Genomic DNA, 57,671 nt, shown 5'->3' with positions numbered 1-57,671 from the left:
GAGAGCAATAATCTGCCGGCGGCCCAGCTGGCTAGAAATGCGCAGGCGTGTCTGGCCCCTTATCACCGTGATGAGCAGTTGTACGCACAGGCCACCGCCCAGGGCAGTACGTGCTCAGATCAGCTGCAACAGCTGTACGAGGCCGTGAAAGCGCACAGGGCAAGCAGCCCCGCGGGTGACGAGGCTGCCTTCAACGCCGAGCAGAACGCATTGGTCGCCCTGAACGCTGAGCGCTACTACTACCAGATGGTCAGGAGCGATGCAGGGTCCTGGAACGTGCGTGACCGCCACATGCAGGAGACGGTGAACCGGCTGGTCACCCAACACGGCAGCCATGCCAAAATCATCATTTGGGCGCATAACACCCACGTGGGCGACGCCCGCTTCACTGACATGGCACAGGCCGGCATGGTGAACATTGGCCAGCTGCTGCGGGAGCAGCACGCGGGCGCGGGGGTGTATCTGGTGGGCTTCGGGACGTATCAGGGGCGGGTGGTTGCCTCTAACCGCTGGGGCGGCCCTACCCAGGACATGAACGTACCCGCCGCCATCACCAACAGTTGGGAAGACATTCTGCACCGGCAGGGCCAACACAACAAGCTTCTGCTGATGCGGGAACTGCAGGATATTCCTGAGGCCCTGCGCAGCCGGGGGCACCGTGCCATTGGCGTGACGTACAGCCCCACTGCTGAGCGGGGAAACTATGTGCCCACCGTTCTGCCCAACCGCTATGACGCGTTTCTGTTCCTGGACCAGACAACCGCGTTGCACCCGCTTGGCTCCCTCTGACCTGGTAGGCCCCACCCGATTAGGGTTACCCTTGGCGTGCCCGCCCGAAAGGGAATGGCGCAATGCGGTTACAGCAACAGCCCATAGCATTTAAGTTTAGTTTTGGAGAAAGGAGCGGTTTCCCAAAGGCCGTTCCTTCTGTTTTAGGGCTGTTTCTCTGAAAACAGCCCTAAAACAGAAACCCACTTTGCTTTCGGCACAGGTCATTTCATTGCCACTGGGTAAAAAGCTTTCTAGCGGGCGTTCATTGGCTGTTTTCAGAAGTGGGTGAGGCAGTAGCATAAGCGGTTTGAGTACCCGCCCATGCCGGCAAGCCGGAAGAAGTCCATAAAAAAAGGGAGCCGCGGCATGGCCGCAACTCCCTTTTCTTCTTTTTTATTCCCGGGGCAAAGGCCAGTCACCTCCTTTGCCGCAGGCAAGGTAGTTACCCTACAACACTTTTACCGCCTTGGCAATGTCATTGCCTTCGTCATCACGGTCAATGTCAAATTCTACCCGGTCCCCAACGCGCAGCTCGTTAAAGTCTGTGTCAATTACGTTGGTGAAGTGGAAGAACAGGTTGTTGGGCGGGAACTTGATGAAGCCATAGCCGTTTTTCAGGCTCATGATTTCGCCTTCGCCGTGGCTGCTGCTGTTGCCCACGTTGTCTTCCTGGTCATCATCATATTCAACCGGTTGAGAAGTAGTTGTCCGTTTCTGGTCAGGCTGTACAAATAGGCGTTGAATGGCGGCGTCATGGCGGGCCAGGCGCTGGTCAATGATCCCGTGCATAGCCAGCGGGTACGTCACTTCCGCGAGCAGGTCTTGTGACGGGCGCGTAGTCATGCGCTGCCCGTTGTCTGTGGTATATTCAAATTCCCAGGTCAGGGCCATCACGCGGGTACCCAGGGTGTTCACCTTGCGCACCAGCGGCACATAATCTCCGTCTGAAGAGATCAGCACCAGCACGTCAAACCGCTTGTAGAACGCCTGCTCAAACGCCTCTAAGGCCAACCACACGTCTATGCCGCGCTCCTGCTTGTACCCGTCTGGTGTAGTCCGCACCGGCAGGTAATGGGTAGTCACGCCCTCAGACATGAGGATGTCATCAAACACGCGGTCCCAGTACAGGGTGTCACCGCGCTGGCTGGCGTCATACGCGTTCAGCCTGCCCCTGAAGTAGTGGGCATCAACAATTTTGCAGAGGCGCGGGTCCAGGCCCTCTTCTTCCGCCACTTGGTCTCTGATGAATTCATGCAGCCCAGAGATACTAATTCTGCGTTTGCGCGAGTGCCCATACGCATAATAGTTACTGACCTGCAAGAAGTAATTGCCGTCATAGAAAACGCCAATTCTAACGAGTTTGTCTTGCATCTGTCTTCCGTTTGTCTGTCTATAAATCAATTGTCTGTCTCTCCTAAAAGTGATTTGCGGGGAAAATAAAAAGAGAGGTGGCAAGGCACCGACAAGTTTTGGAGGAGTAGCAGGAGCGGTGATCTATTTTACAATATACTTTTTAATCTATGTTTGTTTCTGCTGGTCTTGTAAACACCTGTGGCTGTTCCTTTTTACTGGGCCACAAATCTTTTTATTATTCATTTATTATTCAGAAAGCAGCACCCGTTACAGGAACTGCCCATGGTATCATCTGCCCAGAATAAACCGGACCAAATGATTTCCCCGTCATGTCAAAGAACCTTTTCTGTCCCCAGAAAAGCGTTGCAAAAGTAGGCAATGGATATTTGTCTAGCAACCACAAAAATAACGGCACCTGGGGCAGGTTTATTTCCTGCCCCAGGTGCCGTTAAAGAGTTTTTTTAGCTTTTGTTTAGTTAAAGCCCGCGCCTGATGTTTAATATGGTTGCATCTATTTGTCGCAGAGGTTCAGACTTGCGCTTGCCTCCTGGTTCCCCCCCATGATCTGCATCGCTATTCTATCACCAGCCTCTGCTGTACCTTCTGCCCATTTTGACAGATCAAAAGTTTCCAGGTTGGCCCCCCCTTCCAGCGTGACAGCTTTCACCGGCCTGTTTTTCCTGACTATGTAGAACCGTACCTCCTCTAACTGGAAACTAGTTTCAAAAGAAACCTTACCGGCTAACTCTTTGATTGGGTAGCAATTGGTGATAGGTATCACTTTGCCGTTGATCAGCAGCTTTGCAGTTGCTCCTTCAATGGGTTGCACAGCGCCAGGGCCTGTAAAAGCTGTCTGCCCAAAAAGCAGCAGACACAGAATAAGATGAGTGATACTTTGTTTTTTCATAGGGAACACCATAGTTACGTTGATAAAATAATGAATACATAAAGCAACTTACCCGCTGCCAGCCAGGCACTTGGCCAGCAACACCATAGAAGTTTACTAAACGTACCTGATTATACTCAACTTTACAACTAAAAGATTAGTTATATTTTAATCTGGCGGCAAGTATTTATCTGATAGACTTGCCGCCAGATGGATTCCCTAGAAGTTACGTTACCCTTTCAGCACTCCCAACTCGCGCCCCACCTCGGTAAACGCCTGAATGGCGCGGTCAATCTGCTCTTTGGTGTGTTCGGCTGACAGCTGCACTCTGATACGGGCTGCGCCTTTGGCCACTACCGGGTAGTAGAACCCAATCACGTAGATGCCTTTCTCCAGCATCTTAGCGGCAAACTCCTGCGCCAGCGTGGCCTCATACAGCATCACCGGCACAATGGGGTGTACCCCGGCCCGTATATCAAAGCCTGCGGCGGTCATGTTCTCCCTGAAGTACATGGTGTTCCACTCTAATTTATCGCGCAGCTCAGTGGTGGAACTCAGCAGATCCAACACGGCCAGGGAACCGCCCACAATGGCCGGGGCCAGCGAGTTGGAGAACAGGTACGGCCGTGAGCGCTGGCGCAGCATGTCAATGATCTCTTTCTTCCCGGTGGTGAATCCGCCCATGGCGCCGCCCAGGGCTTTGCCTAGGGTGCCGGTGATGATGTCCACGCGGTCCATCACGTTGTGGTACTCGTGGGTGCCGCGGCCGGTCTTGCCAATGAACCCGGTAGAGTGTGACTCATCTACCATGACCAGAGCTCTGTATTTATCTGCCAGGTCACAGATTTTGTCTAGCTGGGCAATGGTGCCGTCCATAGAGAAGGAGCCGTCTGTGACAATGATGCGGTGCTTGGCGTTCTGGCTTTCCTGCAGTTTGGCCTCCAGGTCTGCCATGTCATTGTGCAGGTAGCGGTACCGCTGGGCCTTGCACAGCCTGATGCCGTCAATGATGGAGGCGTGGTTCAGGGCGTCTGAGATGATGGCGCTCTGCTCGTCAAACAGAGGCTCAAACACCCCGCCGTTGGCGTCAAAGGCGGCCGCGTAGAGAATGGTGTCTTCGGTGCCCAGAAATTGGGCCAGTTTCTGCTCCAGTTGCTTGTGAATGTCCTGGGTGCCGCAGATGAAGCGCACTGAGCTCATGCCGTAGCCGTGGGTGTCAATGGTGCGTTTGGCCGCCTCAATCACCGCCGGGTGCGAAGAGAGGCCCAGGTAGTTGTTCGCGCAGAAGTTCAGCACCTCACCGGTCTGCTGCGTTTTAATGGCGGCGTGTTGCGGGGTGGTGATGATGCGCTCGCGTTTGTATAAGCCGTTGGCTTGAATCTCAGCTAGCTGCTGCTCTAAATCTGGCTTTAAGGTCTCGTACATGGGTATGGTCTGTTAGCTTGTTTCTGGTTATAATTCTCAGTTTTGGCCTGTTTTACGAAAAACAGCCCATAAACGCCCTTTCCTTTCTCCTTACTTCCGCAGGAACTGCGAAACAGGCAACAGGGCAACTTCTTTCGTATTAATAAAAAGTAGATAGAAGTCTAGGTGATGAAGCTCCTTCTTTTGCCAAAGATACAAAAGGCGGCCACCCTTCCCTACTTTTAGGACCCGAGAGAATAACGTACATTTGTTTTCCTATTCAAAACCTGCATGACACAAGCAAAAGATACAATTCTGGTAATAGGCGCCTGCGGCCAGCTGGGCTCTGAACTTACCCTGGAACTGAGGGAAATGTACGGCGGCGCCCACGTGGTGGCCGCTGATATCCAGTACCCTAAACAGGCCGACCTGCGCGAGTCCGGGCCGTTTGAGATTGTAGATGTGCTCACCCCGCAGCACCTCTCTGACCTGGCGTCCCGCTACCAGTTCACGCAGATTTACCATTTGGCCGCCATCCTTTCCGCCACCGGCGAGAAGAACCCCAAGTTTGCCTGGCGCCTGAACATGGACGGCCTGTTCAACGTGCTGGACTTTGCGCTGGAGCAGAAGGTGCAGAAAGTGTACTGGCCGTCTTCTATCGCTGTCTTTGGCCCCAGCACGCCGCGCCAGAACACGCCGCAGGACACCATCATGGACCCCAACACCGTGTACGGCATCAGCAAACAGGCCGGTGAACGCTGGTGTGACTACTACTTCAACAAATACGGGCTGGACGTGCGCAGCCTGAGGTACCCGGGCCTCATTGGCTACAAGGCTCTGCCCGGCGGCGGCACCACAGACTACGCCGTTGACATTTACCACCAGGCGCTGGCCAAAGGCACCTACAAATGCTTCCTGAGCGAACACACCCGCCTGCCCATGATGTACATGCCAGACGCCATCAAGGCCACCCTGGACCTAATGCACGTTCCGGCGGAAAAAGTGAAGGTGCGGTCTTCTTACAACCTGGCGGCCATGAGCTTTACCCCCCAGGAGATAGCCACCAGCATACAGCGCCACTACCCAGACTTCAGCATCACCTATGAGCCAGACGCCCGCCAGCAGATTGCTGACTCCTGGCCGCAGACCATTGATGACCGCGCCGCCCGCCAGGACTGGGGCTGGCGCCCGAAATACGACCTGGACACCATGACTGATGACATGCTGCTGCACCTGAAAAGGATAAACAACTAACGTTGAGTCTTGAGTTCTGAGTCCTGAGTTTAGGATGCAAAACAAAGCTTTTCTTCCCGCTTAGATCAAAGCAGGCATAGATAAAACCCTCACCCGTTTGGAACGGGTGAGGGTTTTTCTTTAGCCAGCTTCCAGTCATCTCAGAAATATTGCCTGTTTTTGGCCTGATTTCCTGAAAACAGGCCAAAAACAGGAACCGAACTCAAGACTCAGAACTACAGACTCAGGACTATCAATAAAGTAACCTTTCCGGTTTCTCGCCAGTTATTAGTTCAGCAGGTGTTATTTAAGCGTTACGGGCATGATTGTAAACCCCCACGAGAAAGGATGGGAGCTAATTTTTCAGCAGGCACATGCCCTGTTGGCGGCTGAAATAGGGTTTGCCTGGCTTCTTGAGAAGCGCCCTCTCCACTTTGTCCAGACCTTGGCGGCCATTGCCCAGCATGATGACGGGCAGAAAGAACTCAGGAATCACTATACCCTCACGCCCGCGGGCGCTCCCGCCAATTTCACCCAGCTTCCGTTCAGTCTGGCGCAGGCGCAGCAGGTCATGAAAGAAGCCCGTTTTCAAGGCCGGTGGCGAAGCCTGCTCACCAGTATGCACCTTTCCTTTCTCTATGAGACCCTGCGGGGGCAGAAAACCGAGTGGGACCATTTTTTAGAGGAGCAATTGGCCAGCCAGAAACTATGGCGCCAGCAGCTAAAGGTCAAAAAAGCCGAAGCGCAATATGCCTATGATTTCATGCAGTGGTGTGACCGCCTCTCCCTCATTCTCTGCCGCAATGAACTGCCTGAAATGGAGCGCGCCCTGGAAATAAGTGATGGCCCAGACCGGCAGAAGTATGAGGTCAGGCAGCTGAGTGACGCTACCATTGTGGTGCAGCCGTGGCCCTTTGAACAACCCTCTTTGGCACTGGGTGTGGAAGTACGCTACCTGCAACAGCTCCACTTCACCTCAGACCAGGAGTTGGCGCAGGCCATCTGGCAGGCACCCGTGCAACAGAAATCCTGGGTCCTTAAAAAGAGTTAGGAGAAGGACTACAACACATGACAAGGGAACAGTTGATAGATTTACAGCACAAATCTATTTTCAATTTGATCCTTTTTTATGTTCAAGAAATTTCTTCTTGTCTCCTGGGTGGCGCTTGCCATGGCAGCACCTGTCTTTGCCCAAGAAAGTGGCTCTGAGTTCAAACCTCAAGCCGGGGAGATAACCGCAGAAGTACAGCTGAACCTTACCAATTCCAGCGGAAGCACAATTACCCTTAACGGCATCAGAGGACGTTACTTTCTCAGCCCTACCAAAGCTTTTAGATTAGGGATCAGCGGCTCTATCAACAACAGTGACCTGGCAAACGATGTAGAGCGCACCTCCTCCACTTTCAGAATACCGCCTGGTATTGAAAACCACTTCACCGGTACAGAGAGGCTGTCGCCATACATTGGCGCCTAAGCATTTTTTGCAAATTTTTCTTATGATGAGAAAGTACCTGATTATGAGGTAACCAATGGTTGGGGTACTAAGAGCTTGTTTAAATTTTGATTTTGCAAGCGAAAACGGGGAGCAAAAGGTTCTGGCGAAGCGTTTTTTGAGCAGCATACGCCCCGCTATGGTGCGAGTCAACCGCGAAGTCAGGTTCTTTTGATACCCGTTTGCAGCGCAAAAGGCAAATTTAAGCATGCTCTAACAACAACAGCACAGGCCCTAGAGCTTACTCAAGTTAAGGGTAAACCTGTTGGCTGGAACTGATTACTATGTGGCGCGCCATTTATACTTAGGCATAGAGTTTGGCTTAGGCCTGGCAAGCACTAAGTATAAAGGCGTTACTGTTAAAAGCAGCAACTTCAAAAGCACCTCAACCGGGTATAGCTCCTTCTCTCTTGGTCTTACTACCATTGCGGGCATTCGGTTAGGCTACACCTTCTAATTCCTGCACCTGCCCGTGCTCTTATTCACTGGCAGGTGTTTTTCTCAACCTCAGGCGTTCATCCCCGTTAATACAGGGCTAGAACAACCAGAACTACCATGGCTATCCAGACATCTTCAGACGCAGAGCTACGCTCTATCATCTTTGCCAAAGAGCGCGTGATTGTGAAATTCATTGATGAGAACTGCACCATCTGCAAGAAGCTGGCCCCGTCTGTAGAGAAATTCTCTGATGACCCCAAATACCAAGACATCACTTTCTTGAAAATGGACGCCTCTGAAAACCCCGTGTCCAGCAAAGAGGTCAAGCTCTCTGGCACGCCCTTTTTTGCCACCTATTTCAAAGGCACTCTCAAAGACTGCGGCCTGCTTTCTTCTGAGCGGGAGGTACAGGCGCTGCTTGACACGTTGGTAGACTGCTGCGACTAACCTGTTTTCAGGCTATTTTCAGAAAAACAGGCCAGAAACGGGCGGCCCCGCCCAAGATGTTTGTTAGCACCCAAAGCTGGTCCCACCTCCCCAAAAGGGGCTCTGTTTTAGGGCTACTTTCTGAAAATCAGGCTAAAAACGCATAAGCGGCTCTTTAGGCTTACCCAGGGAAACCGTACCTTTGCTGTATGCGTCACCGGTTACTCTCCTCTGTTGTTTTTTGGGTGGGGCTGGTCAGTTTGCTCCTGCCTGCTGCCTGCCAGAAATCCACTTCGCTTTCTACCACCGCCCCCAGTGCGGCGGTAGCCCAGCACCCGTTGCCAGAGCGGCGCCTTTCTACCATTAACGTACCCATCACCATCCCGGTCACATTACTGGAGCAGGTGCTGAATGAGCAGTTAACCGGCGTTCTGTACCAGGATGACAACCTGGAAGACGATGACCTGGCCGTAAAGGTCACCAAAGCGGCACCCATTCGGCTGAAAGCCGAGTTCAGTAAACTGTACGTAGAGGTGCCCCTGCGTGTCAAGGCCAAAGGCCGGTGGCAGTGGAACGCGTGTGAGCTCTGCAAAAAGCTGCAGAAAACCGAGGAGACCGAGTTTGACCTGGTGGTCAAGACCGAGAGCCGGCTGCAGGTGCTCCCCAACTACCAGCTCAAGAGCTACACCAGCGGCGACTTTGCCTGGGGCGAACGCAAACCCACCCTGTCACTGGGGCCGCTGACCATCAACCTGGCAAAATTCATTGAACCGCAGCTCAAAGCCCAGCTCAACCCCATGCTGCAACAGCTGGACAAGGAGCTGCAGCAGCGGGTGAACCTGAAGGCGTATCTGGCAGAGGCGTGGCAGCAGGTGCAACAGCCTTTCTCTGTGCATGACGGCTACAAAGCGTGGCTCACGGTTGAACCCAAAGCCGTGCGCATTACGCCGCTGGCCCTGCAGAACAACCAGATGAGCCTACAGATTGGCATTGACGCACTCCTGGCGGTGTCTATGGGGCAGAAACCGGCATTAGCGGCCTTGGTTCCGCTTCCGGCGTTCACGCCCGCACGCACCTTGCCGCAGGAGGCCCAGATTCAGGTAGCCACAGACCTCTCTTACCCTTACCTCACAGACATGCTGCAGAAAGAGCTGCGCAACCAGACCTTCTCGTTTGAGGGCGGCAAGCACCAGTTTACCGTGCATGACCTGGTGGTGAGCGGCTCAGGCCGACAGTTGCTGCTGGCGCTAGATGCCAGCGGCATGGCCAAGACCGGCTTCCTGACCAAGAAATTTCAGGGCAAGATTTACCTGCAGGGTACGCCCTACTATGACGCCGCCACCCAAAGCCTGAAGGTGAAAGACCTGGAGTATGAGGTCAAGACCCGGGACCAGCTGGTGAATACCGCCAACTGGCTTCTGCAGAACAAGTTGAAAACCCAGCTGGAACAGCAGATGGCCGTACCCGTAAAAGACCAGCTCACCGCCATGCGGCAGTCCCTGAAAACCGGCCTGGCCGAAAACCGGCTGCACGAGCGGGTGCTTCTGCGCGGCACCGTTCTCTCCTTTGAGCCAGACACGCTCTTTCTGACGCCCTCTGGCGTGCGCACCCTCTTTGTCTCCTCTGGCAAGATGGCGCTCTTTGTGCAGTAGGCAACCGGCTTCCCCTTGCCCCAGGGTATTCCTGTTTTCGGTTAAATCAACTATTCGGCCCTGCTGTGCGTATCTGAATTTCCAGATATTTTACAAAACGACCACACGGGCCTATGGCGAATTATTCTACCAAAAGTATTTTCCAGCTGATTGCCAACTCTGGCAAGGAGTTCATGAAGAACAACTCCCTCCGGTTGGCGGCGGCATTGTCTTATAACACCATTTTCTCGCTTCCGCCGCTTCTCTTCATAGTGGTGAAATCTGCGGGCGCCATCTTTGGGGAAGACGCAGTGAGTGGCCAGCTGTTCACGCAGATCAAAGGCATTATAGGCACTGAGGCCGCCTCAGAAGTGCAGAAGATTCTCCAGAACGTGCACCTGGAGGGCTCCAACCCCCTGGCCACCTGGATTGGAATTGGCACCCTGATCTTTGCCAGTACCACCATCTTTGTCACGTTGCAGGAGTCCTTGAACCAGGTCTGGAACCTGCAGACCAAGGCCAAAAACGGGGTGATGAAACTGGTCATAGACCGCCTGCTCTCCTTTGGGATCATTCTCAGCATCTCTTTCTTGCTGCTGGTCAGCTTTGTGATCAGTGCGGTGCTGGGGGTGCTCACTGACTTTTTAAAGCAGCAACTACCGGGCGTGGCAGTCATTTTCATCTTCCTGCTGGACATTGTGGTGTCCCTGGGTTTTATAACGCTGCTGTTCGCCCTCATTTACCGGTACCTGCCAGACGCCATTATTCGCTGGCGCGATGTGTGGGTGGGTGCCTTTGTCACGGCTCTGCTTTTCATTCTGGGCAAGTACCTGATTGGCTGGTATCTGGGCCAGAGTGACATGAGCAGCACCTACGGGGCCGCCGGCTCTGTGGTCATTCTGCTCTCCTGGGTATATTACTCGTCTCTCATCATCTTCTACGGCGCTGAGCTCACGCAGGAGTACGCAGACACGTACGGGCACCCCGTCAAGCCCAACCACAATTCAGTGCGCATTGAGGTGCGGGAGCTGCCGCATGAAGAAACAGAGGAAGCCAACAAAGCCGGCAGGCCGCCCGCAGAGGGCCGTTTCCGGAAATAACCACCTCCCCTCATAGGCAGAAGCCAGGGAACCCACCTTACACTGGGCACTCCCTGGCTTTTCTGTTTTCGCAGCGCCAGCATACCGGGCCAAGATCAAGGGAAAAGCATGCTCAAAAGGATGGTAACTTGCGGGATACCGGCCAGTTCACCAGAATACAGGGCCTGCACTTGAAATATGACCGTGATTCACTAACATTGCGCCCGCTTAGAAGTGACAAAGGTTACTATAAAAAGGCAGCGGCCATAGGGGTTTTGCGCAGGTTACCTGTCATAGGTAAAAGGCAAATTTCCAGCAGCTTCCGCAGCTTTTTTCGCTTTTTTCCCGTATACGTATTACCAATCTGACTAAAAACCTCTGTTCATCTTCTCTGTAACTGGTATGCGGCGGCTGATCGTGCTTATGTTTCTTCTACCCGTTTGGGCTTACGGTGGCTGCCAAAGCCGGCAGGAACCAGATACCCCGCGGGTTACGGCCGCCTCTTACAGGCCGGCAAACCGCACAGCCCCTAAAAGTGCCTTCCAGCGCAACTACAACAACACCGCCACCATGACCGCCTTCTATGAGCGCACAGAACTGGCCATGGAGGAGAACCCTGAGGTAAGGAAAGCGTCTGATTTCATTGCCAACCCGTTTCTGCCCGCGGTAGACCCGGCCTTGAAGCACTATGTGGCCCAACTCAAGACCCGCTACCAGGTGGTGAAAGACACCATTGCCAACGTGCACAACCCGCGCTACACAGACACGCTTTTTCAGCTGAACTTTGACTCCAGCACCGTTGAGCTCTACTACCCCATGTACACCAAACGGTTCCTGCTGTCTTACGCAGACATCAAAAGCCCCAATCTGGCCCTCCGGAACGGGCTAAAAGTAGGCACCCCGCGCGAAGAGCTGCTGCAGAAGCTACAGGGTTACAAACTGTTCATCAAAGAGCAGAAAAACCTGATTGAGGTCTGCGACTGGGAACGCAACTCCTGGCTCCGGTTTCACATGACCAAAGGCCGGGTGAGCAGCATCCAGTATGAGGGGTACATTGATTAATTAAGAATTGGTAATTCCGAATTAAGAATGGAAGGCGCGATTGCCCATAAGCGCTGGTTTCCCTTTTGATTTTGCAGGCGAAAACGGAGGCCGCAGGTTCTTCACTAGCATTTTCTGAGCAGCATACCAGCGCTACGGCCAAGGCAAAAGCGATCTCAGGTTCTTTGGCGGCCCGCTTATAGCGTAAAAGACAGATGAGAACACGCTCTTACGTAAAATCAGCGCTTCTCCGTTAGTCAGGTATTTACGCCTGCAGGTTTACGCTTTGTTTTAGGTGTATTACATACCCAATATGTTTAACATTATTCCGAACTGGTAAGAAAAAGCCTGCTCTGGCCGCCAATCCGGGCAGGTAGTGACGTTTCTGTGCGGCTCCAGTTGCAGCATTATGTGTTCTTCAATGGTCACTTCCTCTTTAGAACATCACGCTTAGCCTCAGACTCCCGTTTGGTGAGAAGCTTGCTTTGGCAGACGCTGAAAGATGTAGATTCTGTTTTTGACCTGTTTTTCAGAAAACAGCCCGAAAACGGCCTCCTCCTCTTTCCAGAAATTCCTAATTCTTAATTCTGAATTCTTACTTTTGAAAATGAATTTGGAGGTAAGGCAAACCAAAGACGGCTCTACCACGCTTTTTGTGCCGGAGCTGAATGAACACTACCATTCAGTGCACGGGGCGCTGCAGGAGTCATTGCACGTGTTTATCAAGATGGGGCTGGAGGCAACGCTGCACCGCCTGCCTACAGTACGGGTGCTGGAGGTGGGGTTCGGCACGGGCTTGAACGCCTTGCTCACCTTGCAACACTCTCGGCTCACCGGGGCCACGGTCCGGTATGACACGCTGGAGAAATACCCGCTCGCGCCGGAGGTGGTACAGCAGCTTCAGTTTGAAAAATTCATCCTGAACCCGGAGCTGCTGGACTTCTTTCTGCCCCTGCACGCCGCCCCCTGGGAGCAGCCGGTGGCCGTTAGCCCACAGTTCACGCTGCGTAAACTGGAAACTGACCTGGAAGCCTTCGCCCCTGCCCCAGAACATTATGACCTGATTTACTTTGACGCGTTCGCGCCTGAGAAACAGCCCCACCTCTGGACAGACGCCATCTTCCAGAAGATGTATGACTGCCTGGCCCCGGGCGGAACACTGGTCACCTACTGCGCCAAAGGCAGTTTCAAGCGCAGCCTCAAAGCGGCAGGGTTCGCCGTTGAAGCCTTGCCCGGCCCGCCCGGTAAGCGGGAAATGACGCGTGGGGTGAAAGAAGCGCTGCCGAACAAGTAAAGACGGCTTTGATGCCGCAAGACTCATTCTGTTTCCGGGCTGTTTTTTGGAAAACAGCCCGAAAACAGAAACGCTGCTTCTCGGGGCCGGGCAAAAGAACACCCCAGAGCATGCCGTAGTCCCCCAGCGGTTTCTCTGCCTGCGTCTGTCCAGAAAACACGGGCGGCGGCGGAAATCAGGAGGTTGTTTTGTACCTTCAGCTCTCCAAACCAACTGACCACCCTTTACATGAGAATGCTCTCTTTTCTGGCGGCCTTTCTATGGGCCAGCCTGAGCCTGCACGCCCAGCCCGGGCAGCCTTCCAAAGCGAATTATGCCCTGGCCGCCCGCTTCTCTCCAAAAAAACTGGAGAAGCTCATTTTCAGCACCAGCGTGGACCCGCACTGGCTCAAGAAAACCGACCAGTTCTGGTACCAGTACGAGACCCCGAACGGCAAGAACTGGTACGTGGTAGATCCGGCCACTAAATCTAAGCGCGCCATTTTTGACCTGGACAAAGTGGCGGCCGCCATCACCTTGATTGTCAAAGACCCGTTTGACGCGCAGCACCTGCCCATAGAAAACCTCAAGTTCACTGAGGACGAGAAAAGCGTGCAGTTTGAGGTGAAAAGCACCGTGGACGTGGTGAAGAAAGACCGCCTTGACAAAAAAGCCCCTGACTCACTGGAGAAGAAAACCCATTATTTCCAGTACAACCTGGCCACCCGCCAACTCACCGAGCTCAAAGACTACGAGAAACCGAAACGCAAGCCTACGTGGGCTTCCATCTCCCCAGACCAGAAATTTGTGATTTTCGCCAAGAACTACAACCTCTACTGGATGGACAAGGCCAACTATGAGAAGGCCCTGAAAAACGAGAAAGACTCCACCATTGTAGAAAACCAACTCACCAAAGACGGCATAGAGTACTACAGCTACGGCGGCGACTCTAACGGCGAGAACAACGTGGAGAAGGAGAAGAACAAGAACAACCGCAAGCCCGCGTACGTGCTGTGGTCGCCAGACGCTAAGTATTTCCTGCTCACCCGCACAGACGCCCGCAAGGTGAAAGACCTGTGGGTGATCCATAACACGGCGGCGGGCCGCCCGGCGCTGGAGACGTACAAATACCAGATGCCCGGCGAGAAAGAGGCACCTATCAGGGAGTTTGTCTTGTTTAACTTCCCAGAGAAAACCCAGAAGAAAATCACCGCCGCCGCTTTTAAAGACCAGGAACTGTCTGTATGGCCGGCCCCTTCAAAGCAAAGCGCCCGGGATGACGAGTTCCGCCCCAGCGTGTGGCATGGCACCAAAGACAAGATCTATTTCACCCGCACCAGCCGTGACCTGAAGAAGATTGACGTGTGCGCCCTGGATGTACCCTCAGGCACGGTGAAACCTATTATTGAGGAGCGCTTCAACACCTACGTAGAAGTAGCCCGCGTAGGCTTGGTGAACGGCGGGAACGAACTCATTCACTGGTCTGAGCGCGACGGATGGGGCCATTTCTACCTCTATGACGGCAACGGGAAACTCAAAAACCAGATCACCTCGGGCCCTTTCCACTGCGAAGACTTAGTGGCCATTGATGAGAAAGCCCGGGTCCTCTATTTTTCGGCCAACGGCCGCGAAGCCAAGGAAGACCCTTATTACCTGCACCTGTACCGCGTGAACTTTGACGGCTCTAACCTGAAACTGTTGAACCGCGGTGACTTTGACCATTCTTCCAGCATGAGCGACAGCCGCCGCTTCTTTGTCAACAATTCCTCGCGGGTGAATACGGTTCCTAAATCTGTGCTGTATGACAACAACGGCAAGAAAGTCATGGACCTGGAAACCGCAGACTTGTCCAGATTAATGGCGGCTGGCTACAAATTCCCAGAGCCGTTCAAGGTGAAAGCCGATGACGGCATCACGGACCTGTACGGCGTCATGTACAAGCCCTTTGACTTTGACTCCACCAAGCAGTACCCCATCATTGAGTACATCTACCCCGGTCCGCAGACCGAGGCGGTGAACAAGGCGTTTGGGCGCAGCATGGACCGCATGGACCGTTTGGCGCAGCTGGGTTTTGTGGTGATTACCGTGGGGAACCGCGGCGGCCACCCGGCCCGATCCCGGTGGTACCATACCTACGGCTACGGCAACCTGCGGGACTACGGCCTGGCTGATAAGAAAGCCGCCGCAGAGCAGTTGGCAGACAAATACTCTTTCATTGACATTAACCGCGTAGGCATTACCGGCCACAGCGGCGGGGGCTTTATGTCAACGGCGGCCATGCTGGTGTACCCAGACTTCTTCAAAGTGGCCGTGTCTGGCGCGGGTAACCATGAGAACAACATCTACAACCGCTGGTGGTCTGAGAAACACCACGGCGTGAAAGAAGTGATTTCCGCCAAAGGCGATACCACGTTCCAGTACAGCATTGACAAGAACCCAGACCTGGCCAAGAACCTGAAAGGCCACCTGCTGCTCACCCACGGCGACATTGACAACAACGTGCACCCCGCCAACACCATTAGAATGGCAGACGCCCTGATCAAGGCCAACAAGCGGTTTGACCTCGTGCTTATGCCCGGCCAGCGCCACGGCTACGGAGACATGACCGAGTACTCCTTCTGGATGACCGCCGATTATTTCTCTAAATACCTGCTGGGCGACTTCTCCCAGACGGTGGACATCACGGAGATCAACAGAGAGACCGAGCAGAATAACAAACGCCCGCAGCCTAGCCGCCGGGCCACGCCCGAAGCCGGGGAATAACCGCCCCGGCTCAAGATAAGCAAGGCCGCTACTTCATGCAGGTGAGGTGGCGGCCTTTTCTTTGTACTGAATGCCTTCCCCGCCCAAAAGGCTGTTTTCGGCCTATTTTCGTGAAAACAGCCCGAAAACAGAAACGGTCTGTTTCTGGTTTAACTCCGGGGGTTTTCAAGGCGGCAGCAGCTGGTGGAAGGTTTAAAGCAGTTTTGCGTTTTTGGCCTGTTTTCAGAAAAACAGCCCGAAAACACAACATCAGGACCTCCAGAGGCGGTGTCACATCTTTTTTTGCCGGGCGTCCCGTATAAGGCATCTATGAACCGCCTTTCCTTCCCGGCTCTGGTGCTTGTTGGGTTTCTATGCTCCTGCACCAGAGACAATGCCACCCAATATGAGACCGCCCCTACCGCTGAGACGGTAGAGTCTTCTGTGGCGCCTGCGCCACAGGTTACGTTCCAGCGTTTTACGCAGGAACTGCCGGCGCTCACGCTTCCGTTTACAGCTACCTGTTCGTTTGACTATGCGCTGGCCGAAACCATTGACACCGCTACCACGCGCGCTTTCCTGAAACCGCTTGAACTCCCCTACCGGCGCATTCCCGTGTCTAAAGACGTTACGGCAGTACTGGCGCTTTTTCCGGCAGATGAAACGTTGCCCCGCCTCAGGACTTTTTCCCAAGTAGGCGTTCTGCTGGATGAACAGGACCTCAAGTTCAACCCCTGCGGGGAAGAACCAGGCTTTTCCCACTCAGAGCAGTTTACCATACAGAAAGATCTTTCTATTGTGCACCTTGACAGCACCACCCGCTGGCAGTTTGACGCCCAGTACAACGAGGTTCCCAATACCAGAAAGCTCACTGTTACCCGTAAACGCTTTACCATTACCGCCAACGGACAGATTACTGAGACGAAATAAGTGGCTGGCTGTTTTTATTTAAGGCTGTTCCCTGAATATCTTCGCACATGCAAGACTTCAAAAAATACTACCTTCTTCCGGCCACCCCTGAGGAAGTGTACATTGCCCTCACCAACCCCATCACCCTGGAGATCTGGACCGGAGACAAAGCCCAGATGTCTACTGAACCCGGTACCGAGTTCTCGCTCTGGGACGGCAGCATTGTAGGCAAGAACCTGGAGTTTGAGGAGGGCCGGAAGCTGGTACAGCACTGGTACTTTGAAGGCGAACCCGAAGACTCTATTGTCACCATCAAACTGCACCCGCACAAGCAGGGCACCTCTATGGAGGTGAAGCAGACCAATATCCCGGATGAGGCGTACAGGGATATGGTGGAGGGCTGGGATGAGGCGTATGCCGGCGCGTTGGTGGCGTTTTTTGAGGAGCAGTAGGAGCCCTTCAGCATTTCTTCTGCCAACGTCTTAGAGCTTGTTTACATTTTGATTTTGCAAGCGAAAACGGGGAGCGAAAGGTTCTTCTATAGCTTTTTTTGAGCAGCATACGCCCCGCTATGGTGCGAGAAAAAAGCAAAGTCAGGTTCTTTTGATACCCGTTTGCAGCGCAAAAGACAAATTTAAACATGCTCTTATACCTTTTACAATAATTGTAGTGGTTTCATATTTGGCTAGAACGCCAGAAATATTAGCTCTAGATTTCTGCTCTTCCCCTATCACTTCAACTAAAAAAGGCTGGTCAAGACCAGCCTTTTTTAGTTGAAGTGATAGGGGAATTAATCTTTATCCCACCAAACTTTCCCATACAACGTATCTCCGCCATTCAATCTTTGAACCGCAGCATTGTAGTTAAGCCCGTTCAAGAAAACTTCATCAGAAGGGTACATCTGCCTGGTAGGCACATTGTTCCCTCCGGAAGTGGTGAAGTTATTGGGATAACCAGTTCTTCTCCACTCAGCCCAGCCTTCATAGCCATGCATGAACAGATGAATCCAGCGTTGTGTGCCAATCTGTTGTAAAGCCGTGGCTGCATTATACTGTACTTCTGGTTTCGCTAAGAAAGCCGCTACACCGGTAGTATTTCCCGTCCATTGCAACACAGAGTTCTGAATAGCTAAGTCATAATTTGTTTTCGCCTCTGCGTCACCTCCGGTAATCCAACCTAATTTGGCCGCCTCTGCTTTGGCAAACAAAGCTTGTGCATACGTTACCAAGTAGATAGGTGCATTTTGAGCATAGATGGCAGGCCCCATTAATGAGTAACTGTTTGTATTAGGCATGTTAGTAGTGGTACCTATAGGGAGGCCTATATATTCCCCTGAGGTTCTGGCAGGCTGGCCATAAACTACAAGCCGCGGATCAGCGACTGGTTTCATAACGTCTACTAAGGTTTTAGTCAAAGCCCACCACTCCCGGCTGCTGCCTACTACTTGGGCATACCAATAGCTTTGGTTATTGGCATCATTCAAGTGCCTGTAAATAAAGCTGTCTGCATTGCTCGTCATAATCCCGTCAGCAATGGCAGCGTTAAATTCAGTGTTGCCTTTGGTAGGATTAACTTTAGAGAGGCGCAATGCCATCAACATTCTAATGGTATTGGCCAGCTTCTTCCATTTTGCCATATCACCATTATAAATGACATCATTTGTTACGGCACCTCCCACCAACACTATCTGATCATTGGCTTCTTTTAGCAGAATGAATAAACTGTTATAGATAGACTCTTGGGTATCATATGTAGGCGAATATGCTGCATTTCCCCGCAGGGCGTCTGAATAAGGAACATCTCCCCACCTGTCAGTAATATGCCAGAAATAGTAGGCCTTAAGAATTTTTGCTACGGCTACTTGGTTTACCACTGGTCCCTGGGTGGCACTTAGCGTCTTTGAGTTCAGGACTTCCTCTATGTTCATCAACGGCCCCTGGTATAAGCTATAAAAGCTAGTCCCTCCGTTAGGATAAAGAGAAGCCGTGGGGTATTGGGTCTCAGCCAGATATTGCGCCATGAATTCACCTTGGGGAGAAGAGCCCAACCCGGGCAGTGCCAGCATAGCATTGGCCAGCAATTGCATGCCTGAGGCATTGCTAGGTGAGTTTGTGGTTCTGTTGATGTCTTCATCAAACTCAGTACACCCGCCCAACAGAAGGCTGGCGGCCAGTAACAGATATATTTTTTTCATGGTAGTTCTGATTAGAAAGTAATGTTAAGGTTTACCCCATAAGACCGTACGGTGCTCAACTGCCCAGACTCATACCAGCTGATGCTCTGCCCGCCGCTGGAAAGCTCTGCCGGATCCAGTCCCTTAGGGGCTTTTTGCCAGATTTGGGCAACGTTACGGGCTATGAGCGCTAAACCTACCCGTTCAAACGGCAGCTTGCCTAGCAAACTCTTATCTAAGGTATAGCCAATGCGCACCTCTCTCAGTTTCACATAGGAGGCATCATAAAGCCAGTCATCATATATTCTCCTGGCTACGGTTCCATAATAAGTTTGAGGGTTTACATATAAGGTAACTTCCTGGCCACCCACATCAGCGCCATTGACTTTTACCCCTGGCCCATAGATGCCATTGACTTTGATTCCTCCACCCTCAGCTACCGCATCTCTAATATTATGCCCTCTGTCATTCATCACTGCGGTTTCGGCCGCCTGCCCTGTCCTCATGGCCAACATCTTACTTCTACTGAAGAACTGGCCCCCAATCTGGTAATCAATCATGGCAGACACATCAAATTTCCAAAGCCTCACTGTATTCTGAAAACCGCCGGTATAATCTGGCAGAACACTTCCGAAGTTATGGGTGGCTGCGGTGTATAATGGAATACCATTCGCGTCTAACAAAATTTTACCGGTAGCTTCATCACGCTGATATGACTGCCCAATAAGTACACCAAAAGCTTGCCCTGCGTAAGAATTAAGGTAACTACTTGTAGAAGAATAACTCGTGGAGTAGTGTGGATACACCTCTATGCCTTCAATAAGCTCCACCACCATGTTCCTGTTTCTGGCAATGTTAAAGGTTACATCCCAAGCCAGATTCTCCTTCCTGATGGGGCTTCCTGTCAGGGTAAGCTCCAGCCCTTTATTTTCAATTAAACCGGCATTGACCGTTGTAGAACCATAACCGCTTGTTCCAGAAACGGTCAAAGGCATAACTTGATTCACATTTTTCTGTCTATAATAAGTAAAATCTACCCCTAAACGGTTTTGCAAAAACTTAAGGTCAATGCCTGCCTCATAAGAATGGGCAAAAGCAGGCTTTAACATAGGGTTATTTAAGTTATCTGGCACAAACAAGGTGTTTACATTAGTGGTACCACTAGTATAAACATTCCCCACACTATAGTATGCGGTAGTTTGGTAAGGGTCTAGGTCAGAGCCGGCCTGGGCATAACTTACCCGTATTTTACCAAAGGAGAGAGGATTCCAGTCTATCAATTCACTGAATACAAATGACCCTGAAACAGACGGGTACCAGTAAGAGTTGTTATCTGCAGGCAAGGCAGAGGAAATATCATTCCTTAATGAGGCGTCTAAGAAATAAGTATCTTTATATCCTAAAGATACCATGCCGTAAAAGCTCCGAACTTCTTTCCTTCTTAAATAAGAGGTTGTAGTGGGCCGGTTTACAGAACCTTCAATATTATAATAATCCACTGCTGAAAGTCCACCCACCGTGCCCATAGATAAATAAGTGTATCTATCTGTAAATAAGTTAGCACCTAGATTGGCATTAAGTGAAAAACCTCCCCACTCTTTTTCATACTGCCCCAGAAACTCATAGTTCATCTGCTGCCCCTCATACTTTCCAATAGAATACGCGGGAAACGCCTCAACACCGCCGAAACCAATTCTAGACTCAATATTTTGGGTAAATAAGTCCCCCCTTACAAATCCGCTGAGCTTTAATTCGGGCAAAACGGAATAGGTGACACCTACATCACCAAACACGCGGTTTCTACTATCGTTGATAGGATTCTCATAAGCTTCAAAGTAAGGGTTGTTCCAGTCATCTGGTTTGTAATTAGTCACAATACCAGCATTGGCACCAGTAAGCGGAATAGAACGGAGGCTCCAGTTCAGGAAGGTGCCATCTTCAAACTTATAATTTTTAAGCCGTTTCATGTCTACGTTTCGCTGAAACCACTGGGTGGTGTAGCGAGCACCGTACTCAGACCCCTGAGTAGGCCGTTGCGCCTTATTGGTGGCTATGTTGATATTAGTAGAGACATTCAGCTTTTTAGAAACATCTATTCCCGCACTTACCCCTATATTATTCCTTCTCAACCAGGTATTAGGTTCAACGCCTTCAATTCTGGTATCATTAAAACTTAATCTAAAGTTAGAGTTCTCGCCCCCGCCCGTAATGGTCAAACCATTATTCAAGTTGGTGCCCGTTTCATAATAATCCCTGATATTGTCTGGTTGAGGCAAGAAAGGAGTTTCTTTGCCAAAGTTCTCTTTATCCTGCGGATAGAAACTATAAAACTGGCGGGCAGGGGTTCCATCCATCTTTGGTCCCCAGCTTTCATCTACTTCTGTTTGGACTACCTTTTGACCATTAGGCAAACTATTCCACGTTTGCTTGGAGCCGCCCCCATACAGATTCTGGAGAGGCATGAAATTACCAGCTTTCTCAATAGAGAAGGCAGAATTCAACTGCACTGTCACCTTCTTCGCTCCTTTCGCCCCCTTCTTGGTGGTAATCATGATTACGCCATATTGCCCGCGTATCCCGTACAAGGCAGAGGCAGCTGGCCCTTTCAATACGTTGATAGATTCTATGTCTTCAGGGTTGATATCCTGGCCCAAGTTCCCAAAATCAGCGCCGGCATCTCCTGCAAAGTTAGCGTTGGAAATAGGGGTGCCATCTATAACCATTAAGGGCTGATCATTGACACGAAGTGAATTCACACCTCTCAGCTTTATTTTCTGGGTGCCGCCCATGCTTGCTCCAGAAGAACCTACTACCTGTACACCAGCCACCTTACCAGCCAATGAGCCAAGAACATTCTGTTCCTTGGTATATGTAAGATTATTACCACTTACTTCTTGCGTAGAATAGCCTAAAGACCGTTCACTCCTTTGAATGCCCAAGGCGGTCACCACCACTTCATCCAGCAACTTATTGTCTGGGGCAATTGCAATGTCGAAACTGGACTCATTGCCTACGTTCACTTCTTTAGTTAAATAACCCAAGTAGCTTACTACTAATACAGGGGTATCCCCAGAGACATTTAAGCTGAAATTACCATCTGCATCTGTTGAGGTTCCGGAGGTAGTGCCTTTCACCACCACGCTCACGCCGGGCAAGCCGGTACCGTCATCTGCGGCAGTTACTCTTCCTGTCACCGTACGCTGCTGGGCAAACGCCACTTGCAGCACTGTGATCAGGGCCAGAAAAAGAAGTAAAGTTTTTTCATACTGTGTTTGTTTGTAGTTAGATGAGTAAGTAGAAAAGAGGTATTCTTGCAGTAGTTTATTGATTTATATAGTTATCTCCTATAAAAATCACCTAAAGTTTTAAAATATCTAATCAAATTAACATAATATCTATCAGTTTACTATTTGTGTATCTTAGGATTCACTTAGAATAGCGGTTCACTGGAACCTGGGGAGTTGCCCTGCCAGGAAGAGAGCAGAAAAGACGGGTACTCAGATGGCTGGGGCAAGAAACGACCTGTTACGCAAAACGCACGCAAATTCTTTTCACCTTAGCAGAAGCCAAGGCTAACAGTCAAGGAAGGAAGGGCACTTATGGGAAATGACAGGTTAGAACCTGAACACCGCTTGCGGGGTAATCACCGCATCTAAGGTCAGGTCTTTGCGGTGCACATCATCAATGCGCTCAACAGGCGGTTCCAGGGCCAGGCCAATCTTCTGACTGGCGCTGGGGATAAGGGCTAGAAAACGGTCATAGAACCCTTTGCCATAGCCCACGCGGTGCCCCTGGCAGTCAAAGGCGAGTAATGGCACCAGCACAGTGGTGATTTCAGACTCAGGAAGGGGGAGCGCGTGAACGGGCTCCGGAATCCCCCAAAGGCTTTCCCGCAGTTCTGTCTCAGGGGTAAGCAGATAATGGGTCATAGAGAAGTCTGCCGGGTTAGCAACCGGCACCGCTACCTGAACACCTGGGTACTGCTCCCAAATCTGGTGCACAAGCAGCCAGGTATTTATTTCCCGGTGTTGCTGAATGGGCAGGAAAACATGCACCGTCTCCCCGGCCTGCGGGGCAAACTCTGAGAAAAACAGATCAGCAATCTGCCTACTCTTGGCTGCAACCTCCTCTACAGACAATGCACGCCGTTTGGCCAGATAGGTTTTACGCAGCTCTGCTTTCAGCGCCATGGCTACTCCTCCTCCAGTACGGTAAAGCAGTGCGCGAACGGGGCAAACGCCTCAACCAGGCTCTGAATAAAGTCTGGGTTATTGGTTTGGTAGGTCAGGAGATTGTCTACCCGCTCCTGCAGCACACCCGCCGGGAACAGCTTCTCCTTCACGTTTGCCAGTTGGTTGTAGGCGGTGTTGTTCTTCCCTTCAATGGCTTTGTTCAGTTTCTTCTCCAGCACCTGCAGACTCTGCTGGGCTTTCTGCGCCTCTGCGCCCACCGCCTTCACCAAAGTAGGGTCAATGCTTTGCGCCAGGGCCTCTACCTGTTGAAAGGCCGCCTCCAGGGCTTGCTGCTGCTCAGACAGACGCACCTCCTCCTGGTTCAACAGCTCTGCCAGGCGTTTTTTCAGGTCAGGCAGCTCCTGGAACATCTCAGGCACGGTCAGCCCCAGCTTCTCCAGCCGCTGGGCGTTGGCCTTGGTCACATACAGCGCCGAATTCCGGAGCATCACCACCGGGTACGGCACGCCAAATGCCTGAAACATACCCTTCAGCTGGAACCAATACGCCACTTCGGCCCCGCCGCCAATATAGGCCAGGTTGGGCAGCACCAGCTCCTGGTACAGGGGGCGCAACACCACGTTCGGGCTGAACCTATCTGGGTGTTCTTCGGCAAGCCGAAGGATTTCTTCCTGGCTGTACTCCAAGCCGGAGTTCAGAACTTTGTAGCGCCCTTCTTCCAGCACAAGGCGCTCCCGCAGGTTTTCATCCAGGAAGAACAGGTTGATTTCGCGCACCATCACCTGGGGCTTGAAGTGTTTCTCCAGTGCTGCGTTGGTTTGGGTCACGGCTTTGTAGCCCACCTGCTCTGTAAGTTCACGCTTGACCGCGGGCACAAACGCCTGCTTCAGCGCCGGGGTGTCACCGTCTACGCAGATGACGCCGTACTCGCCAAAGAGGCCGTTCACAATCTTGCGGGTGGCTTCGGCCAGGGTGGCGCTGTGGGTGTACGCCTCCTCAAAGAGCGGGTAGTGCTCCGGCAGAGCGTCCAGCAGCTCATTCAGCCCGTCGGTAGAAAGGCGGCCTACCGCCCCCTCGGCCTCCAGCTCCCACTCATACTTCTTCCCGAAGAGGGTGAAATGGTTCACCTCGGCAAAGTCATGGTCTTCAGTGGCCATCCAGTAGACAGGCACAAACTTCTGGGCCGGGTACGCCTGCTGCAGCTCGCGGGCGGTGTTGATGGCCGTGACAATCTTATAAATAAAGTACAGCGGCCCCGTGAACAGGTTCAGCTGGTGGCCCGTGGTAATGGTAAAGGTATTTTCTTCGGCCAGGGCCGAAAGGTTGGCCTCTGCCGCCCCAGACAGCTCCACCCCTTCATACTGCCGCCTTAGCTCTGCCACCAGCACCTGCCGCTGCGCGGAAGGGAAGTTTCGCTGTTTGATTACCTCTGAAAAGGAGCTGATTTCTGGAAACCAGGCATAAAACGGCTGCAGTTTGCTATCTCGGTTGAGGTAGTCCAGCACTAGGGGGGAGAAGGCACCGGTGGCGCTATAGTCAATACAGGAAACTTTCATAACGGGAGCGGCGGCGTGGTAGCCCGCGTGCCTGCAAAGGTAAAATCTATTTTGTGAATTCTACCTGGTGTACGTTCCTGGCCGCGCTGCGGATGGTGTAGTACAGGAAACTGCTCCTGTTTTTGGGCTGTTTTCTCAAAAACAGCCCAAAAACAGGAGCCATTCGCCCCGTATCTTCATTGAAGGGGATTTCACCCAACACCTTCTAAAACACCAAAGCCCCGCAGAGAAGAATTTCTGGGGGCTTGGTGATGGGGCTTCTGCTGGACTCTGGAAGGATAACCCGTTACAGGGGATGGGCAGGGACTGGCAGATTTTATCTGTACTTATTACTGGTTAGCTTGTTTGGGATTTACTATCACGGGTAAAGAACTTACGCTTCTTCACCCGTGCAGGCATACGGGATACTAATCTTTTTTTTCTTTTCTTATATATATCTACAACAACCCTTGCATTGGGCCCACCTTCTTAGGCACAGCAAGCATCTATGGCGTAAGACAACAGACAACGGCCATAAACGTTATGTAAAGCAAGTGAATCTTATTGCCTTCACCAAGCCGCCAGAGGCTCAGGCAGCACTTTGTGACATTTATCACACCGCCATTACCGGTGAGAGCGTATGCGGCTCAGGGTTTCGCGGCTAACGCCCAGAAAAGAGGCAATCTGCTCTACTGAGGCCCGCAGAAAAATATCTGGGAATTTTTGCAGCAGGGCCTCCAGCCGCTCTTTAGCGCTGAGTTTGCGCAGCATCATGCTGCGCTCATCACTCCAGACCACTGATTTGGCCAACTGCTGCCGCATGAGGTTGTGCAGCTCCGGGAAGAATGCATACAAGCCCTCAAAATCTGCCCGGGTTACCATGATTAGCTCAGAGTCTTCCAGCACGTCAAGGCTCTCATAAGACGGCTGCTGCGAGAAATAGCTGTAGTACGGGATGACCGTAGAATACTCTGGCAGGAAACGGCTGGTCACCTGCTTCTTCTTCACGGTATAATACAGCCGCAGCATTCCCTTCACTACAAAATACGCCCGGTCACTCACCTCCCCTTCCCTCAGCAGGATGGTTCCTTTTTTTACCGGGTACGGCCCCACCATGTATTGCACAAGTGCCTCTTTCAAGCCCTCGCTGATGGGGGCCAGTGTTTCAAGATAGTTAGTATAGATATTGCCCATAAATTCTCAAGCATGCTGCCCAAGCCAGGTAACCGCACTTTATTTCACAAGGATTCAGCCCCAGCCCTACTTGTTACACCTAACCGTTTCTTAGAACAACGGCTAGTATCTGGCGTTTTGGTGCTGTTTTTGGGAAAACAGCACCAAAACAGCTTTTAACCTTTCTTCTTCGCAATTCTTTCATACGTATTTGTGAACCTGTGAAAAATACGCTACAGCCAGAAAAGCCTCTTGCCAATAGTACGTCTGTTCCCTTTGGCGAAGGGGTACATGCTTTTCACCTGTAGTTCCGGGTTGGAAATAGAAAGACCTCACAGGGGTTGACAGCCTGTGAGGTCTTTTATCTTTTACGTTTTGGGCCTGTTTTCAGAAAAACAGCCCCAAAACAGCTTATTCTGAAATGGCGGTTGAGGCAAGGTGGCGCTGAGACTCCTGTGTAGAAGTCACCACTTCGCCGTACAGGTCAAAGTCTGAGGAGTCTGTGATCTTCACGTGGGCGAAATCGCCCAGGCGCACATAGGTTGACTCTGCCGGCACCAGCACCTCGTTGTCCACCTCCGGCGAATCATACTGGGTACGGCCTACAAAGTAGCCGCTCTCTTTGCGGTCAAACAGTACCTTGTAGGTGTTGCCCACTTTGGCTTCGTTCATCTCCATAGAGATGCCCTGCTGCAGCTCCATGATGGCATCTGCGCGCTCCTGTTTCACCTCATCTGGCACGTTGTCTTCCAGGGTATGGGAATGGGTATTCTCTTCGTGGCTGTACGTAAAAATGCCCAGGCGGTCAAAACGGGTTTCCTCCACCCACTGGTACATCTCCTCAAAATCCTGCTGCGTCTCGCCGGGGTGGCCGGCAATCAAGGTGGTTCTCAAGGCTATGTCTGGCACCCGCTGTCTTATAGTATCTACCAGTTCCAGCGTGCGGCGCTTGGAGATGCCACGGCGCATGGTTTTGAGCATATTGTCTGAGATGTGCTGCAGCGGCATGTCCAGATACTTGCAGATGTTGTCGCGCTCCACCATCACGTCCAGCGCATCCATGGGGAACTGGCTGGGGTAGGCGTACTGCATGCGTATCCACTCAATGCCGTTTACGTCTGAGAGGCGCTGTAGCAATTCTGCCAGTTTGCGCTCGCCGTAGTGCTGCAGGCCGTAATAGGTCAAATCCTGGGCAATGAGGATCAGTTCTTTGGTGCCCATGTTGGCCAGACGCGTGGCCTCTGCCACCAGGCTTTCCATGGGGCGGTCTACGTGCTTGCCGCGCATGAGCGGAATGGCGCAGAATGAGCACGGGCGGTTGCAGCCCTCAGCGATTTTGAAGTAGGCGTAGTGCTTGGGCGTGGTAATAAGGCGCTCGCCAATGAGTTCGTGCTTATAGTCGGCCTCCAGGGTCTTGAGCAGCTGCGGCAGCTCCAGCGTACCGAAATACGCGTCTACCTGCGGAATCTCTTCCTCCAGGGAGTCTTTGTACCGCTGCGAAAGGCAACCCGTCACGTACAGCTTGTCAATGGCCCCGGCTTCTTTGGCATCGGCGTAGCGCAGAATGGTGTCAATGCTTTCCTGTTTGGCGTTGTCAATAAAGCCGCAGGTGTTCACAATGATGATGTTGGCGTCATCTTTCTCTGAGTCATGGGCTACGTCAAACTCGTTGGCTTGTAACTGCCCCATGAGCACTTCAGAGTCTACCAGGTTTTTGGAGCAACCCAGCGTGATAACGTTGTATTTGTCTTTTTTAAGCGATCTTACTTTCACGTGCCTGTCTTTGGGAACTTATGTAGGGAGGCAACAACTAAAACCTGTCAAATGGTTTATTCTGTGCCTATTATTTGAAATCGGGCTTTAAAAAGCCGAAGTTTTGATTCGTTTCTATTTACTCTGGTTCAAGTTGTTTTACCTTGAACCTACTCCTTTCTGAAGTTTTCAACTTCAGTGAGGCATGGCCTCAAAAGACGCATTCTTTACTTTTCCTTTCAATTTGCAACCCAGGCAAGTTGACAACTTGCACTATGGGTGGCTCCAAGTTAAAAACCTGAAACAGAAAAGCTTTTCTAGTTCGCCCACAAGATCCTTTCAGGATGACAAAAGAAGTGAAGCTGTGGGTAAAAATGCAATGACGTTTTTGGCCTGATTTTCTTAAAACAGCCCAAAAACGGGAATTCTATTTCTTGCTGAACAAAGAATCTACAAACTCGCGCTTGTCAAACACCTGCAGGTCTTCCACCTTCTCGCCCACGCCAATGTATTTCACCGGAATCTTGAACTCGTCTGAGATGCCAATGATCACGCCGCCTTTGGCAGTACCGTCCAGCTTGGTCACAGCCAGCGCGGTTACCTCAGTGGCTTTGGTGAACTCGCGGGCCTGGATCACGGCATTTTGGCCGGTGCTGCCGTCTAAGACCAGCAACACTTCCTGCGGCGCGTCTTCAATCACTTTCTGCATCACCCGCTTGATCTTGGAAAGCTCGTTCATGAGGCCTACTTTGGTGTGCAGACGCCCGGCGGTATCAATGATCACCACGTCGGCGCCCATCTCCACGCCTTTCTTCACGGCGTCATACGCCACTGAGGCAGGGTCTGTGTTCATGCCGTGGTCAATGACCGGAATGCCCACGCGGTCACCCCATATTTTGAGCTGGTCAACGGCGGCGGCCCTAAAGGTGTCACCGGCGCCCAACACCACTTTCTTGCCGGCATTGTGAAACTGAGAGGCCAGCTTGCCAATGGTGGTGGTTTTGCCCACACCGTTTACGCCCACCACCATAATCACGTACGGTTTGCCGCCGGTGTCTGGCAGACTGAAATCTGCCGCCACGCCGCCTTTGTTTTCCTCCAGGAGGCTCATGATCTCTTCGCGCAAGATGCGGTCCAGATCTGAGGTTCCCACGTATTTGTCACGGGCCACGCGCTGCTCAATGCGGTCAATGATTTTGACGGTGGTGCCAATTCCTACGTCAGCATGCACCAGCACGGTCTCCAGTTCATCCAGCACCTCTTCATCCACCTTTGATTTGCCTACTACGGCTTTGCTCAACTGGTCAAAGAAGCTGGTTTTGGTTTTCTCAAGGCCTTTGTCTAGCGACTCTTTTTTCTCTTTGTTAAAGAAACCGAATAGTGCCATAGCGGGAACGGGGCTGGTAATGGTGGAAATGGTATAAACGGGAATATACCAAAAAAGTCCCACGTACAGAGGGACTTTCATGGGTATATCTTAAAGCGATAACGGCAATTACTTTTTCAGGGCGTCCTGTACTTGGTCAATAGGCACCATTTCTTCTCTAAAGGTGTAAGCACCCGTCTTAGGTGACTTTACCGCTTTGATTACTTTCGCCCAGTCTTTACCAGTGGCGGTCTTCAGGGTTGCAACTACTTTCTTAGCCATGGTTATTTAATCTCTTTATGTACAGTTACTTTCTTCATGAACGGGTTGTACTTCTTCATCTCCATACGCTCTGGAGTGTTCTTTCTGTTTTTGGTAGTGATATACCGAGACATACCAGGTACGCCGGAGTTTTTCTGCTCAGTGCACTCCAAAATCACCTGAACTCTATTGCCTTTAGCTTTCTTTGCCATCGCGAAGTTGATTTTTTATTTAGGACTGCAAATATACAGGCTTAGTAATTGAATTACAAATAGGTTGCCACTTTTTTATGAGCGTATCAGGTAGCACGTATCCAATAGCGAGACTTTCTCAGTCAAGATTTCCGTTTTCGGCCTGTTTTGGCCAAAACAGGCCGAAAACAGGATCCCTAAATCTTGCTACCTGATTCACACTACGTGCTACTCACTTCAGCTCCGGCAGCTTGAAACTGTCTAACGGACTGGGTTTGGCCATAGTGGCCTCTATGTCTTTCACCGTGCGGGGCGCGCCACTAGAAAGGTTCTCCCAGCCTTTCTCAGTAATGAGCACATCGTCTTCAATGCGTATGCCTATGCCCCACCATTTCTTGTCACACGGGCTCCCGTCCGGAATGTAAATACCAGGCTCCACGGTAATCACCGTGTTGGGCTTAAAGGCCCCGTAGGTGCCGCGGTCATGCACATCCAGTCCCAGATAATGGGAGACACCGTGCATGGTGTAGCGGCGGGCCTCTTCGGGGTTCTTGATAATACCCAGTTTCACCAGCCCTTCTGCCATTACTTTTTGGGCGGCGGCATTGGGCGCGTTAAACTCATTGCCTACTTTGCATTCTTTGAAACCGGCTTCCTGCGCGGCATACACCAGTTCATATATCTGCTTCTGGTCTGGCGTGAACTTACCGTTGGCCGGAATAGTCCGGGTCACATCAGCCGTATAGCCGTGGTACTCGGCACCCAGGTCCATCAGCACCAGGTCATTGCCCAGCTTAGGGCGCTCGTTTTCAATATAGTGCAGAATGCAGCCGTTGTTGCCCGCACCTACAATAGACGGATAGCCCTCATACTCGGCCCCGTACTTTTTGTACACGAACTCGTGAATGCCCTGCACTTCGGTCTCAGACATATTGGGGTGCATGGCTTTCATCACCTCTACCTGCCCAATGGCCGACATGGCAATGGCCTTGCGGAGCAGCTTCATCTCGTCAGGGGTCTTCACCTCCCGCATCTCGCTCAGCTTCTCCTCCAGAAAGCCGGTATCTACTTTCTCCTGCGGAACCTTGGCTGCCAACGCTGCCCTAGCCGCCGCATCTTTGGCGTTCACGTAGGCTTTCAGGAAAGTATTGTTGGCCAGGGCCGGATTAGCCGCCATCTGGCGCTTCACCTCTTCCTGCACCCGTGGCCCCGCCTGAGCATCATACTGGCTAATGATCTGGTACACCTGCTGGTGCGCAAAGTCCTGCCCCGGCACCAGCCCTACCTTCTGGCGGAACTGCGCCACCAGATCATGCAGATCAGCGGGGTTAGACGGGTCGTTGCGCAGATCATGCGGCAGATCCAGAAGAAAGATGCGGTCAAAGGCCGCCGTGTCCAGCTTGAAGCCTGCAAAAGAAGTGGCCGGAAGCGCGTAGGTCAACCCCAGTTGCTGCTTCACCCCTTCCTCACCCAGGCGTTTGCCCGTCCAGGACTCGGCCTGCGGGTTACGGGGCTGCGCGAAGAAAACTTCCTGGGTAGCCACCCCATTGATCATGAACTGGTCTGAGAACAGCAGCAGCACCGCATTGGGCTCCCGATACCCGGTGAGGTAGTAAAAGTCTGGGTGCTGGTGGAAGTGGAAATCCACGTCATTGGCGCGGTTCCTGAGCGGATTGGAAAAGAAAACGGCAACGGAGTTGGCCGGCAGCTGTTGCCGCAGGGCCTCTCTCCGTTGCCGGTGAAATTCTTTATCCAGGAAATCCGCGGGTTTGTCTGGTCCGCCAGATTGCGCGGCCACTCCCAGCGGAAGCGACACAAGTACTATTAGACATAGGTGTCGCAGAGATCTCATGGCAGAGATTAGTATACGATGTAGCCTTGCTCTTTGGCTTTTTTCAACACCGCGTTGATCCCGTTTTTAGAGATGGTGCGCAGCGCAGACGTAGAAACTTTCAACGTTACCCAAGCATCTTCTTCTGGGATGTAGAAACGTTTTTTCTGCAGGTTAGGGTAGAATCTACGCTTGGTTTTATTGTTAGCGTGAGACACGTTGTTACCAACTTGTACTCTTTTACCGGTTAAATCACAAACTCTTGCCATTTTATCGTAAGTATCGTTTATTTCAAAAGGGACGCAAATATCCACAAAAATTCATACAAAGTCAAAACCCACCGCAAACTTTTTTCTTTAATCTCTTCTAAAAAAGCGCCTTATCCTGCCTCAGCGCTACTAGCACTTGCGTCATTTGCTGTCTTTTTTGGGTCTTTCCTAAAACCGTAGGGGCAATGTGTGCACCCGCTCTGGCAGCAGTAGCCCCGCCGCAGATGGTATTGCGCTGTGAACACCATGAGCCCCTCTGCATTGTAGTAGAAGTCTCCGGGCTCCAGGGGCATGGGTTTGGGTTTCATCCCGGCAAAGATAGGAGAGCCGCTGCGGTTTTGAAACTTCTGCGTTGCTGAAAGGGCTAAGGGTTTGAAATGTTGCAGTGGCGGTGTGGGGATGTGTGGTTTGTTGTTCACATGGCTTTGGCGTTTGCTCTGGCACAGAAACCCTTTCCTTTTTCACCTTTTTTTGAATGTGTGGTTTGCTGTTTCCCTGGCTTAGCCGTTTGCTCTGGCGCCTCACTGACTGCTTTGTTTCATTGCTGCTGTTGGAATGCTTTGTTTGCTGTTCCCTTGGCTGTACCGGTTGACGCTCAGTTTTACTAACTGTATTGTTCCATCTCTTCCGGTAAGCGCTCACGGCCGCGGGGCCCCGTCCTGGCGGTGAGCACTGCTGTTAAAACTAGGCCCTCCGGCCTTGCCGCTGGAGCGGCACCGTATTAACAGAGGCGCTCACCCCCAGGACTGGTTTAGGTTCCATTGCTGCTATTGCTTTTCTTGATGTAGATTGTTTGCAGGTTAGTGCTGTAGTTCCGCTAGCCTGGGGCGAGCCCGTGCTGCGCACATCAGCCGGAGGCAGAAGTGTTAAAAGGGGAGTAGCAATGGCAGAAGTGAGTACTGGGAGCAGAAGTGCCGGCAGCTGAAGCAAATAGGAGCAATCTCGTAAGTAGAAGGATTGAAACGCCATTGCGTTTCTGGCCTGTTTTCCTGAAAACAGGCCAGAAACGCAATGGCGTTTTCTCCCGCGCTGGCGCGAGTCTCCAGACTCGTGCCTGGTGATAATGGGGAGTCTCTGACTGCCCTTGCTGCCGGGCAGCGACCATGCGCAGTGCTGATTTACCCGTGCTGGATTGCCTTAACGGATTAAATGACGCAGAACTCTAGACTCAGGACTCCTTTCGTTATTCCTTTTTTAAAGGGGGCGAAGGGGGACTCACCGCTTGAGGGGAGAAAGAGAGGGGTGTTCACCAGCCGGGCCACGCATAGCTGATCCATACATTACAGACGAACGGGTATATCACTCACGCATAGCGGTTACTCCCCTCCTTGGAGGGGTAGGGGTGGGTTTTACGCATTCCAATCACCCCGCGGTTCCCGGCAAGCCTGGAGACTATCCTCATCCCATGATACGAGATGGGAGCCTTGTCCCAGTTCCTCTGTTTAAAATCAGCAATTAAACACTCAGCAATTGCTCTAAAGGCCTTGCAGCGTCTGGAGGACCTGCGAGCGTCTGCAGCCTTTCCTGTTTTCGGCCTGTTTTTGAGAAAACAGCTCAAAAACAGGAAAAGGCTGCTCTTTGCAGAACAGCCTTCACCTTGACAGCACTGCCGCAGGGGCAAGCTTCTTATTTCCCTCTGTCTGACTGGTTGTCACTGGGGTTACTGCGGGGGCGGTCCCCACCATCGCCGTAGGCACGGTTCACGCCTTCGCGGTTATTGTTGCCGCCTCTGGAGAGGTTCTGCTCGCTCTGGATGCTAGTCCCATTGCTGTTGGTGAAATATTTGCTTTCTGGGTCAGTCTGGGTAGGAGGCACTAAGGAGTTGGGGTCGGTATTATCCTGGAACCCGCCTTTTTTATTGGCTTCCTCGTTCTGCCCTTTTTGGTTGGTATCATTGGTTTTATCGGCGCTCATATATCCTCCTTTTTGGTTAAGTGATAGTTACTATACGGGCGCCTTGGCCAAAAGTATATCACTTTTCAACTAAAAGCCAGGACCAGGATCACCAGCAGCGTGGGCAGCGAGAGGTAAAACCAGAACATGACGTGCCGGCGGTACTGGCGCGGCACCTGTGAGCTGGCAAGGAGCAGGGCGCTGACCAGCACCCCCATGTAGATCAGGATGAAGTACATGACCTTGTTCCAGTTGCGCACAATGGCGCCCCCTTGCGCCTCTACCTCCGGATCAGTGGGGATCAGCCAGGAAACCAGACCATAATACACCACCACTTCTAACGCCAGGAACACCACCGCCCCTACAAAGACGGCCAGCGCCGTTTGCTGTTTCTTCTCCATTACTGTTTATTTGCCCTTCCAACCTAAATAAATATCAGAAGAAATTCCTGTTTTTTTTAGGCTGCACCCACACCTGCCGTCAAAAACTGAAGAAAATAGCACAAAAAGAAGTCTTTACGCTGTATCTTAACCCAGCTGGCGCAAATTTTGCCACCACTTTTGCTATGAGTGCAAATCAGTTAGACAGAGAGATACAAGCCGTGGCTGCTGTTTTCAATGGGTTTCTCAAACACCAGGAATTCAAAGCAATAGCAGAGCACAGCCTGCTCCTGGTACAGGAGTCTGGCTACCGCAAGATCTTGGTAGACACCTCACAGGCCAAGGTGATTCAGCTGAAAAGTCAGCATTGGATTGACCGGGAATGGTTCCCCCGGGCCGAAGCCGCGGGTGTCACCCACCTGGCGTTCCTGACCCCGGAAGATTTCTTCGGGAAGATGAGCATAGAGGCCACCAACAAATTAGCCCAACAGAAAAGCCGCATTGTCATTGCCTATTTCACCGCGGCAGAAGACGCGCGCCGCTGGCTGCAGGCACAATCATAAAAAGTCTCTCAAAACAGCAGAAAAGCCCCGGCTAGAGTGGTTCATTCTCTAGCCGGGGCTTTTCTGCCGTTTTCGGCCTGTTTTTCAGAAAACAGGCCGAAAACGGCTTTTATGACAAGCGTTGCGGCTGGAAATTCACCAGTTTCACAAACTCCAGCACGCGCTGCACCACCTCATCTGGCTGCAAATCTACCAGACGCTCGGTGCCAAACTGCTCCACGCAGAAAGACGCCATGGCCGACCCGTGGATCACCGCCCGCTTCATGTTCTCAAAGCTGATGTCATCTGTTGAGGCCAGATAACCAATAAAACCGCCCGCAAACGTATCACCGGCCCCGGTGGGGTCAAACACCTCTTCCAGCGGCAAGGCCGGCGCGAAGAACACTTCCTCCCCGTGGAACAGCAGCGCCCCGTGCTCGCCTTTCTTAATGATGAGGTACTTGGGCCCCATGGCCATGATCTTCTTGGCGGCTTTCACCAAAGAATATTCTTTGCTCAGCTGGCGGGCTTCCTCGTCATTGATGCTCAGCACGTCTACCATGCCAATGGTCTGGATCAACTCCTCCAGGGCAATGTCCATCCAGAAGTTCATGGTGTCCATGACCACCAGCTTGGGGCGGTTGTGCAGGCGCTCAATCACCTGCCGCTGCACCTGCGGGGCCAGGTTGCCCAGCATGAGGTACTGGCAGTCCTGGTAGCTCTCCGGGATAATCGGGTCAAAGTCGCCCAGCACGTTCAGCTCAGTCACCAGCGTCTCGCGGCTGTTCATGTCATTGAAGTACCGGCCCGACCAGAAGAACGACTTCTCATTCTCCTTGATCTGCAGCCCGTCTGTGTTGATGCCCTTGCCCTGCATCATGGCAATGTCTGACTTCAGAAAATCGCCGCCCACCACGCTCACCAGGTTCACCGGTTGCACAAAGTTGGCTGCAGACAAAGAAATGAAGGTTCCGGCGCCGCCGATGATCTTCTCCCGTTTCCCGAACGGCGTTTCCAGCGCATCAAACGCTACTGACCCAATGACTAATAGACTCATATTTTTTCTCTTATATGCGAGGGACGTAGCAAGTAGCACGTATCGCGTAGCACGACATTTCTTATTCTTAGGTGTAAAAGTACCTATTCTCCACAAGTTTTGTATTCTCAACCTTAGTCTTGATACATGATACCTGCTACTTGATACTAAAAACAGCCCGAAAACAAAAAAAGCCCCTGACGAATCAGGAGCTTTTTGGGTGGCCGATGGGGTTCGAACCCACGACTTCCAGAATCACAATCTGGTGCTCTAACCAGCTGAACTACGGCCACCGTGTAATTGGAGAGCAAAAGTAGCGGCTTTGGGTATTCAATGCAAGTTTAGACGAATAATTTTGCTTAAATTTTCCTGCTTGTTGCATTATAATACAGCTGCAGCCGGTTACTTAGCTGACTATCATTGGCTATTGGTTCTTTCTTAGCTGAAAATCAGATTTACCCGCTTCCCTAAGCCTTGTTCAAAAATTCGGTAAAGGGTAGAGAGCTGTATGTCGCTATGGCCGTTTTCTATTCTTGATATAAAGCTCTTTTTTGTCCCTGTCTTTTCAGCCAGTTGTTCCTGTGTCATCTTTGCCAGTTTCCTTTCTTCCTTGAGAACCTCTCCAATGGCAAATGCTTTGGCTTTAATTTCAAATTCGGTCCTCTTCAAAGAGCCTAATTCACCATAGCGTTTATCTAAGTGCTCTTCAAAGGTTGTGATAGTATTGTTCTTTGTACTCATCATCTTTCTGCCGTATTGGTTGAGTTGCCGCCTCCTTTAGATTTGAGTTTTACTTTTGCCCGAAATATTCTGCTTTAAGTTTCGTTGCTTTTTCTATTTCCGCCTTTGGCGTTTTCTGTGTCTTTTTCTGGAAACCGTTGAAAAGCACAACTAATTTCCCTTCGTCAAAGCAACAGAAAATCCTAAAGATGCTGCTACCCAATTCTACCCGCACCTCATAGAACCCGTCTGTTCCTTCTAAGTGCTGAAGGAATTTTTCCGGCACCCTTTCAATGATTGTTATCAACAAGAGCACCTCATCAATTTTGGTTTTCACTTTCTCCGTTTGCTTGTCGAAGAACTCCTGAAAATGATGCTGATAGAATATAATTCTTCTTACGGGCTTCCCTTTACAAAGTTAACGAATAATGGAACAATAAAAAAGCCATGAGAAATACTTCCCATGCAACAACAAGACAGAGTGACCCTACCTACTAAACAACACCCGCTCGCCTTTCTTACGCTCATCAAACTGTCCGTTCTGGTACGCCAAATGCCCAGAGACAATGGTATGCGTCACCACGCCCGCCAGCTCCTGCCCTTCCAGCGGCGACCAGCCGCACTTATAATAGACATCTGGCCGCTTAACGGTATAGCTCTGCTCCAGGTCCACCAGCACCAGATCAGCCCAGTAGCCTTCGCGTATGAATCCGCGCTTCTCCACCTGGAAACAGATGGCCGGGGCATGACACATTTTCTCCACCACCCGCTCCAGTGAGATCTTGCCCTGTTTGTAGAAAGACAGCATTACCTGCAGCGAATGCTGTACCAGCGGCAAGCCAGACGGCGCTCCTTTATAGGTAGGCGCCTGTTTCTCTTCCCAGGTGTGCGGGGCATGGTCGGTGGCGATGATGTCCAGTCTGTTGTCCAGCAGCCCCTGGAACAGCGCCTCTTTGTGGCGGGCCTCTTTGATGGCGGGGTTGCATTTGATCTGCGAGCCCAGCGTCTGGTACTGTGACGCGTCAAACCAGAGGTGGTGCACGCAGACTTCGGCGGTGATGCGCTTCTGCTCCAGCGGAATATCATTTCTGAACAGCTCCAGCTCCTCAGCCGTGCTGATGTGCAGGATGTGCAGGCGCGTGTTGTGCTTTTTGGCCAGCTCCACGGCCATGCTGCTGGATTTGTAGCAGGCCTCCACGCTTCTGATCTCTGGGTGCGCACTCACCGGAATGTTCTCGCCGTACTGCTCTGTGTATTTCTGCATGTTGGCCCTGATGGTGGCCTCGTCTTCACAGTGCGTGGCTATGAGCATGGGGCTCTGCCTGTAAATTGCCTCCAAGGTATCTGGGTCATCTACCAGCATGTTGCCCGTGCTGGAGCCCATGAACAGCTTAATGCCGCACACGGTGCGCGGATCGGTTTTCAGGATCTCCTGTAGGTTGTCATTGGTGCCGCCCATAAAGAACGAGTAGTTGGCCAGTGACTTCTGCGCCGCCGTGTCATACTTCTGCTGCAGCAGTTCCTGGGTGGTGGCATTGGGCACGGTGTTGGGCATTTCCATGAACGTGGTCACGCCCCCGGCCACGGCTGCCCTGGGCTCTGTGTACAGATCTGCCTTGTGAGTTAAACCGGGGTCCCGGAAGTGAACCTGGTCGTCAATGACGCCGGGCAGCAGGTACTGGCCCCTGGCGTCTATGACCGTGTCTGCCACGGCGTTCAGGTTCTGGCCAATGGTGTGGATAAAACCGTCTTTCACCAAGACATCGGCCGACAGGATCTGGCCTTCATTGACCAGTTGGGCGTTTTTGATCAGGATGCTGCTGTTCATGCGGCTAAAATAAACCCCACGCGCGTAAGTCAGGCGTTTTTGACCTGTTTTTCTGAAAACAGCCCAAAAACGGCAAGGGGGCTGCCCCTGGATTATGTGGACTTGGGATTTCCGCAGGTTGGAGTTCAGGAACTGGCGCGAGTCTCCAGACTCGTGACATAGGAGGTGTGGAGTCTCCAGACTCCAGTAAGAAAGCTGGCACAGACGCTCGCAGGTCTGGAAGACGCTGCGAGGTCTTTTGAGCAAGCGGTCAAGCAATAGCCCGCGCATGAAACCCACCCCTGCCCCTCTGAGGAGGAGAATTTGCCGCCATTACTTAAAACGCCTGGTTTTTAAAATTATAACGGCTGCTACCTCTTCCGTTTCCGGCCTGTTTTCCCAAAATCAGCCCGAAAACGTAAGATAGAAAAGACCAAGATTCATTTCCGTACCTTTGCCCTGATGATAGACGAAGAAAACGAAAACCTGACACCCGAGCAGGACGAAACCATACCCGCAGAACCTTCGGCAGAAACAGAACCGGAAGCAGCAGACGAGGCCGAAGGCGAGCCGCAGCCCAGCTTTGAGGACTTCAAGCTGAACAAGCAGCTCCTGAACGCCATCACTGAACTGGGCTATGAAAAACCCACGCCGGTGCAGACGCAGACCATTCCGCTGGCGCTGGCGGGACATGACGTGATGGGCATTGCGCAGACGGGCACGGGCAAAACTGCCGCCTACGTGCTGCCATTGCTCATGAAGGTGAAATACGCGCAGGGCAAGCACCCGCGTGCGCTGATCTTAGCGCCTACCCGCGAGCTGGTGCTGCAGATTGAGGAGAACATCCATAAATTCAGTGCTTACTTAGATTTACGCACCGTGGGCATTTACGGCGGCGTGGGGCCCAAAAGCCAAATTGAGCGCATACAGGCGGGCATTGACATTCTGGTGGCCACGCCCGGCCGCCTCATGGACATCTACCGCAAAGGCGAACTGGTACTGAAGGAACTAAAAACCCTGGTGTTGGACGAGGCCGACAAGATGATGGACATGGGCTTTATGCCGCAGATACGCCAGATTCTGGAGATCATTCCGCGTAAGCGGCAGAACTTACTTTTCTCGGCTACCATGCACGAGCGCGTGCACACCCTGTCTGAGGAGTTCCTGGAGTTCCCCATGGTGGTAGAAGTGACGCCGCAGGCCACGCCTGTGGAGACGGTGAGCCAGAAACTGTACCAGGTGCCTAACCTGCGCACCAAGATTGCGCTGCTGGAGCACCTCTTCAAAGACAAGGAGACGTTCAACCGCGTCATGATCTTTACCCGCAGCAAAAGCAACGCTGACAACGTGAGCTCTTTCCTGGACCGCAAGGGCGAAGGCGGCGTGCGCGTGGTACACGGCAACAAAGGCCAGAACACGCGCATTAATGCCGTTGAGGCGTTCAGAGACGGCGAAGTGCGCTATCTGGTGGCCACTGACGTAGCCGCCCGCGGCATTGACATTGATGATGTGAGCCACGTGATCAACTTTGACGTGCCCATCATCTATGAAGACTACGTGCACCGCATTGGCCGCACCGGCCGGGCCGAAAAGAAGGGAGCATCCATCACCTTCGCCAATGAAGCCGAAATGCACCACATTGACCGCATTGAGAAGCTCATCAAGATGAAGATTCCTATGGTTCCGCTGCCGCAGGAGGTGAAAGTGTATGATACGCCGTTTGATGAGCAGCAGGAGATTGCCCGTGAGCTGGACAACCAGAAACGCCGCGAAGACCCTGACTTCAAAGGCGCCTTCCATGAGAAGAAATCACGGCCTCCCCGCGAGAACATTGGCAAAGGCGCCAAGGTGCGGGACAAGAAAAAGGCCGGCTGGAAAAAAACCAAGTCTGGCGGCGCCAGCAAACGCAAGAGCCGAAATAAGTAAGACAGTGGTTGAGGGCTGTTTCCCGCTAAAGCGGAATCAGCCTTCAACAGCCATTAAGTTCAACAGTCAGCCACTCCAATTTCTTCCACTCGGGAAGGATTGGAGAGGCTGACTGTAACCGTTAGTGCAGTCTGCTCACTGTTTCCTAAAATTTTTCTAGGAGGCCAAAAAAAGCCTTTTCTGTTTTGGGGCTGTTTTGGCCAAAACAGCCCCAAAACAGAAAATTCCCTACGGTAAGAAACTTAGTTTTCTCTTCTCAACGCTTCCCTAATTTCATCCACGCCTTCCCGAGCGTCCCCTTTGAAGGGGGTAGGGGGATGATTACTTCTGCAGATGTATTCGTGCAGATTACGCATTCCCGAGAATCGTCTTCTCATTTCAATTATCAGAAGCTAATGGTTCTTCAACTTGCCTCGGCATCCATCCCCCTTCAAAGGGGGACGCTCGGGAAGGCGTACAAAGCAGGAACCTGGCATTAAGAAAGTTGAAATACTTCTCTGGTAAAGGCCAGCTTTACTCCAAAAACCGCTGCAGAAAAGGCAGGTGGCTCAGCTTAAACAAGATCAAGGTCAAGGAAAAGCCCCAGAAGACCGCGCTCCAGAGCATGTGCAACACAATTCTGCTTTTGGAGACCCCCAGCACTGAGGCCAGCACCGTGCCCCCAATGGGCGTGAGAATAACCGGCGTTAAGAAAGCAATGCCTGACATGCCAAACCGCCTCCAGACTTTCACAATGCGGCGGTTCTTCTTACTGAACAGTGACTTGTTCTTAGCCCGCTGCCGCACCATGTACTGTTTGTGCACCGCCGTGCCAATGAGCGAAAACAGGAAGACACTGGTCATCATGCCCGCCACAGTGAGTGCCAGCGTGGCGCCAAAGGAAAGCCCCATGGCCATCCCGGCCAAAGGCCCGCCAATAAACTTCACGGTGCTAAGCAGAAAAACAGAAAAATACTTTAAAGCTGCAGCTATCATTTATCCCCTTTGACCATTAAACTACCGGAAACGCTAACATAAACTATACGCAGACTAAGGCAGAAAAAGGCACTTGCTGATTCCAAAAATACTTAGAGCCTGCTTAAGTTTTGATTTTACTGGCTAAAATACCAGAGAAAGGTGCTGCCCAAGCAGCTTCTGAACCGCGCTGCAAGGTGGTAAAAGTGCGAGCGCAGGTTCTTTTTATGCCGTTTGCAGCGAACATGCTCTTTCTTCATGGCAATCAAATAGCTGGCGGCAAGCGGTAAAAGTATGGACCTGCTGAATGCTATGATTCCCTCACAAATTGCCTGGCCCCACGGGCAATAGGCTTTCTGTTTTGGAGCTACTTTTAAGAAATCAGGCCTAAACCAGCCGCCTACAGGCGAACGAGACACCCGTGCATCACTGAATGACATCACTCCGCTTCGGCTTACAGAAAACCACCTTTTGCCCGCAAACCAGCGCTAAGGCCAAAGAGGCACAAGAAGCTGGCAAGAGATTCAACCCGGCCCACCCCTAAGCTGTTCTGGGCAATGCCCAGGCAAGGGAATTCCCCAGAACCGGCACAAGGCCAGGGGGAAGAAAGAAGCAATCAGCCGGGGCGGTTACTTTTTTGCCCCAAACGCCAGGTCCCCGGCGTCTCCCAAGCCCGGCACAATGTAGGCATGGTCATTCAGGCGCTCGTCCAGGGCCCCTACCCAGATTTCGGCCTCAGGTATTTCATGGTGAATGTGGGCTACGCCTTCAGGGCTGGCAATTACAGCGGCAATGATGAAACGGGTTGGCGTACCCAGGCGCAACAGATCGCGGTAGGTTTGAATCAAAGATTTGCCGGTGGCCAGCATGGGGTCAGCCAGAATCAGGATTTTGTTCTCCAGGCTGGGGGCGGCCATATAATCCAGGTGCACAGACAGCTGGCGCTCCCCCTCCACCCGGTAGGCGCCAATAAAGGCGCAGGTAGCGTGGTCAAAGTAGTTCAGGAACCCCTGGTGGAACGGCAGCCCCGCGCGCAGCACCGTGGCCAGCACCGGAAAATCCTGCAGCAGCATTTGCTCTGTCTCTTCCAGGGGCGTCTGTACGGTTCTGGCCTCAAACGGGAGGGTCTCAGAGATTCTGTACGCCATGATTTCCCCCAGCCGCTCCAGATTGCGTCTAAACCGCAGGCTGTCTTTCTGTACCGTGACATCGCGCAGCTCAGAGATGAATTGGTTGGCTAGCGAAGGCGTTTGACTAAGGATGTGCAGGCGTTGAAGATCCATTGGCGGAAAGTACGTTTATGACGTTTGAAGTATAAAGATAGATAGGGGACGGGCTTCGCACCAAAGCCCGCGTAAAATTTAGCCACGCCGGGCACGTCACTGCCCTCAAAATCAAAGGTTTTGCCTGAGTCCGCCTCCCGCTGCACAGCCTGGTCAAGCAAGAGGGCCATAGCGTTCTGCTTCCGGCCCTGGGTAGAGCTGGCCCCAAGCAGGAACGTGGTACGTGAACCGGTAACCAGCAGCAACGCCGCGGCCAGCAGCTCTCCCTGCTGCTCCACCTCCCACAGCTGGCCCACCCCCTCCTGCTGCGCCCGCCGGTACAGCTGCGCCAGCAGACGGTAGTGCCGCTCCTTCAGCTCAGGCAGTTCTCTTCCTTTGGTGGCTTTGAACAGGTGCAGCAAGGGCTCTATTGTGGTTCCCGGCCGTAGCCCCTCCAGCGGGCTGTTCTTTTTCAGGTTGCGGCGCAGATTAAGGGAATAGCCTTGCCGCAGCTGGTCATAAGGCCGGTCCAGGGCCAGCTCATAGTTGGTTCTAAGCCGGTGCCCCCATGCTGCTTTCCCCTCGTTCGGCTGTGCCGGTATCTGGGGCATCTGGTACTGCCCCTGCGCGTAGTGGGCCGGGAGGTTAGCCACATACTCCGCTACATCCCGGTGCTGGCTGGCGGGCGTGGTGAACAGCCCCAGCTGCTGCGTAAAGAACGGCTGGTACAGGAAGTCCAGTCCAAATGCGGTTTTCACCGGAAGCGGGAACAGTGACACATAAGCCCCGTCCAGAACCTCTACCAGCGCCTCCCACTGCCCCTGCGCCACCACCTCCAAATACCAGAAATGCGCGTACACCAGTGGCCGCTCTGCGTTTTGCAGACAGGCCTCCCACCGCCCGGGGTCAATCTCATGGTGGCGCAGCAGTTGTATCATCTGGGGCAAGATACGGGTTTAGAGCGTCAGTTGGGGCAAAGCACCTCGGCTAAAGCCGATGGCACTTCCTGTTTTGGGCCTACTTTTGAAAAAACAGGCCAAAAACAGGAAAACGCGCTTCCGCCCCAAAACCTGGGGAGCAATGGCCCCTGAAAGCAACCCCCGGGGCCTGCAACGAGTACACGCACAAAATTCTAGTATCTTCACGCAAGATTCCCTTGATATGAAAAACATACTACCGCTGCTTTTCCTCAGCCTGACCATATGCCTGCCGGCGTACGCCCAGGACGCCACCGTGCCGCTGGACCAGCAGGTGTACCGGGTCATTGACCGCTACCACATCAAGTACAACCCAGAGAACCTGCACACTTCGTTCAAACCCTACGGCCGCGCCCGGGTGGCTACGCTGGCCGAGTCTGCCGAGCAGGACCTGAGCGACAAGTCTGAGGCAGACGAGTACAACATCAACTACCTGCTCAATGACAACTGGAACTACACCCGCCATGACCGCGACAACACCAGCCGCCGCACGCTCCTGCGGTACTTCTATGAGAAGAAATCTGATTTCTACAGCTATGAGAGCCCAGAGTTCACCCTGCGCGTGAACCCCGTGCTGGGCCTGCAGGCCGGTGAAGACAATGAGACCGACGGGCTGCGCTACCTCAATTCGCGGGGGGTGCAGGTAGAAGGCTCCCTGGATGACAAACTGGGCTTTTACACTTTTCTGGCCGACAACCAGGCGTTCTTCCCCGGCTGGGTGAACCACCGTATTGCCCGTGACACCATTGTGCCGCATGAGGCCTACTGGAAACCGTTCAAAGACGGCGGCTATGACTTTTTTTCGGCCAGGGGCTATGTCAATTACCAGGCCACCAAGCACATCAGCGTGATGCTGGGCCATGACCGCCACTTTATTGGCAACGGGTTCCGGTCCCTGATCCTCTCCAACTACTCTGCCCCATATTTCTTTCTGAAGCTGCAGACCCAGGTCTGGAAACTGCAGTACACCAACCTCTACGCTGAGCTCACCGCTGACCATGAGCGCCGTGACCAGCTGTACCCCAAGAAGTACATGACCCTGCACCACCTCAGCATCAACCTGCTGCCCAACCTGAACGTGGGCGTGTTTGAGTCTACCATCTTTGGGCGGGACAAAGGCCGGTTTGAGCTGCAGTACCTGAACCCGCTTATCTTCTACCGCGCCATTGAGCAGGCATTGGGTTCAGAAGACAATGCTTTGCTGGGGGCAGACTTCAAGTGGAACATCTACAACCGGGTGCAACTGTACGGCCAGCTGGTGCTGGATGAGTTCCTGCTGAGCGAAATCAAAGCCGGGAACGGCTGGTGGGGCAACAAATACGCCATACAAGGTGGGGCCAAGTACATTGATGCGTTTGGGGTTTCAAATTTAGACTTACACGGGGAGATCAACGTGGTGCGCCCGTTCACCTACCAGCACGAGGCCCCGTACACCAACTACCAGCACTACCAGCAGCCGCTGGCGCACCCGCTGGGGGCTAACCTGGCAGAGGCCGTGGCTATTGTGCGGTACCAGCCGGTGCCCAGGCTCACCCTCACCGCCAAGGCCATTGCCACCCGCTACGGCCAGGACCCGGAGCCGCGCAATGTGAACAGCAACTTTGGCGGCAACGTGCTCAAGCCCTACACCACCCGCAACGGTGACTACGGCTACAGCATTGGCAGCGGCGTACAGACAGACCAGCTTTACGGCGAGGTGAACCTGTCTTACCAGCTGCTGCACAACCTGAACATTGACGTGACGCAGGTGTTGCGCCGCGCCAACGCCGCTGATAATGCCTTTGACCAGAAATCGGCTTTCTCTGCCATCTCCCTGCGGTGGAACATTCCGCAGCGGCAGTATGAGTTCTAAATAATTTACCGCCCTCTAAAAAGCATAAAGGCAGGAACTTAGCCCCAGGTATGCCATAGAGAAGTTCTCAGAGCTGGCAAAGTTTGACGGCAGCGTCATTGTGGAGCGCACCAAGGGTGAAGTCTCTGCCCGCTGTGACATGGAGGCGGCCAACATTCTGGCATTGAACCTGATGCATGGAATTGTGTACGGCAGGCTCACGGCTGAGCAGGCAAGGGAAAAATATTCTGAGCAAACCGCCGCCTTTGTCATGAACCGGCCCGCGCCTTTGGCAGAAAAACTTCAGTTTGAAGTCCCTACCGGTATTACCAGGGATACTGATCACGTTACCATCATAGACAACATGGCCAACCAGGCAAAAGAGAAACTCAAAGATATTACCGGCCTAAATAGCATGTTTAAATTTTGATTTTGCGCTGCAAACGGGGAGCAAAAGGTTCTTCTATGGTTTTTTGAGGAGCATAGCAGCGCTATGGTGCGAGGCAACTGCCAGGTCAGGTTCTGCTGAGGCCCGTTTGCAGCGTAAAAGAGAAATGGAAACACGCTCTTAAACAAACGACCCCTTCCCTGGCCTCCTGCAAACAAAAGGGGAACTCTATCCTTTCCAGAAGACGCTATGAGAAAGTGACACGGCACCCTCAGGAGGAAAACCTGCTGATCAAAGCGTTCCTGTTTTGGGCCTGTTTTCCAGAAAACAGCCCTAAAACGAGTGGCCGGCGCGGTATGCTGTTTTAGAATTCAAAGCCGTACCTTTGCCGTAATGAAAACTTATTTCCGCATATTAAACTTTGCGCGGCCATTTAGCCAGTACGTACCGGGGTATGCCATTGCTACGCTGCTGGCTACCATTTTTGGGGTCATGAACTTTACGTTGCTGGCCCCACTCATGACGGTGCTGTTTGACCAGGTTGAGGCGCACAGGGTGATCCCTACGGCCCCACCGGCCTTTGAACTTTCATTTGATTGGCCCAAGCAGTTTTTCAACTACTATTTTGGGCAGGTGGTGCAGGCACAGGGCACTATGGGCGCGCTCAAGTTCATCTGCTTCCTGCTGATTGGCTCAGTGCTGCTTTCTAATGTTTTCAGGTACATAGGCCTGCGCATTGAAGGCGTGGTACGGGCCCGCGTGGTGAAGAACCTGCGGCAGCAGGTGTATGAGCGCATTACGCAACTGCAGCTGGGCTTTTTCTCCAACCAGCGCAAGGGCAACATCATGTCTACCCTCACCAATGACGTACAGGAGGTGGAAAACTCAGTGGTCAGCACCCTCAATGTGCTGTTCCGGGAACCGTTCTACCTGTTTGGCTATTTTGGGGTGCTGTTTTACCTGTCGCCTAAGCTTACGTTCTTCAGTCTGCTGGTGCTGCCGGTGTCTGGGCTCATCATCTCCAGCATTGCCAAAAAACTCAAAAGGCAGTCTTCTGAAGGGCAGGAATCATTGGGCACCATTCTGGGCATTATTGATGAAACCCTTGGCGGCCTGCGGGTGATCAAAGGCTTCAACGCCCAGCCGTATGTGATAGACAAATTCAACCAGAGCAACAACCGCTACGCGCACATCATCACCTCCATGAACAACAAGCGCAGCCTGGCCTCGCCGTTCTCTGAGTTTATGGGCGTGACCGTGGTGGCGGGTATTCTGTACTTTGGCGGCTCTATCATTCTTGCCGGGAACTCTGACCTGACCGGCCCTATGCTGGTGGCTTACCTGGCACTGTTCTCCCAGGTGCTGGTGCCCATAAAAGCCATCTCCAACGCCTTCAGCAACATACAGCGGGGCCTGGTGGCCGGTGAGCGCGTACTGGCCCTGATTGACACCCAACCCGAAATCAGGGACAAGCCCAACGCCAGGGTTCTGCCGTCTTTCACTCAGGAGATTGATTTCAAAAACGTTGGTTTCCGCTATGCGGATGACCCTATTCTGCAGGACATCAACCTGCGCATCCCCAAAGGGAAGACCGTGGCGCTGGTAGGGCCGTCTGGCGGCGGAAAGTCAACGCTGGCCGACCTGCTGCCCCGTTTCTATGACCCCACCCAGGGCGCCATCACCATTGACGGCCATGACCTGCGTGACTGCACCCTGCATTCAATCAGAGAGCAGATGGGGATTGTGACCCAGGAGTCTATCCTGTTCAATGACACCATCTTCAACAACATTGCCTTTAACAAAACAGACGCCACAGAGGCCGAAGTCATAGCCGCGGCCAAAATTGCCAACGCCCATGAGTTCATCATGCAGAGCCCAGACGGCTACCAGACCGTGATTGGCGACCGCGGCGGCAAATTGTCTGGAGGTCAGCGGCAGCGCCTGAGCATTGCCCGCGCTATTCTCAAGAACCCGCCCATCCTGATCATGGATGAGGCCACCTCGGCGCTGGATACCGAGTCTGAGAAGCTGGTGCAGGAGGCCCTGACCAACCTCATGAAGAACCGCACCTCTCTGGTGATTGCCCACCGTTTGAGCACCATTCAGCACGCAGATGAGATTATTGTCTTGCAGGCGGGGCGTATTGTAGAGCGCGGCAACCATGCGCAACTGGTAGAGCAAGGCGGCCTGTACTACAAGCTCACCCAGATGCAGAACACCTGATGAAGGGTAGATTGCTGGTTGCGACGTGTTGACATCAGAAGAATCAGCAACCCCTACAGAGGAAGTCTGTTTTTGACCTGGTTTTCAGAAAACAGGCCAAAAACAGACTTCCTCTCTTTATCCCTTCCCCTCATTTGTACCGATTTCTCAGGTTCTCCCGTAAAGAGTAGAATATTCATTATATCTAATGTTTAGACACCTTATGACATGGAGACCCTGAAGAAAATAATCAATATAGCGGTGATGGCGTACCTGATCATTGCCCTGCTGTTTCTGCTGCGCATCTTGAGCGTAGACAAGTTTGTGGCGCTGTTTGACATGGCAGACGCCGCCGCCTTTTACCGGAGGCTGCTTTGGGCAGGTGTCCTTCTGCTTCTGGCTGAACTCTTGGTAGAAAACGCGTATATTGCCACACTAAAACGGGGGTTAGCTCTAGAGCACCGCCAACTGACAGAACTCAAAGCCAAACTGTATGACCAGCGGCTAAACACTGAGGCCGCCGCACAAACGCCAGCCCCACCGCTGGACAATACTGTGCCCCCGCCCGCCGTTGACCCAACCAGAGACCCAAACCATCTGGCGAAACCCAACCACCACCGCCCATTACCTTAAACCCACATGAACCCTACTTCTTCTGACCTCATTCTGCAGGAGCTACAGCAGGCCCAACAAGTTCTGGCAGACTTTTTAGCCCAGCCCACCACTATTGCCAGCATTGAGCAGGCCGCCCAACTCATGGCGCACAGCCTGAAAAATGGCGGCAAAATCCTCTCCTGCGGCAACGGCGGCTCTATGTGTGACGCCATGCACTTCGCTGAGGAACTCACCGGCCGCTACCGCGAAAACCGTGCGCCCATGGCCGCCATCTCCATTGCAGACCCCAGCCACATGAGCTGTGTCTCTAATGACTTTGGCTATGACCAGGTGTTTTCCCGCTACGTAGAGGCGCTGGCCAAACCCGGTGATGTGCTGCTGGCCATCAGTACCAGCGGGAACTCAGGAAACGCCCTTAAAGCCGCCCAGGTGGCCCGCGACCAAGGGGTGCACGTGGTGAGCCTCACCGGCAAAGACGGCGGCCAGCTGGCTGGGCTTAGTGACGTAGAAATCAGGGTTCCCCATTTCGGCTACGCCGACAGGATTCAGGAAATCCATATCAAAGTGATTCATATTCTGATTCTGCTGCTGGAGAAGCACATGGCCTAGGGCCATTCTGTTTTGGGGCTGTTTTGGCCAAAACAGCCCCAAAACAGAAAAAATCTCCTGACCGCTGGCATCCCTTCACCCGTGAGCAGAGTATACTTTAAAAACGTTACGCTCATGCGCCCATTCCTATACTGCCTGCTTCTTTGCGGCTGCCTTTCCTGCGGCACTTCTACCTCTGACCAAAAAGGCACCGCTACCTCTGCTTCTGAACAGGGGGCAGCGGTTGATTCTACCAGTTCTCCCTCTGCCTCCCCTGCCGTTGACTCTGCATACCAGATAGTGCCGGGAGAACGCATGGGGCAGACCTCTCTGAATGATTCACCAGAAGCAGTAGCAGAGGCGTTAGGCAAGCCAGATGCCAGTAACGCCGCCATGGGCAAGTCCCTTTCAACGTGGTACAGTTCCGCCAACGGCGGAAAACGGGAGGAATTGAACGTGTACACGGTACGGGAGAAAACCGGCACGCCCCAGGAGACAGTGGGCGTGCACCAGGTACGGGTTACGTCTTCGGCCTTTAAGGTGGTGCCTTCTGGCCTCAGCACCGGCAGTACGTTGCCGCAAATCAGAGAGGCTTTTAACCGGGTGCGGCCGCTGGCGCATTACCAGTACCAGGGGCGGCAGCGCGCCTACCTCTATGATGCCACCGGGGAAGGCCTTGCCTTTGAGATCACCGGCCCAGACAGCACCTGTGTAGCCATTATCCTCCACCAGAAGGGCAAAGAGGTCACCAGCGCCTACCTGCCCATTCATGAAGATCTGGTCAAGCTGCACCAGCAGTAAGTAGGGGTACACTGGCTTTGGGCGTGGTTGTTTCCGGCCGCAGGGCCCTCCCGTAAAAGCCCCTACCCCTTCTGATAGTCTTTGAAGCCAGTTTTAGGTAGTTTTGGCAAAAACAGCCCAGAAACAGAACGTGCCTAAGGAATTAATTGCGGGGGTTTGCTGTTGCTCCCCTCTAGATAAACACCTTGCATACAAGATTATATGTTGGTTAAAACCTTCGGGAGCGCCGTACAGGGCGTGAATGCCTTTACCATTACCGTTGAAGTAAACGTTACCCCCGGCACCAAGTACTTTCTGGTGGGTCTGCCAGACAATGCCATTAAAGAGAGTGAGCAGCGCATTGAAAGTGCCCTCAAGCACCACGGCTACCGCATGCCGCGCCAGAAAGTAGTGATCAACATGGCTCCCGCCGATGTCAGGAAAGAGGGGTCTGCGTATGACCTGCCCATTGCCATTGGCATTCTGGCCGCCTCTGACCAGCTCCTGGTTGACCAGCTGGACCGCTACCTCATCATGGGGGAGCTGGCGCTGGATGGGGAGCTCCGGCCTATCAAAGGTGTATTGCCTATTGCCATTCAGGCCAGAAAAGAAGGCTTCAAAGGGTTTATTCTGCCGCAGCAGAACGCCCAGGAAGCCGCCATTGTCAATAATCTGGACGTGATTGGCGTCACCAACCTCAAAGAAGCCATTGACTTTCTGGCTGGGGAAAAGCAGATTACCCCTATAAAAATAGATACGCGTGACCTCTTCCAGACGTCTATGCACCAGTACGCCGCAGACTTTGCTGATGTGCAGGGGCAGGAGAACATTAAACGGGCGCTGGAAATTGCCGCCGCCGGTGGTCACAATGTGATTATGATTGGGCCGCCGGGCGCGGGTAAGACCATGCTGGCTAAACGTCTGCCCTCTATTCTGCCGCCCCTCAACCTGCACGAGGCACTGGAGACCACCAAAATCCATTCAGTGGCGGGTAAACTGGGACCGCAGGCTTCTCTGCTGGCGCAGCGCCCGTTCAGAGCGCCCCATCACACTATTTCAGACGTGGCCCTGGTAGGGGGCGGCGGGAATCCGCAACCGGGGGAGATTTCGCTTTCACATAACGGGGTGCTATTCTTAGATGAGCTGCCTGAGTTCAAGCGCACCGTGCTGGAGGTGATGCGGCAACCGCTGGAGGAGCGGCGGGTCACTATTTCGCGGGCCCGCGTGACCATTGATTTTCCCGCTAACTTTATGTTGGTGGCCAGCATGAACCCGTGCCCGTGCGGCTACTATAACCACCCAGAGAAAGACTGCGTGTGCGGCCCCGGCGTGGTGCAGCGGTACCTGAACAAGGTGAGCGGCCCGCTGCTGGACCGCATAGACCTGCACGTAGAGGTTACCCCGGTCTCCTTTGACCAGATGACCGCCACCCGCAAAGCTGAAACCAGCGCTGACATACGGGAGCGGGTAGAGCGGGCCCGGGAGTGGCAGACCAAGCGGTTTGAGGCCTTCCCAGACATTCACTCTAACGCCATGATGCCCCCCCAGATGGTGAAAGACCTTTGCCGCATTAATGAAGCGGGGCGGCTGCTCCTCAAAAAGGCCATGGAAAAGCTAGGTTTGTCTGCCCGCGCCTATGACCGTATTTTGAAAGTGAGCCGCACTATTGCTGACCTGGCCGGCTCTGAGGAAATTAAAATTGAACATCTGGCAGAGGCCATTCAGTACCGCAGCCTGGACCGGGAAGGCTGGGCCGGGTAATTCCTGTTTTCGGCCTGTTTTCCTGAAAACAGGCCGAAAACAGCTCAGCTGCACGTACTCTTACCTTCTTAGGTTTTAGCTGCTGGGGCCACCAGATCTAGTATTGTTTGGGCGAGGGAACCCCAGGAGAACCTTAGCTTTTCTTTTTGGATGTTCGCTTTCATTTCCTCACTTCGGCCTTCATCAAAGAACCTGAAGATAGAAGTAGCAATGGCCTCCGGGTCTGCCTCTACGGTGTACCCTACCTCCTGGTCTTTGATCATCTCCTGTAACCCGCCCACGCGGGTAATGATCATGGGTTTGTCAAAATGGTAGGCAATTTGAGTTACCCCGCTTTGGGTTGCTCTGCGGTAAGGCTGCACCACCAGATCAGCGGCTGAAAAATACAGGGCCACCTTGTCATCTGGGATATACTCTGTTTTCAGGATCACCCTGTCTTCTAAGCCTCCGTCTCTTATGATCTCTGTATAGGGTTCAGGTGCCTCATAAAATTCACCTGCTACTATCAGTTTTATGTCCCGCTCCCTCATTCCAGGATCTGTCATGGCTTTTAACAGGATGTCCAGGCCTTTGTATTGCCTGATAAAACCGAAGAACAGGAGGTAGTTCCCCGTTTGCGGTAAACCTAAGCGCTGAAGCGCCTCAGCCTGTGGCACAGCAACCCCATAGGTGTCATACAGCGGGTGCGGATGAAAAACGGCTGGTTTCTTTTTCTCAAACAACCGTAAGTCCTGCATTACCGCGTCTGACATGGTTACAAACGCGTCACAGGCCTGCAGGAAGTATTTGGTAAAAGCCGTATCACCTGGTCTTTTCTCATGCGGCACTACATTGTCTGTTAGCGCTACCACTTTTGTGTGGCCGTTTTTCTTTGCCAACCTGGCTACTGTCCCAAAGCTGGGGCCCATGAATGGGAGCCAATACCTGAAGAGAATAATATCTGGCCTCCTGCTCTGCAGATCTTTGCCAAGCGCTAGCCAGGTGAGGGGGTTGACAGAACTCAGCCTTCTCTTTATATCAATTCCCTGGGGGGCAGGCCCCTCTACCAGCTGGGTTTTACCAGGGAACAGTACAGATGGATACTGGGTAGTGAACGTGATGATTTCAACCTGATGCCCCATCTGTTGCCAGGCACGGGCCAGCCTCTCATTAAAAGTGGCTAATCCTCCCCTGAAAGGGTAAGCCGGGCCAATCAGTACAATGTGCGCCATTAGCCCAACCCTATTTCATCTCTGATTAAATACTCATTCTTACGTTTGCCAGACAAGGAAACCATCTCAGACATGAACCCGGCCAGAAAGAGCTGCACGCCAATGATGAGCGCCACTAAGGCTAAGAAGAAGAGAGGTTGGTCAGTGACATCGCGCACGGGCAGGTTCTGGAACGAGTAGTACATTTTCTCACCAATCAGCAACATGGTGATCAGGAAACCTACCAGAAAGCAGACAAAGCCTAAACTTCCAAAAAAGTGCATGGGGCGCTTTTTGAATTTAGACACAAACGTGATAGACATCAAATCCAGAAAGCCGTACATGAACCGCTCCAGCCCAAATTTGGTGGTGCCATACTTCCGTTCACGGTGCTGTACTACTTTCTCCCCAATTTTGCTAAAACCGTTCCATTTGGCAATCACTGGTATATACCGGTGCATTTCGCCATACACCTCAATGCTCTTCACCACCCGGGCATCATATGCTTTCAGGCCACAGTTGAAGTCATGGAGTTTGATTTTGGAGATTTTACGGGTAGCGGCATTGAACAACTTGGTGGGCAGGGTTTTGCTTAAAGGGTCAAACCTTTTCTTTTTCCAGCCGGAGACAAGGTCATACTCCTCTTCTACTATCATTTGATACAAGGCCGGAATCTCATCTGGGCTGTCCTGCAGATCAGCATCCATGGTGATCACCACCCTGCCCGTGGTTTCCTTGAAGCCAACGTTCAAGGCGGCAGACTTCCCGTAGTTTCTGTTAAACCGGATGCCTTTCAAATTTTGATCCCTCTGGGCCAGTTCCTGGATCACCCGCCAGGAAGCATCTGTACTTCCATCATCCACCAAAATGATTTCATAAATAAAACCGTGTGATACCATCACACGGTTTATCCATTGGGTTAACTCAGGTAGTGATTCTGCTTCATTCAACAGAGGAATCACTACAGAAATATCAACTTTATACTGCATGTATTTTACTCAAACTCTGGCCGGCTTTTCTTCATGATAGCCGCAACAATTAATGAAATGATTAAACCTATCACCACTGATCCTACAATACCCATGACCAACATCATTCCTGGTCCAGAAAACTTTTCAGCCATGTTCATGGCCTGTTCAATCTGATCATCACTCATCCCGTTCTTTTCCATTTCCTCTATCTGGGCGTTGCGCGCCTTCTCAAGAAAACCAGTGTCAATAAACTTAACGTACACAAAGGTGAAGATACTGCCTAACACTCCTGCCACCGCCGAAAGAATCACCCCTATTCCTAATCCTTGCCCATAAGACATGAACCCCATATTTTCTTTTTTGAAATAGCTATGAGCCATTACAATACCTGCTACCAAAATCAGGATGCTCAGAACTGACATCCATTTATTCTGGTGCATTTCAGTGACATATAAGACCAGGCTAAAAATGACCGAGATAAAACCGGTAATTAAACCATAGCGTACGCCTACAGATGATGGGGAGGTAGTTTGTTCTGTCATAACAATATGTTTTAGTTATTTTCTAAAAAAGACACTAGAAACGATACTCGTTAAAAAACCAGCCAGCATTCTAAACATAAAAGTCCTCTGCGCCAGTGTTGTGGCGTTTAGCTCCTTCAGCTTTTCAAATGCAAACTTGTAATTTGGCTCTCCCATCATCTGGATTAACTCCTTCTGATGCAGTCTCATGTTCTCCTGCTCCAATATAATATATTGTTGAATCATTTCCTCTCCCGCAAGAAGAGAGAAGATACACAAAAGCACGGCGGTTGTAAACGCAAGAAAAAAAGTAGTAGCCAGTCCTACTTTAAAGGCTTTGGCAAAACCGATTTCTGCCCCGTAGTACTTTTTGTAATACTTAGTAGCCAGAATAATGAAAACAGGGATAAAAAAGACTATAGAAGAGACTTCTGCAACATTTGCGTAAGGGTTCTCTAACCCTAACAATGCTAAAGACACCACATAGACCACTCCTACCACCCCTCCGGTGACCCCATAACGAATGGCGGTATTTACAACTGCTCTGTCAAACATATCTGGAAAGGAGCGATTCTATTTTAAAAAGCTGGATTAAGCGTGAAGTGTCCATTAAAGTAAGTCCCATATACCTCACCAATGAGTGTCTTACCCAGGAAAGGTGAGTTCTTTGAAACTGAGGCATTGTTCTCCTCTGTAAAGCGCCACTCCTTTTCTGGGTTGAAGAAAGTAAGGTTGGCCACTGCGCCCTCCACTACCTGTGGTGAGGGTAAACCAAGCACCTGCCTTGCACCGCTGGTAAACATTTCAACAACCCTTGTGTAAGGGACAGCGCCTTTTGTAGAACCTACGGCAGCAGCAAAGGCCGTTTGCAAACCAATGATGCCGACATCTGCCAAGTCAAATTCCAGTTCTTTGGTTTCTACATCACAAGGTGTATGGGCTGAGACAAGGGCGTCAATGGTACCGTCTTGTATTGCTGCTATAATGGCTTGTCTGTCTTGCTCACTTCTAAAGGGGGGAGACACTTTGTAATTGGTATCAAACGGTTCAATAGTCTCATCAATAAAAGCACACTGGTGCGCAGCCACGTCACAAGTAACCTGCAGCCCTTTTTTCTTTGCAACTCTAACGGCTTCAAGCGCCCCAGCCGTTGACAGTTGAGAAAAGTGCAACCGCCCGCCTGTGTACTCCAGTAACTGAAGATCCCGCGCCACCTGCACCTCTTCAGCAATAGCAGGAATACCTTTGAGACCTAATTGCGTACTCACCACGCCTTCATGAATTTGACCACCTGCCGCTATCTTCAGATTGACCGGGTGGTTCATCAACACGCCATTGAACAGCTTGATGTAATTCAGCGCTTTCAAAAGTGTATCTTCAGATTGGATAGGGACTAACCCGTCAGAAAAAGCCACGGCTCCAGCCTGATGCAGATCCAGCAGCTCAGCCAAGTCTCTTCCTTCCAGATGATGGGTTACCGCCGCAAGGGGGTGTAGTTGAACAGGGGCAGCAACACTTTTCTGTTTGAGCAGCTCCAAAGCCGCTTTTGTTTCTAACATCGGCTGCACATTGGGAAGGCACGCCACTTCAGTGAATCCACCAAGGGCCGCTGCTTTCATAAAACTATCCAGTGTTTCCCGGTGTTCATACCCTGGCTCCCCGGTAAATGCTGAAAGGTCAAACCAACCAATTGAACAGCAAAGGGATTCTTCTGTGATAACTTGGACACCTTTCCCAACTTCTTCCTCAGATATGGAAGCATCCATCTTATGAATTCTACCCTCTTTGATTAAAATATCAACAGATTGCCCGTTAAAGGAGGAAGAACTATCAACAAGGGTTACAGCTTTAAATAAGTGATCCACGTTTTTTTGCACTTAAAATGACAACCTCAGCCAGAAGACAGAGCAGGCACAATATTAGGCAATATTTCCACAGCGACATGCCACTTTCTGAGTTTTGAAACAGTTTTTGCAGAGGAAGATTTTCCTCCAGCTCCACTACTTTTATACTTGTCCCCTGCTCTTTGGCTATTTCCTCTAATTCATTCACAGAGTAACTTTCTAAGTAAGATTCCTTTCCAGGAATATTCAGCGCAACTGTTGAGAGTACCTGCTCTCCGGCTACTACTTCATAGAAACCCGGTATTGTGACATCTGTGGGCAAAGAAATAACAACGTCTCCTTTTCTCACTTTCTGTTCTGGAATAATATTCTGAGCATCTTTTCTAAGCGTAATTCCCTCTCTGGAAGCTGCCAATGCGCCTGCAGCAGGCAGCCTAATTTCATCCTGATCTAAAGCATAGGCTAGCGGAGATGGAGAACCTGTATTATCAGTTATAATCAACTGGTACAGTACTGGCACAAACAAAGGATGCGCCGCAAAAGAAGTTTCTTTCTCTAAAGGAGCAGAGAAAAGGTTTAATTTCCCTTTCTCTAGTTGAAAGGAGCTCAAGAAGGGACTATTGTCAGAAAACTTTAAGATGGTATGGAAAGCACTGTTCCAAAAAAGTAGAGGCTGTATCTGAGGCATTTTCATATTCCTCACCTGTTTTTCAAAGATAGATCTAAAAAAAGGATCACTAAGGTCTGGCGCATGTAAGGTTTTACTCACAGAAGCTTCTGCACGTATACCTTTCAAACCTATTTCAGTTAGAAGAGAAAGGAGAGCGTCTTGACTCCCAACCGCAGGCACTAAGATCAGTGATTTCCCCTGCTGAAGCCAATCTTTCATTTCTCTGGCAGTACCTGAGTTGATACTACCGGTAGATGCATCAAAAAACCAAGTGGAAGCAGAGGGTGATTGTTTTCTGTGTAAAGTAAAAGCAGCTTCTTGCCCCAGAGCCTGCACTACTGGATGGCCCTGCTCAACCTTTTCTCCTATTCTTATTTTAATAGAGGTAGGGGTAGGAAGAACTGCAAAATATTCATTATCAAAAGGAGACTTAGTGTCTTCTACCACTACTTTAAGCTTAGTGGCAGAATTACCCTCCCCTTTCAAATCAAATTTGACAATTCCTTTTTGCTGTGGCTCTAACAAAAGTTGAGAGCTACCTACCAGTTTATCACCTACCAAAGCTTTTATTAACACCTGTTCTTTTTCTGATTGCTGGCTGCCCGCCACTCTAACCATCACGGTAAGTGCACTCCCCGCTAAATAAATAGGTTGATCTACCCAAACAGAGTCAATAAAAAAATTGGGAGAAGAGGAGCTTGGAACAGAGACAAGTGAAACTGAATTCCTCTTTAAAAAAGTGCTTACCTGCTCTAATGAGAACTGTGACTTTTGAAAGTCTGATATAATAAATAATGCGGTAGATTTCTTTTGTTGTGCTACATAGTTCTCCAACTCACTAAAAGTGCGGAATGTCTTTTTAGTTTGAGCATCTGTATTTGCAATACTACTCTGATTTTTACCGCCTTGTGCTTCAGAGAGGAAAGCAGTTGTTTTCTGATCAATTAATTCTGCTTTTGAAAAAGCATTTACCTTGGCAACACCTTTCATACTCCATGAATCATCTACTAGCACCAAGGCATTTGCACCTGCTGCAGCTTCTTGTTCTGATGAATCAGAGATAAAAAGGAAAAAGGCAATAAGCGCTGAGACAACAAAGAGTAATCTTGTTAGCAGCAAAACTACATTTTGAAGTTTTTTAACGGATCTGGATCTATGCAGAATGGAGGAAAGAAACTGTATATGAGAAAACTCAAGTTTCTGCCTTAGCCGAAGGCCAAAGAAATGAATGAAGAGAAGAAGCAAGGACGCAACAGCGGCGCCTGAGGTAAGTAAAAACATCTGTACCATTTTTACCCCAATATAGCGGGGTGCCGCCTCAAAGGCAAGGGGGGGGTTGGCCCTGGCAGGGCTTAAACGCAGGGAGGCCCCTGCGGTTTCACCCGTGGGGC

51 protein-coding genes and 1 tRNA gene (1 of these 52 running past the window's edge) are annotated in these 57,671 nt (G+C 51.8%); 21 read left to right on the top strand and 31 right to left on the bottom strand.

All coding sequences use genetic code 11. The features are described from left to right. Positions 1-789, top strand: partial view of an erythromycin esterase family protein gene (locus FHS90_RS19590; RefSeq protein WP_182514279.1) — the 3' portion only. It extends 540 nt beyond the left edge of the window; only the last 789 of its 1,329 coding nucleotides appear in the window; its start codon lies off the left edge, out of view; its stop codon occupies positions 787-789. 429 nt (positions 790-1,218) lie between these two features. Here the strand turns inward: FHS90_RS19590 and FHS90_RS19585 are convergent, their stop codons facing one another. From FHS90_RS19585 to kbl, 3 genes are all read right to left on the bottom strand, one after another. Beyond that, positions 1,219-2,142, bottom strand: a complete 924-nt coding sequence (locus FHS90_RS19585) for an NYN domain-containing protein (protein ID WP_066835788.1) — start codon at positions 2,140-2,142, stop codon at positions 1,219-1,221. 493 nt (positions 2,143-2,635) lie between these two features. Next, entirely contained in the window at positions 2,636-3,031 is a 396-nt protein-coding gene (locus FHS90_RS19580) for a hypothetical protein (RefSeq protein ID WP_182514278.1), read from the bottom strand. Between the two features lie 210 nt (positions 3,032-3,241). Further along, a complete protein-coding gene (gene kbl, locus FHS90_RS19575; RefSeq protein WP_182514277.1) occupies positions 3,242-4,435 on the bottom strand; it encodes a glycine C-acetyltransferase in 1,194 nt (397 codons plus the stop codon). A gap of 270 nt (positions 4,436-4,705) precedes the next feature. Between kbl and FHS90_RS19570 the strand changes: the two genes are divergently transcribed. The 11 genes from FHS90_RS19570 to FHS90_RS19520 all read left to right on the top strand — a co-directional run bounded on the left by FHS90_RS19570 (position 4,706) and on the right by FHS90_RS19520 (position 17,130). Next, the gene (locus tag FHS90_RS19570) at positions 4,706-5,668 is read left to right on the top strand and encodes an NAD-dependent epimerase/dehydratase family protein (protein ID WP_066835794.1); all 963 of its coding nucleotides are present in this window, start codon (positions 4,706-4,708) and stop codon (positions 5,666-5,668) included. A gap of 301 nt (positions 5,669-5,969) precedes the next feature. After that, on the top strand, positions 5,970-6,698 hold the full coding sequence (locus FHS90_RS19565) for a DUF3891 family protein (protein WP_182514276.1): 729 nt from the start codon (positions 5,970-5,972) through the stop codon (positions 6,696-6,698). 78 nt (positions 6,699-6,776) lie between these two features. Next, positions 6,777-7,121: a hypothetical protein gene (locus tag FHS90_RS19560; RefSeq protein ID WP_182514275.1), complete on the top strand. Its 345-nt coding sequence runs from the start codon at positions 6,777-6,779 to the stop codon at positions 7,119-7,121. Positions 7,122-7,694: 573 nt separating this feature from the next. After that, positions 7,695-8,024: a thioredoxin family protein gene (locus FHS90_RS19555; protein ID WP_066835799.1), complete on the top strand. Its 330-nt coding sequence runs from the start codon at positions 7,695-7,697 to the stop codon at positions 8,022-8,024. A 188-nt stretch (positions 8,025-8,212) separates the two neighbouring features. Further along, the gene (locus FHS90_RS19550) at positions 8,213-9,655 is read left to right on the top strand and encodes a DUF4403 family protein (RefSeq protein WP_182514274.1); all 1,443 of its coding nucleotides are present in this window, start codon (positions 8,213-8,215) and stop codon (positions 9,653-9,655) included. A gap of 113 nt (positions 9,656-9,768) precedes the next feature. Further along, positions 9,769-10,734 (top strand): YihY/virulence factor BrkB family protein, encoded by a 966-nt coding sequence (locus FHS90_RS19545; RefSeq protein ID WP_066835803.1) that lies wholly within the window; start codon positions 9,769-9,771, stop codon positions 10,732-10,734. A 381-nt stretch (positions 10,735-11,115) separates the two neighbouring features. Then, positions 11,116-11,775, top strand: coding sequence for a hypothetical protein (locus tag FHS90_RS19540; RefSeq protein WP_182514273.1), 660 nt, complete (start codon positions 11,116-11,118; stop codon positions 11,773-11,775). 586 nt (positions 11,776-12,361) lie between these two features. After that, entirely contained in the window at positions 12,362-13,048 is a 687-nt protein-coding gene (mnmC2, locus tag FHS90_RS19535; RefSeq protein ID WP_182514272.1) for a tRNA (5-methylaminomethyl-2-thiouridine)(34)-methyltransferase MnmC2, read from the top strand. Between the two features lie 228 nt (positions 13,049-13,276). Beyond that, complete coding sequence (locus FHS90_RS19530) at positions 13,277-15,790, top strand: S9 family peptidase (protein ID WP_182514271.1); 2,514 nt, start codon at positions 13,277-13,279, stop codon at positions 15,788-15,790. Positions 15,791-16,099: 309 nt separating this feature from the next. After that, positions 16,100-16,699, top strand: coding sequence for a hypothetical protein (locus tag FHS90_RS19525; protein WP_182514270.1), 600 nt, complete (start codon positions 16,100-16,102; stop codon positions 16,697-16,699). Between the two features lie 47 nt (positions 16,700-16,746). After that, on the top strand, positions 16,747-17,130 hold the full coding sequence (locus tag FHS90_RS19520; protein WP_066839733.1) for an SRPBCC domain-containing protein: 384 nt from the start codon (positions 16,747-16,749) through the stop codon (positions 17,128-17,130). 338 nt (positions 17,131-17,468) lie between these two features. Here the strand turns inward: FHS90_RS19520 and FHS90_RS19515 are convergent, their stop codons facing one another. From FHS90_RS19515 to FHS90_RS19450, 14 genes are all read right to left on the bottom strand, one after another. Beyond that, positions 17,469-18,872 carry a SusD/RagB family nutrient-binding outer membrane lipoprotein gene (locus FHS90_RS19515; protein ID WP_066836957.1) on the bottom strand — a complete coding sequence of 468 codons (1,404 nt, stop codon included), beginning with the start codon at positions 18,870-18,872 and terminating at the stop codon, positions 17,469-17,471. An 11-nt stretch (positions 18,873-18,883) separates the two neighbouring features. Next, entirely contained in the window at positions 18,884-22,078 is a 3,195-nt protein-coding gene (locus tag FHS90_RS19510) for a SusC/RagA family TonB-linked outer membrane protein (protein ID WP_343049804.1), read from the bottom strand. 387 nt (positions 22,079-22,465) lie between these two features. Next, entirely contained in the window at positions 22,466-23,041 is a 576-nt protein-coding gene (locus tag FHS90_RS19505; protein ID WP_066836963.1) for a 5-formyltetrahydrofolate cyclo-ligase, read from the bottom strand. A gap of 2 nt (positions 23,042-23,043) precedes the next feature. Then, on the bottom strand, positions 23,044-24,600 hold the full coding sequence (gene bshC, locus FHS90_RS19500) for a bacillithiol biosynthesis cysteine-adding enzyme BshC (protein ID WP_066836966.1): 1,557 nt from the start codon (positions 24,598-24,600) through the stop codon (positions 23,044-23,046). A gap of 603 nt (positions 24,601-25,203) precedes the next feature. Then, a complete protein-coding gene (locus FHS90_RS19495) occupies positions 25,204-25,773 on the bottom strand; it encodes a Crp/Fnr family transcriptional regulator (protein WP_182514269.1) in 570 nt (189 codons plus the stop codon). A gap of 390 nt (positions 25,774-26,163) precedes the next feature. Continuing rightward, positions 26,164-27,525, bottom strand: coding sequence for a 30S ribosomal protein S12 methylthiotransferase RimO (rimO, locus tag FHS90_RS19490; protein ID WP_182514268.1), 1,362 nt, complete (start codon positions 27,523-27,525; stop codon positions 26,164-26,166). A 406-nt stretch (positions 27,526-27,931) separates the two neighbouring features. Continuing rightward, positions 27,932-28,891 carry a signal recognition particle-docking protein FtsY gene (gene ftsY, locus FHS90_RS19485; RefSeq protein ID WP_066837049.1) on the bottom strand — a complete coding sequence of 320 codons (960 nt, stop codon included), beginning with the start codon at positions 28,889-28,891 and terminating at the stop codon, positions 27,932-27,934. 108 nt (positions 28,892-28,999) lie between these two features. Then, entirely contained in the window at positions 29,000-29,152 is a 153-nt protein-coding gene (locus FHS90_RS19480; protein WP_071887815.1) for a DUF4295 domain-containing protein, read from the bottom strand. A 2-nt stretch (positions 29,153-29,154) separates the two neighbouring features. Beyond that, the gene (gene rpmG, locus FHS90_RS19475; RefSeq protein ID WP_066836997.1) at positions 29,155-29,343 is read right to left on the bottom strand and encodes a 50S ribosomal protein L33; all 189 of its coding nucleotides are present in this window, start codon (positions 29,341-29,343) and stop codon (positions 29,155-29,157) included. A 211-nt stretch (positions 29,344-29,554) separates the two neighbouring features. Further along, positions 29,555-31,138 carry an aminopeptidase P N-terminal domain-containing protein gene (locus FHS90_RS19470; protein WP_343049803.1) on the bottom strand — a complete coding sequence of 528 codons (1,584 nt, stop codon included), beginning with the start codon at positions 31,136-31,138 and terminating at the stop codon, positions 29,555-29,557. A 44-nt stretch (positions 31,139-31,182) separates the two neighbouring features. Further along, positions 31,183-31,422, bottom strand: coding sequence for a 50S ribosomal protein L28 (gene rpmB / locus FHS90_RS19465; protein WP_066837001.1), 240 nt, complete (start codon positions 31,420-31,422; stop codon positions 31,183-31,185). Between the two features lie 110 nt (positions 31,423-31,532). Continuing rightward, positions 31,533-31,715 carry a C1orf53 family protein gene (locus FHS90_RS19460; RefSeq protein ID WP_343049802.1) on the bottom strand — a complete coding sequence of 61 codons (183 nt, stop codon included), beginning with the start codon at positions 31,713-31,715 and terminating at the stop codon, positions 31,533-31,535. A gap of 1,333 nt (positions 31,716-33,048) precedes the next feature. Beyond that, positions 33,049-33,336, bottom strand: coding sequence for a hypothetical protein (locus tag FHS90_RS19455; RefSeq protein WP_066837003.1), 288 nt, complete (start codon positions 33,334-33,336; stop codon positions 33,049-33,051). 65 nt (positions 33,337-33,401) lie between these two features. Further along, positions 33,402-33,716, bottom strand: a complete 315-nt coding sequence (locus tag FHS90_RS19450; RefSeq protein ID WP_182514266.1) for a hypothetical protein — start codon at positions 33,714-33,716, stop codon at positions 33,402-33,404. A 164-nt stretch (positions 33,717-33,880) separates the two neighbouring features. Here FHS90_RS19450 and FHS90_RS19445 point away from each other — a divergent pair, with 164 nt between their 5' ends. Beyond that, on the top strand, positions 33,881-34,258 hold the full coding sequence (locus tag FHS90_RS19445) for a hypothetical protein (protein ID WP_182514265.1): 378 nt from the start codon (positions 33,881-33,883) through the stop codon (positions 34,256-34,258). 109 nt (positions 34,259-34,367) lie between these two features. Here the strand turns inward: FHS90_RS19445 and FHS90_RS19440 are convergent, their stop codons facing one another. From FHS90_RS19440 to FHS90_RS19420, 5 genes are all read right to left on the bottom strand, one after another. Continuing rightward, positions 34,368-35,294 (bottom strand): PfkB family carbohydrate kinase, encoded by a 927-nt coding sequence (locus tag FHS90_RS19440; protein WP_182514264.1) that lies wholly within the window; start codon positions 35,292-35,294, stop codon positions 34,368-34,370. Positions 35,295-35,492: 198 nt separating this feature from the next. Then, positions 35,493-35,566: transfer RNA gene (locus FHS90_RS19435), tRNA-His, on the bottom strand. Between the two features lie 145 nt (positions 35,567-35,711). Next, positions 35,712-36,017 (bottom strand): type II toxin-antitoxin system RelB family anti-toxin, encoded by a 306-nt coding sequence (locus FHS90_RS19430; RefSeq protein ID WP_246387232.1) that lies wholly within the window; start codon positions 36,015-36,017, stop codon positions 35,712-35,714. Positions 36,018-36,063: 46 nt separating this feature from the next. After that, positions 36,064-36,384: a type II toxin-antitoxin system RelE/ParE family toxin gene (locus tag FHS90_RS19425; protein WP_182514298.1), complete on the bottom strand. Its 321-nt coding sequence runs from the start codon at positions 36,382-36,384 to the stop codon at positions 36,064-36,066. Positions 36,385-36,480: 96 nt separating this feature from the next. Then, on the bottom strand, positions 36,481-37,821 hold the full coding sequence (locus tag FHS90_RS19420) for a dihydroorotase (protein ID WP_182514263.1): 1,341 nt from the start codon (positions 37,819-37,821) through the stop codon (positions 36,481-36,483). Positions 37,822-38,262: 441 nt separating this feature from the next. Between FHS90_RS19420 and FHS90_RS19415 the strand changes: the two genes are divergently transcribed. After that, positions 38,263-39,726, top strand: a complete 1,464-nt coding sequence (locus FHS90_RS19415; protein WP_182514262.1) for a DEAD/DEAH box helicase — start codon at positions 38,263-38,265, stop codon at positions 39,724-39,726. Between the two features lie 513 nt (positions 39,727-40,239). Here FHS90_RS19415 and FHS90_RS19410 read toward each other — a convergent pair. From FHS90_RS19410 to FHS90_RS19400, 3 genes are all read right to left on the bottom strand, one after another. Beyond that, positions 40,240-40,653: a hypothetical protein gene (locus tag FHS90_RS19410; RefSeq protein WP_241499062.1), complete on the bottom strand. Its 414-nt coding sequence runs from the start codon at positions 40,651-40,653 to the stop codon at positions 40,240-40,242. Between the two features lie 656 nt (positions 40,654-41,309). Continuing rightward, a complete protein-coding gene (gene upp, locus FHS90_RS19405; RefSeq protein ID WP_082893705.1) occupies positions 41,310-41,963 on the bottom strand; it encodes a uracil phosphoribosyltransferase in 654 nt (217 codons plus the stop codon). Continuing rightward, positions 41,918-42,880, bottom strand: coding sequence for a GNAT family N-acetyltransferase (locus FHS90_RS19400; protein WP_182514261.1), 963 nt, complete (start codon positions 42,878-42,880; stop codon positions 41,918-41,920). Before FHS90_RS19400 ends, upp begins: the two co-directional genes overlap by 46 nt. A 223-nt stretch (positions 42,881-43,103) precedes the next feature. Between FHS90_RS19400 and FHS90_RS19395 the strand changes: the two genes are divergently transcribed. From FHS90_RS19395 to FHS90_RS19365, 7 genes are all read left to right on the top strand, one after another. Next, positions 43,104-44,771: a capsule assembly Wzi family protein gene (locus FHS90_RS19395; RefSeq protein WP_066837060.1), complete on the top strand. Its 1,668-nt coding sequence runs from the start codon at positions 43,104-43,106 to the stop codon at positions 44,769-44,771. Between the two features lie 100 nt (positions 44,772-44,871). Beyond that, entirely contained in the window at positions 44,872-45,180 is a 309-nt protein-coding gene (locus tag FHS90_RS19390; RefSeq protein WP_182514260.1) for a hypothetical protein, read from the top strand. 351 nt (positions 45,181-45,531) lie between these two features. After that, on the top strand, positions 45,532-47,361 hold the full coding sequence (locus FHS90_RS19385) for an ABC transporter ATP-binding protein (RefSeq protein ID WP_182514259.1): 1,830 nt from the start codon (positions 45,532-45,534) through the stop codon (positions 47,359-47,361). 207 nt (positions 47,362-47,568) lie between these two features. Further along, positions 47,569-47,973 (top strand): hypothetical protein, encoded by a 405-nt coding sequence (locus tag FHS90_RS19380; RefSeq protein ID WP_066837019.1) that lies wholly within the window; start codon positions 47,569-47,571, stop codon positions 47,971-47,973. Positions 47,974-47,979: 6 nt separating this feature from the next. Continuing rightward, positions 47,980-48,564, top strand: a complete 585-nt coding sequence (lpcA, locus tag FHS90_RS19375; RefSeq protein WP_066837022.1) for a D-sedoheptulose 7-phosphate isomerase — start codon at positions 47,980-47,982, stop codon at positions 48,562-48,564. A gap of 114 nt (positions 48,565-48,678) precedes the next feature. Further along, positions 48,679-49,344, top strand: a complete 666-nt coding sequence (locus FHS90_RS19370; protein WP_182514258.1) for a hypothetical protein — start codon at positions 48,679-48,681, stop codon at positions 49,342-49,344. A 201-nt stretch (positions 49,345-49,545) separates the two neighbouring features. Continuing rightward, complete coding sequence (locus FHS90_RS19365; protein ID WP_182514257.1) at positions 49,546-51,084, top strand: YifB family Mg chelatase-like AAA ATPase; 1,539 nt, start codon at positions 49,546-49,548, stop codon at positions 51,082-51,084. Between the two features lie 68 nt (positions 51,085-51,152). Here FHS90_RS19365 and FHS90_RS19360 read toward each other — a convergent pair whose 3' ends face one another. The 6 genes from FHS90_RS19360 to FHS90_RS19335 form a co-directional block, all read right to left on the bottom strand. Beyond that, the gene (locus tag FHS90_RS19360; protein WP_182514256.1) at positions 51,153-52,295 is read right to left on the bottom strand and encodes a glycosyltransferase; all 1,143 of its coding nucleotides are present in this window, start codon (positions 52,293-52,295) and stop codon (positions 51,153-51,155) included. Further along, complete coding sequence (locus FHS90_RS19355; RefSeq protein ID WP_182514255.1) at positions 52,295-53,263, bottom strand: glycosyltransferase family 2 protein; 969 nt, start codon at positions 53,261-53,263, stop codon at positions 52,295-52,297. Before FHS90_RS19355 ends, FHS90_RS19360 begins: the two co-directional genes overlap by 1 nt. A gap of 5 nt (positions 53,264-53,268) precedes the next feature. Then, positions 53,269-53,787 carry a DUF4199 domain-containing protein gene (locus tag FHS90_RS19350; RefSeq protein WP_066837035.1) on the bottom strand — a complete coding sequence of 173 codons (519 nt, stop codon included), beginning with the start codon at positions 53,785-53,787 and terminating at the stop codon, positions 53,269-53,271. A 15-nt stretch (positions 53,788-53,802) separates the two neighbouring features. Further along, positions 53,803-54,321 carry a DUF4199 domain-containing protein gene (locus tag FHS90_RS19345; RefSeq protein WP_066837039.1) on the bottom strand — a complete coding sequence of 173 codons (519 nt, stop codon included), beginning with the start codon at positions 54,319-54,321 and terminating at the stop codon, positions 53,803-53,805. A 23-nt stretch (positions 54,322-54,344) separates the two neighbouring features. Beyond that, entirely contained in the window at positions 54,345-55,631 is a 1,287-nt protein-coding gene (locus FHS90_RS19340; protein ID WP_182514254.1) for a dihydroorotase, read from the bottom strand. After that, on the bottom strand, positions 55,615-57,671 hold a 2,057-nt coding region (locus FHS90_RS19335), incomplete at its 5' end, for a BatA domain-containing protein (RefSeq protein ID WP_220483108.1). The genes FHS90_RS19335 and FHS90_RS19340, both read right to left, overlap by 17 nt.

The sequence above is a fragment of the Rufibacter ruber genome, from assembly GCF_014138425.1.
Classification (GTDB): Bacteria; Bacteroidota; Bacteroidia; order Cytophagales; family Hymenobacteraceae; genus Nibribacter; species Nibribacter ruber_C.
This window is presented reverse-complemented; position numbering and strand designations above follow the sequence as displayed.

What these genes read in the sequence shown, in the direction of transcription:
- FHS90_RS19350 (WP_066837035.1), bottom strand. Translation starts at nt 53,787, where the DNA reads ATGACAGAACAAACTACCTCCCCATCATCTGTAGGCGTACGCTATGGT.
- FHS90_RS19525 (WP_182514270.1), top strand. Translation starts at nt 16,100, where the DNA reads ATGAACCGCCTTTCCTTCCCGGCTCTGGTGCTTGTTGGGTTTCTATGC.
- FHS90_RS19385 (WP_182514259.1), top strand. Translation starts at nt 45,532, where the DNA reads ATGAAAACTTATTTCCGCATATTAAACTTTGCGCGGCCATTTAGCCAG.
- FHS90_RS19530 (WP_182514271.1), top strand. Translation starts at nt 13,277, where the DNA reads ATGAGAATGCTCTCTTTTCTGGCGGCCTTTCTATGGGCCAGCCTGAGC.
- FHS90_RS19400 (WP_182514261.1), bottom strand. Translation starts at nt 42,880, where the DNA reads ATGATACAACTGCTGCGCCACCATGAGATTGACCCCGGGCGGTGGGAG.
- FHS90_RS19450 (WP_182514266.1), bottom strand. Translation starts at nt 33,716, where the DNA reads ATGGAGAAGAAACAGCAAACGGCGCTGGCCGTCTTTGTAGGGGCGGTG.
- FHS90_RS19540 (WP_182514273.1), top strand. Translation starts at nt 11,116, where the DNA reads ATGCGGCGGCTGATCGTGCTTATGTTTCTTCTACCCGTTTGGGCTTAC.
- FHS90_RS19360 (WP_182514256.1), bottom strand. Translation starts at nt 52,295, where the DNA reads ATGGCGCACATTGTACTGATTGGCCCGGCTTACCCTTTCAGGGGAGGA.
- rpmG (WP_066836997.1), bottom strand. Translation starts at nt 29,343, where the DNA reads ATGGCAAAGAAAGCTAAAGGCAATAGAGTTCAGGTGATTTTGGAGTGC.
- FHS90_RS19380 (WP_066837019.1), top strand. Translation starts at nt 47,569, where the DNA reads ATGGAGACCCTGAAGAAAATAATCAATATAGCGGTGATGGCGTACCTG.
- FHS90_RS19570 (WP_066835794.1), top strand. Translation starts at nt 4,706, where the DNA reads ATGACACAAGCAAAAGATACAATTCTGGTAATAGGCGCCTGCGGCCAG.
- mnmC2 (WP_182514272.1), top strand. Translation starts at nt 12,362, where the DNA reads ATGAATTTGGAGGTAAGGCAAACCAAAGACGGCTCTACCACGCTTTTT.
- FHS90_RS19555 (WP_066835799.1), top strand. Translation starts at nt 7,695, where the DNA reads ATGGCTATCCAGACATCTTCAGACGCAGAGCTACGCTCTATCATCTTT.
- FHS90_RS19580 (WP_182514278.1), bottom strand. Translation starts at nt 3,031, where the DNA reads ATGAAAAAACAAAGTATCACTCATCTTATTCTGTGTCTGCTGCTTTTT.
- FHS90_RS19460 (WP_343049802.1), bottom strand. Translation starts at nt 31,715, where the DNA reads ATGCCCCTGGAGCCCGGAGACTTCTACTACAATGCAGAGGGGCTCATG.
- FHS90_RS19395 (WP_066837060.1), top strand. Translation starts at nt 43,104, where the DNA reads ATGAAAAACATACTACCGCTGCTTTTCCTCAGCCTGACCATATGCCTG.
- FHS90_RS19415 (WP_182514262.1), top strand. Translation starts at nt 38,263, where the DNA reads ATGATAGACGAAGAAAACGAAAACCTGACACCCGAGCAGGACGAAACC.
- kbl (WP_182514277.1), bottom strand. Translation starts at nt 4,435, where the DNA reads ATGTACGAGACCTTAAAGCCAGATTTAGAGCAGCAGCTAGCTGAGATT.
- rpmB (WP_066837001.1), bottom strand. Translation starts at nt 31,422, where the DNA reads ATGGCAAGAGTTTGTGATTTAACCGGTAAAAGAGTACAAGTTGGTAAC.
- FHS90_RS19560 (WP_182514275.1), top strand. Translation starts at nt 6,777, where the DNA reads ATGTTCAAGAAATTTCTTCTTGTCTCCTGGGTGGCGCTTGCCATGGCA.
- FHS90_RS19505 (WP_066836963.1), bottom strand. Translation starts at nt 23,041, where the DNA reads ATGGCGCTGAAAGCAGAGCTGCGTAAAACCTATCTGGCCAAACGGCGT.
- FHS90_RS19550 (WP_182514274.1), top strand. Translation starts at nt 8,213, where the DNA reads ATGCGTCACCGGTTACTCTCCTCTGTTGTTTTTTGGGTGGGGCTGGTC.
- upp (WP_082893705.1), bottom strand. Translation starts at nt 41,963, where the DNA reads ATGGATCTTCAACGCCTGCACATCCTTAGTCAAACGCCTTCGCTAGCC.
- FHS90_RS19480 (WP_071887815.1), bottom strand. Translation starts at nt 29,152, where the DNA reads ATGGCTAAGAAAGTAGTTGCAACCCTGAAGACCGCCACTGGTAAAGAC.
- FHS90_RS19445 (WP_182514265.1), top strand. Translation starts at nt 33,881, where the DNA reads ATGAGTGCAAATCAGTTAGACAGAGAGATACAAGCCGTGGCTGCTGTT.
- FHS90_RS19440 (WP_182514264.1), bottom strand. Translation starts at nt 35,294, where the DNA reads ATGAGTCTATTAGTCATTGGGTCAGTAGCGTTTGATGCGCTGGAAACG.
- FHS90_RS19355 (WP_182514255.1), bottom strand. Translation starts at nt 53,263, where the DNA reads ATGCAGTATAAAGTTGATATTTCTGTAGTGATTCCTCTGTTGAATGAA.
- bshC (WP_066836966.1), bottom strand. Translation starts at nt 24,600, where the DNA reads ATGAAAGTTTCCTGTATTGACTATAGCGCCACCGGTGCCTTCTCCCCC.
- FHS90_RS19545 (WP_066835803.1), top strand. Translation starts at nt 9,769, where the DNA reads ATGGCGAATTATTCTACCAAAAGTATTTTCCAGCTGATTGCCAACTCT.
- FHS90_RS19365 (WP_182514257.1), top strand. Translation starts at nt 49,546, where the DNA reads ATGTTGGTTAAAACCTTCGGGAGCGCCGTACAGGGCGTGAATGCCTTT.
- ftsY (WP_066837049.1), bottom strand. Translation starts at nt 28,891, where the DNA reads ATGGCACTATTCGGTTTCTTTAACAAAGAGAAAAAAGAGTCGCTAGAC.
- FHS90_RS19495 (WP_182514269.1), bottom strand. Translation starts at nt 25,773, where the DNA reads ATGGGCAATATCTATACTAACTATCTTGAAACACTGGCCCCCATCAGC.
- FHS90_RS19345 (WP_066837039.1), bottom strand. Translation starts at nt 54,321, where the DNA reads ATGTTTGACAGAGCAGTTGTAAATACCGCCATTCGTTATGGGGTCACC.
- FHS90_RS19455 (WP_066837003.1), bottom strand. Translation starts at nt 33,336, where the DNA reads ATGAGCGCCGATAAAACCAATGATACCAACCAAAAAGGGCAGAACGAG.
- FHS90_RS19520 (WP_066839733.1), top strand. Translation starts at nt 16,747, where the DNA reads ATGCAAGACTTCAAAAAATACTACCTTCTTCCGGCCACCCCTGAGGAA.
- FHS90_RS19565 (WP_182514276.1), top strand. Translation starts at nt 5,970, where the DNA reads ATGATTGTAAACCCCCACGAGAAAGGATGGGAGCTAATTTTTCAGCAG.
- FHS90_RS19515 (WP_066836957.1), bottom strand. Translation starts at nt 18,872, where the DNA reads ATGAAAAAAATATATCTGTTACTGGCCGCCAGCCTTCTGTTGGGCGGG.
- FHS90_RS19420 (WP_182514263.1), bottom strand. Translation starts at nt 37,821, where the DNA reads ATGAACAGCAGCATCCTGATCAAAAACGCCCAACTGGTCAATGAAGGC.
- lpcA (WP_066837022.1), top strand. Translation starts at nt 47,980, where the DNA reads ATGAACCCTACTTCTTCTGACCTCATTCTGCAGGAGCTACAGCAGGCC.
- FHS90_RS19430 (WP_246387232.1), bottom strand. Translation starts at nt 36,017, where the DNA reads ATGATGAGTACAAAGAACAATACTATCACAACCTTTGAAGAGCACTTA.
- FHS90_RS19585 (WP_066835788.1), bottom strand. Translation starts at nt 2,142, where the DNA reads ATGCAAGACAAACTCGTTAGAATTGGCGTTTTCTATGACGGCAATTAC.
- FHS90_RS19370 (WP_182514258.1), top strand. Translation starts at nt 48,679, where the DNA reads ATGCGCCCATTCCTATACTGCCTGCTTCTTTGCGGCTGCCTTTCCTGC.